The organism is Aestuarium sp. (genome assembly GCF_023253315.1).
GTDB classification, from domain to species: Bacteria; Pseudomonadota; Alphaproteobacteria; order Rhodobacterales; family Rhodobacteraceae; genus Marivivens; species Marivivens donghaensis.
The window spans coordinates 55825-112526 of record NZ_JALRGW010000005.1; the positions used below are offsets into that span (position 1 = coordinate 55825).

Sequence of the window (56702 nt, forward strand, 5' to 3'; positions counted from 1 at the left end):
AGAGCCGCATCGAGTTGTCCTTGAAATCTAGCGAATAGGCGAGGCCCGCAGCCACACCCGACATGAACACAAACCCTTCGGCCGCGTCAGAGAACCCGAAGTTTCGGTTGGTAAAGGCTTCGAGCACGTTGCCGGGAACGTGGTTGATGAAAATCATCACAAGGCATAGGCCACGGAACACATCGAGGCGCGGATCGCGTTGTTTCACAAGGGTCATAACGGGGCCTTATTCGGCGAAAGGAATAGCATCAGCAGAGGCATCGACCTCTGCGCTTGCGGATGGTGCCCACCGCGAAAGCACATCGGCTTGCAACACCATGATCGGCGCCGCAGCGATCTCGGTCGGGGTGGTGAAAAGAGTTGGAAAACCGGGGCGTGACAACCACGCGATCAGCGCGGGCGAGATCACCATCGGCAAGGCGACAGGCAGCAACCACGGCACCAAGGCAGGCGACAACATCTGCGCCGCACCAATGACGGCGGCGCCCGTGAGGACGATCCAGTAGCTCGCGGACCACGCATCGCCGAACGATAGGCTTCCATCACCACGGCTCTGCGCGGGCCAACCGCCGTCCGCGCCACGCAAAACTTGGCTCACCGAGCGGGTCTGGAACATCAAAAAGATCGGTGCAGTGAGGGTCGAGAGCGCCACTTCGGCCAATGTCGACGCAGCAGCCCGTAGCATCCCGCCAAAGCCCACGACCCGTCCATCGAACCCAGCCTTGATCGCGATCAGCACCTTGGGCAGAAACAGCAACCCTACGACACCGACCATGAGGCTCAGCGCCTTGGAGACTTGCGACACGGGCAAAACAGGGAAAGGCCAGTTTTCGATGGGAAAGTAGTCAATCGGCGGCGCGAACAAAGGAGCCGCGATGGAGGCCGTCAAAAACGCTAGCCAAAAAACGGGCGCGATATAGGCGAGGATACCTTGGAGAAAGACAAAGCGGCTCCATGGTTTCAGGCCACGGGCTAGCAAAAGGCGACTGTGTTGCAGGTTGCCTTGGCACCAACGGCGATCCCGTTTCGCAAAATCGACGATGTTTTCGGGGCCTTCTTCATAACTACCGGCCAGATCGTCATCGACCCGCACAACCCACCCGCCACGGGCCAGAAGTGCGGCCTCTACATAGTCATGCGACAAGATATGCCCGCCAAACGGAGGACGCCCCGCCAATTCAGGCAGAGCGCAACATTGGGCAAAGGCGCGGGTGCGCACGATGGCATTGTGTCCCCAGAACGGCCCAGTGCGGCCCTGCATCAAAGCCAAGCCGCGGGCAAAGACAGGGGAATAAAACGTTGCCGCAAACTGCATCACGCGGCCAAAACGGGACCGAGCGTGGATGATATTGGGCAGTGTCTGTAAGAGACCCAGATCGGGCGTCGCGATCATACGGCGCACCATCTCGACCATGGTATCGCCTTCCATCAGGCTATCCGCGTCGAGGATGATCATGAACTCGTAGGCAGACCCAGAGCGTTTGATGAAGTCCTCGATATTGCCCGCCTTGCGACCTGTGTTTTTCACGCGACGGCGATAGAACAGCCGCCCATCTCCATCGGTCTCATTCAACAGACGCTCGAACCAATGACGTTCTCGCGCAGCAATCGCTTCATCCCGCGTGTCTGACAGAATGGCAAAGTGGAACCGATCGCCATGCCCCGTTTGATCAATCGACGCCATCATCGCCGCGACGCGGGCGTAGGTGGCAACGGGGTCTTCGTTATAGACGGGGATCACAACGGCGGTGCGTTCGGTGAAATAACCGGCATGACGCGCGGGAGGTTTGGGTCGGCTGAACAACCCCGCAATCGCGGTAAACGCACCCCAAGCCAGCCAGAACGTAGACGCGAAAATCAATCCCGAACGGATGAAATCCATCACGTCGATCCCGTCTGCCGCACCAAATTCAAAGAACAGAGAAAACCCACCGTAGGCCGCTAGAATAGCCGCCAACAGCACAATGGTTCGGATGATCATCACCCGAACGGCTGCCCCCATGGGATGTGCCATCGATTATTGACCGGCCCGCGACGGCAAGAGCGTTAAGGCCCGCAACCAGCCCCGAACCGAGACTGTGATCGGCGCAGAGAGGTCTTGTTCAGGCATCGCCATCGGTGCGTCGGGCAAGGTGCCTGCCGCGCTCATCAAACGCTCTTCCAAGGGTGCAAAGTGTCCTGTCGATCGATCCATTATGCGTTGATCCATTGATAGAGCCACACTTCGGTCAGACGTTGGTCAAACCCGTTCACATAGGCGGAAAGCTCTACGACGGCGTCCGCATTCGCGCGCACATCGATCACCAGCCGCCAAATATCCGTTCCGCTGATTTTCTCGAGGGTATGGCCATAGATTTCGCCGCCTGTGGCGTTCAGCACGGGCTCAATCTCTGCCTCACCATCCAAAGCGGCCATCAGGCCACCTTTGAAATCAATAACGAACTTGCGGGTACCCTTTTCGGCCTCGACGCCAGAAATGCCGCCATGGCCCGAACGGGTTTCAAACACCCAAGCCAAATCCGATCCAGCGTCTTGGGCCAAATCACCCCAACGCAAACGATAGGAGTATTCACGATGGTCGCCAGCAACAGCGCGATCTTCGGGGATCCAATAGGCAACGATATTGTCGTTCGCCTCTAGATCAGACGGGATTTCAACGAGCCGAACATGGCCTTTGCCCCAGTCGCCAATTGGCTCCACGTTCAAAGACGGACGCCGTTCATACCGCGCACCAACGTCCTGATAGCTCGCGAAATCGCGGTCGCGTTGATGCAGGCCAAAACTACGCGGGGCGGTTTCGTTGAAATACGACCCCGTCAGGCGTGGCGGGTTGTTCAACGGGCGCCAGATAACATTGCCATCCGCCCGTTCGATCCGCAGGCCATCGCTGTCGTGGACGTTTGGACGATAGTCATCCCAGCCCGCACGGTTCTTTTCCGAGAACAAGAACATTGAGGTCATCGGCGCAATGCCCAATTCGACCACGTCCTGACGAAAATACAGACGGCAGGTCACATCCATGAGCGTTTCAGCGCCCGGTTCAATGACAAAACGATAGGCACCCGTGACACTCGGGCTCTCTAGCGCGGCATAAATCGAGAGAGAAGGGCCACCGTTCGGATCACGCTCCATATAGAATCGTGAGAACCGCGGGAATTCTTCGCCCTTTTGGGTGCCCGTGTTGAGCGCCAAACCACGCGCCGACAGTCCATAAGCCGACCCGCGACCCAACGCGCGGAAATAGGACGCACCCAAGAACGCGGCGACTTCATCCCATTTATCGGGGCGATTGAGTTGCGCATTCAAACGGAAACCAGCCACACCAGGCAAAGCATAGTGATCGGGAACGCGGTCCTTTAGATCGTTGAGATATTCGAAATCATCGGTCGAAAAGACCATTTCAGTCGCGACACCGTCAGCAACTTCGAAAATGCGAACGGGTTCAGGGAACAGCCACCCCATGTGAAACGCTGCGAGTCGGAAATCAGACCCGCTGTCCTGCCAACGCGCCGCTTTGTCGTTGAACCGGATTTTCCGATAATCGTCGTAATTCAACCCGTCGATGAAACCTTCGGTCACAGGATGGGGTTCATACACGCCACGCGAAAGCTCCCGCACCTGTTCGGACAATAGATCGAACGAAAATTGCTGCACAGCGGCAACAGAATTCCCCTCTACAGCATCCGCCTCTTGGGCATTGGCAGGAACAGGCATCCCGAGGAGCGCTGCAGGAACAAGCCCAGCAACAAGAGCCAAGAGATCACGACGCGAAACAGACGCAACAGTCGGGCGCAAGGAGGCCATTTTCGTTTTACATCTCAATAGTTTTGCCGGAATCAAGGACGCCAGCGTTTTCAAGCTCCCAATTAGTGCTTCGCCCAGATTCTCCGCAAGAGGCAATGTAACAAACCTGTGGCACAAGCGTGTTACCGCCTGAAATCGACTGCGAAATAAGCAGGTTTTCGCACCTCTGGTTGCTGCAATTGCAAACACATCATAGCCGCAATGCAGCCAACGCAGATCAGCCCATACGTGCATGGGGGGGGCAGTGCGATTTTGAGTAGCCAAAACAGTTAGAACGCGATGGAGCCGACGAAAAATACAGAAACAGCAGCTCTGACAAAAAGCGCATCGATTTATCTGAAAGGGTTTTAAATGGTGCCCAGGGGCGGATTTGAACCACCGACACGAGGATTTTCAATCCACTGCTCTACCCCTGAGCTACCCGGGCACCGGTTAGCAAGAAACTCTGTTCCTCGCTGGGTAGCGGCGTTCTAGACAGGTAGCGCGGGGGTGTCCAGAGGCATTTTGACCGATTTTGAATTTGTTTTCCAAATTTTCGCGGAAAGAGGGTATTCCTCTTTCTAGCCCCTACCCGAGAGGTGATAGGAACTGCGGAAGCCTTTGCTGTAACGGGCAACGACATCGCGATCACGCATGTAACCGATCACCCGTGCCAGAGCACCACGTGCGAAACCGCGCAGATGCGGATGCGGCATCAGCATCTTTGCGAGAATCGGACCAACGCGCCAATAAGTCCAGATAAAGGCTCGACCGAATCTGTTGTGGACGAGGATTTCATCCCGAACACGGCGCAGGTAGTTCACATCTGGGTGGTAAGTGTCGCCATAAGCAGCGGTTGCAACAAAGCACGAGCCAGCGCCACCGTCCAAGGTCATGTCGGACACGTCTTCGCCGCTGTAAGGCGTGGTGTCTTCTTCCTCGATCGGCTGGTTCATCGCTTGGATGATTTCGTCGACAGACGGAATGACAGTCGCGTTAGCTTCATATTCGTCGGCCAGCAACGCTTTGGTATCAAGCTCGAGGTCTACACTTTCATCAAGCGGGAACGCCTCGGCGATCCGCATCAGGTAGTCGTCGAGAATGTCAGGGTCGAATGCTGCCAACATAGCGTCAGCTGCATCGCCTGCATTTTCGAGGTGATCGAGCAGCGACAGCGGATCAGCGTCCTCGAGGAAGGCATCAAGGTCGGCCTGATCGAAAGCATTCAGCAGCAGCGGGAGGTTCTCTGCTGGAATGTTTTCAAGCAGCGCATTGACGTCGGTGGTTTCCAAGAGGTCCGATAGTTCGTCTGCGCTAAGACCCGACAGGTAATCCGCTACGTCCTCGGGCGATGCCGTCGTCAGGAAGTCTGCGAATTCGGTATCGCCACGCATGTTCTCAACCCGATCGAGCGTTGCAGCAACACCTTCGGGGTCAGTGAAATCGACGAGCGAATTGGTCAGGTCACCCAACTGGCCAGCAGCGCCAAGCAGCTCAGTAGTGCCGCCATCAGCATGCAAGAAGATCAGGTCGTCGTCCTGAATGGAGACCGCGTTCATTAGGTCATCAACGGTTTCGTAAGCGCCCATGAAGCTGAGCGTATGACCTGCAGTCGCATCAAAGCCCGTCACAACGGTATCGCCCGTGGTGTCGATGAACAGATGTGCACCTTCGCCCTCGATGGTGACGTCGTTTTCGCCTGCCCCTGTGATGACGGTATCTGTGCCTTCACCTGTGATGACGATGTCATTACCTTCGCCCGTGACAAGCGTATCATCGCCCGCGCCACCGTCGATGGTGTCGTTGCCTTCGCCACCGAAAATGGTGTCACGGCCAGCTTCGCCCATCAGGGTGTCATCGCCGAGGTTGCCAGCAATAGTGTCAGCGTGGTCGGTGCCGATCAGACGGTCAGAGTAGTCGGCGTAGCGGTCAACTTTCGCATCGTTGCCCCACATATCAACGCCAGTGCCGATCGAGAATTCCAGCTTAACGATGTCATAACCGTCGAGGGACAGATGAATGTCACCATCGCTTGCTGTCACTTCGTCACCCATAAAGGTCTCGGTGAACGGGCGCGACAGGTAGGACAGCGGATCGCCTTCGTCCAAGGTGCTCGAGAACGGGTTATCGATGGTCGAAAGCTGCTGAACCCACAGGTGATCGTAGTCGCTGACGAGGTCACCGACGTTCAGTTCGATGTCGATCCCGTCAGCGGACCGCGATGCGAGGAAGATGACGACCTTTTCGTCATTGCCAAAGGCGTTGATATCCACCTGATCCTGCGCAGTATCGTCGCCGATATCGCTAAAGAACCGCTGCGGATACGACACGTCGATCACCTGCGTATCAACGAGGCTGCGCGACATCATCCGCATCACTTCGCCTGCAGGGGTCAGTTCGCTTGCTGTGCCACCAGGTGCGTCTGCGTCGTTATAAATGCGGCCAAGGCGGGTGTAGAGCGACTTGTAGGTCGTGCCCCAAACAGACGCCTGATCGACACCGTGGACGGCCATGTCCTCGAACATTTCGATGATGTTCGACGCCTGCTCCATCCCGAATTCGTTGCCGACGCGGTTCTGAACGTTCCATTCCGAAACGTAGTATTCAACGTCGCCAAAGCCTTTTGCGTAGGCAATATCGTCGAGACGATCAAAGACGCTGCCGCTGGAGTGTATCTCAGCATAGTCATCGGGGTAGTAGTGAGTCTCGATCACATCGATGGCGGCACGGGCTTCCATGTCCATCTCACCGATGATCTGAGGAATATCGTCGCGGTCCCACGGCAATGCCGTCTGCATCGCAATCTTAGGCGCAACCCAGTCAGGGTCGCCGATTTCCTCGCGATAATCTTCAAATAGATCGTCGAGCTTTTTGGCCATGACGTTGACCATCTTGCCGTATTCGGCAGGGGTCTCGCGCGCGCCGTTGTTCACCCAATATTCGTTCCCGATGGTGACGGTGTCGAGTTTGACCTCGCCGTAGAGCCCGTGGATCAGGTCATCGATGTGCGCAAGCAAGCCATCAACCGCAGCCTCGTCAGGCAAATGATTGCCAGCGGCGTCAGTGGCCGCGGAATAGAAATGCTCAGTCGGCAGAACCCAGTCGATTGTCGCGCCTTTGTCAGCGGCGTAAGCGACGAATTCTTTTGCGGTGACAAAATCATCTTCGAGGTTGGCTGGAGCGGTCAAAGACCAGAATTGCTGCGAGGTCGCATTATCTGGTTCGAAAAGTTTTTCGGTAACTGTACCGCCCGGAAAACGAAAAGAGGTCGTGCCCAGTTGGTCGACAAACGTATCGTATTGACCGCCATCAATGGTTCCGTCTTTGGTAAACAGCGCATTAATGCCGAACATCTCGGACGATAATACGTCAGAAGCGTATCCGTCATTTCCGATGATCATTTGCTGTACGATAGCCACGACAAACCCAACCGATGCGAGATGAAGAGAACGGCACCCGAACTCTGAGGACGCTTGTGCGCCTCAACTCAATCTTCGCGGGAAAAGCAGTGATACTTAAGGAAACAGAGGTCTAACCAACGGTCACGACAGGAGAGTGACCTGACCAAATTTCACATTTCTGACCCTTAATAAGAGTCAAAAATATTCATTCGTATACTTCATATATTTTTAGGGATAAAAATTTTTGCCACCTTCAGTCGAAAACATAAACCGTCGAATACACCCAGAAATCATCTTACGGTTGTTTAAAGCTCTAAAAAATGACGATTTGAGAATCTAAAACAACTTTAATCAGAAGTTTGCTTTCCGATTCGCCTCGGCTGAAAATGAAAAGGCCGCCCAAATGGCGGCCTATTTGGTCACTTTTCCCGATTGCGACTAATGCCGCAGTGGGGGGATTTCATCTTCTGGGATATCTGACTCATCGATCGGTTCGGCAGATGGAATGGCGTAAGAACCCGACAACCACTTAGCCAAATCGATGTCCGCGCACCGTTTGGAACAGAACGGGCGGTATTTCTGATCCGTCTCTTTCGCGCAAATCGGACAGGCCATTACAGCCCCCGCAAGATCGCAGCCAAAGGCAGACGTTCGCGTTTGCGCTGCAATTCAAACAGGCCCATCGTCGTCCAACCCACAAGGCTCGTCTCAATGGCATCATTGCGGAACGACGCGCGCAAGGACTGTTCGACCTGTTTACGATGCGCCTTTGAGATCGGCGCGAAATCAACGGCAAGCTGGCCACCAAGACCACGCAGACGCAACGCACGCGGCAACATACGGCTCGCAGCCAAGTTCGCCTTGAGAGCAGCAGCAGGCGAGGTATCGCCACCCGTATTCACATCGACCGCCACCAAGGCGCGGGTCGCTTCGACATACATGTGGCCTTCGCCCAGATCGATGAACGGCGATTTAAGCGCCTCGATCTGATCCATGACGCCGTGATCTTCGAAACAGCCTTCGTCGGTTACGACCTCAGCCGCAGACACCCATTCACGCCACGCGAGGACATGCGGACCATCCCCTTCGGTCAGGGCCTCAGGCTCCGTGCCTTCAAGGTCATTCAAGACGGCGTTCGCCAGATCAGCCATCGCTGCGATGTCCTCCGCGATATCGTCGTCATCGGCACCAGCACAGGACGACCGCAGGATCAGACCGTGTTCGATCCCTTCCATGACGGCGTGACCGATGGCGCTGATACGGGCGCGGTCTTCTTCGTCGTCGATGGAACGGCTGACGTTCACGCCCGGCTTACCCGGTGTGACGATCGCATAGCGGCTTTTGAACAGAACACGGTCGGTCACAGGAACGGCCTTACCCGCCTCGGTGTAACCCGTGACCTGAACCAGCATCGGCTGACCAGGACGCAGACCCTTGCTCTGACGCAGGAACGCCGTCTCACCCTCAGGCAAGCGCAGCATCATACCTCCCTGCCCCTTGAGCGGACGATCACAGATCGCGCGGAAAATCGCACCGGGGCGCGGCTGGCTATCGTCGTCGATCAGCAGATCTTCGAGTTTGCCATCTACCATCAGTGCGGCAGCTTCGCGCTCACCGACGTGGTCCAGAAGGATCGAACGTCCCTTCATTGTTCTACTCCGTATAAAGGAAAGCCCGCAGCGGTCAGCAAACCAGCGGTTTCAGCCAGCGGAAGGCCAACCACGCTCGTAAACGACCCGTTGATCCACGGGATAAAGGCGCCCGCAGGCCCTTGGATCGCATATCCGCCCGCTTTGCCCTTCCAATCGCCAGAGGCGAGGTAAGCATTCACTTCGGGATTAGAGAGACGCTTCATCGCCACGGTCGTGACAACATCCGTCTGCCAAATCTTTTCGCCACGTTTCACCGCAACGGCAGTGATCACGCGGTGACGACGACCTGAGAGGGCAAAGAGGAACGCAGCAGCCTCTGCCTCGTCCACAGGTTTACCCATGATGCGGCGACCCAGCGCAACCGTCGTATCGGCGCAAAGCACCACCTCATCCGCGCCACAGGGCACGGCAGCGGCCTTATCAGCGGCAATACGATTAACATAGTCGCGCGGCTGTTCGCCCTTACGCGGATCTTCGTCCACGTCAGGCGGGCGCACCGCAAATGGCGTTACCCCGATCTGCGCCAAAAGCTCCAGTCGCCGCGGCGAACCAGAGCCCAAGATAAGCTGCAAACCGGATGTCGGTGAAACCGTGCTCACCGAAAACGATAGTTAATCCGACCTTTGGTGAGGTCGTAGGGGGTCATTTCCACCTGAACCTTGTCGCCCGCGAGGACGCGGATGCGGTTCTTGCGAAGTTTACCTGCCGTGTGTGCGATGATCGTATGGCCGTTTTCAAGCTCGACCAGGAATGTCGCGTTCGGCAGGAGTTCCTTCACGACACCGGGGAATTCGAGCAGTTCTTCCTTGGCCATGTGATCTCCGTAATTGCAAAATCCGCCATCATGAGCGGAACGGCGGTTAAATGCGCCCGATTTACCAATAATTCAAGCGCAAATCAGGCGAGGGTCGCCAAGGTGAGGTTTTGAAGCCGCGAATCCTGTTCGGTCCAATGGCTAAAGTTGCCGACCTGCCCCGAAACCCGAGGGGCCGCGATGGCTGCAGGGTCGACCTCTGCAATGACCCATGCCGCCTCGTCCGTGTCGCCTTGGACGATGATCCCATTGCTCGGCAAACCGTGATCGGGTGGGCAGAAGAGCGCGGCACGACCTGTTCCCGTATCCAACACATCACAATCTGACACAGGACCCAAAACGGGCGATTGCACGATCAGACATTGATTTTCGATTGCACGCGCACGGCACGACTGACGCACACGTGTTTGGCCTGCGGGCAGATCGGTCGCGGAGGGGACGAGGATCATATCCGCGCCACCTTCGCACATCGCGCGGGCCTGCAGCGGGAATTCACTGTCATAGCAGATCAAAATACCCAACCGCCCCAAAGCAGTATCGAACAGCTTTACCGTTTCCCCGACGGACAACTGCATTTCGCGGCGTTCATAAGGTGTCAGGATCAGCTTATCCTGAAACACCGCATCCCCCGATGGGCCAAGCAAATAAGACCTATTCACCATCCGCGCGCCATCCCGAACGCAGAGCGATCCCGCGAGGATATGGACGCCAAACTGCGCTGCCAGATCGGAATGCAGCGCGATCCAATCCTCAGCCGCATCCGCCATTCGGCCTGCCCATTGCGCAGGTGAACAGTCGTTCGGGGTCCCGATCAGGGCCGCTTCGCACCCGCCATATTCGGGGAACACGAGCAGTTCAGCGCCCTGCCCCGCAGCAGTAGACACCCAGCCCGTCAATTTCGTCTCAAGCGAAGACCACGTCGCGTGCCATTCAGGGCGGTAAGCAGAAGTTGCGATTTTCATAGAGCTTTCATCCAGAATTGAAGCGGCTTTTCCGATTGTTCGGCATCACCGTGGTCGGTCCATTTGAACCGCGCAACGACCCCGTCGAGTTTTTCGTATCCGCGTTTCCGCCAAAACCCATCCAAGGGCCGATAGTCCGCAGGCCGCGCAGGATGATCCTCTGGCCGCATCACTGAACAGAACGCCACGTAGCGACGGCCCAGCGCCTTGGCCTTTGCCTCGCGCATGTCAAAAAACACATGTCCAGCGCCCTGCCCCCGATAGTCAGGCAGCAACACCGATTCGGCACAGTAAAAGATGTCGGCCAGAGGGATACCCGTCGCCGCAAAGGGCGCCGCAAAGTCGCTCGCGTGATCTTCCATCGGGGTGCCTGTTGCCACACCAACGATACGGTCCCCATCCTTGGCTGCGACCAGAATGGCGTTTTGCGCATCGCGATAGGTCGCGACATAGTCCCGCTCGTAATCGAGCGACCCTGCATAGAGGTAAGGCCAATCGGCAAACACATCAATCCGAAGCCGCGCTAGATCATCCAGCGCCGCCGCGACCGCGTCCCCGTCTAGAACCTGATAGATCAGGGTCATGCGCTGACCTGACGTATCCAATCTGCGAGGTTGTAGTAGGTGGTGACGCGGCAAATTTTGCCGTCTTTCAGCGACATGAACGACCCGGCAGGCAGGACGTATTTCTGACCTGCCGCTTCCGGCAGACCTTCGTCCGTCGACAGATATTCTCCGTTCACTGTGAATTCAGCCGCGGCGCGGGTGCCGTCAGCAGAGCCGAAGATCACGATATCTGTCAGACATTCGCGATAGCAGCGGTCCATGTGGTCACAAAATGCGCTAAACAACTCTTTGCCAACGCGCACTTGGCCTTCGTTCACGTGGTGGGCCACGTCATCCGACAACTCAGCCAACATGCCGGCCTTATCGCCCGCATTGAAAGCATCAAAATAACGTTGAAGAACGGCTTTGGCGTCCATGGTCACTCCTTTGACGGGCCCCATCTGTCATGCAGGCGGGCAATTATCTGGTCACGTGTTTTGCGATAACTCTCGAGCTTTTCATCCCGTGTGGTCCCCAACCCTGTCGGATCGAGGATCGGCCAATATTCAACGTCGAGATGGAAAAACCGCGTCATTTCAAGAGCCTGACGTTGACTCGCCGGCGACAACGCAACAACGAGGTCGAACGACGACAGGTCATCGCCCCATTGTTTTAGCTCGTCAAAAGACCGCGCACGGTGGCGGGATAGCTCAACGTCGACCTCTTGGCAGACGGCGATGGTAAAGCCGTCGATTTCGAGGTCGCTCTTTACGCCCACGGACTGCACGTAACATCCCGTGCCGTAGAATTTCTTCATCAATCCTTCGGCCATAGGCGACCGGACCGAATTATGATCGCAGCAGAACAGAACCGACTGCGGGAGAGGCTGATATGTCTTACCGCCCTCGTCCAAATCAGCCCCCGAAATGCAGAACGCAGATAAGGGTGAACAAGCGACGCGCGGTGTCATGATCCACGACCGCCTTGCCCTCTAGACGTTCTTGCAGAACATTGGCGCCTTCGTTGTGGATACCACGGCGCGCCATGTCGATCGTTTCAATCTGGCTCGGCGCAGCGGTTTTCACCGCATCGAAATAGCTTTCGCAGATCAGGAAGTAATCTTTGACCACCTGACGGAACGGCCCAAGGCTGAGGTGGAATTCACCTGCGGGGTCATTCGCTTCGGTCTTAATCTCGAACACAAGACGGCGTTCGCGCACCGAGAGGAACAGCTTATACGGCCCCTCAGGCGCAGGACGGTCGTCCCGCGAAACGAGGTCAAAGCTGTTTTCCTCGAGAAGATCAAACATCGCCACGCGGCGTTCCTGTTCGACCTCGGGTGTGGGCGGCGGCAGATTGCTGTCGTCCAGCTCTATGTGAATGATCTTTGACATTCCGCGATGCCCTATCCCTTGTTCAAACGGTCCAGACGAGCGCGGACCGACAATCCGTGCGCTTCCAGACTTTCCGACTGTGCCAGACGTTCCGCCGCGGGGCCAATAGCCAAAAGTGCCTCAGGCGTCATTCGTGACAAAGTGGTGCGTTTTAAGAAGTCCATGACCGACAAACCCGACGAAAAACGGGCCGAACGCGCCGTAGGCAGCACGTGGTTTGGCCCGCCGATGTAGTCGCCAATGGCCTCGGGCGTGAAGGAACCGATGAAGATAGCGCCAGCGTGGCGAATCTTTTCCGACAGCGCCTCAGCATCAGCGGTGCAAATCTCGAGGTGTTCGGGCGCGATCCGATCCGAGAGGCGCACAGCCTCTTCCATGTCACGCACAACAATCACCGCGCCAAAATCACGCCAGCTTGTGCCAGCGATTTCGCGGCGTTCAAGCGTCTCTAGCCGTTTCTCGACGGCGGCAGCGACGGCGCGACCAAAATCAGCGTCATCCGTAATCAAAAGCGATTGCGCGCTTTCGTCGTGTTCCGCCTGAGACATCAGATCAACCGCGATCCAGTCGGGATCATTGTCTTTATCCGCGATCACGAGGATTTCGGACGGGCCAGCGATCATATCGATACCGACCTTGCCAAACACACGACGTTTCGCCGCCGCGACAAAGGCATTGCCCGGCCCTGTGATCTTATCCACGGGCGCGATGGTTTCGGTGCCATAGGCCAGTGCCGCAATCGCTTGTGCCCCGCCAACACGGTAGATCTCGTCCACGCCAGCGATACGCGCAGCCAGCAAAACAAGCGGGTTCGTCACGCCGTCCGGTGTCGGCACCACAATCGCCAAACGATCGACGCCCGCTACTTTGGCAGGGATCGCGTTCATCAGAACAGACGACGGATAGGACGCAAGACCACCTGGAACATATAGCCCAGCAGCCTCAACCGCAGTCCAACGCCAACCAAGCTGCGCACCAACCTCGTCCACCCACAGAGCATCCGCAGGCATCTGACGTTCGTGATAGGCCCGAATACGTTCCGCTGCGAGTTCGAGCGCGGCGCGATCCTCGTCCGAAACCTTTGCACATTCCGCCTCGATCTCAGCGTCCGAGAACCGCAACTGATCAGCGGTCAATTCCATGCGGTCGAATTTCGCGGTAAGTTCCAGAACAGCCGCGTCACCACGTGCCCGAACATCAGCAATGATGCCCGCAACGACGGCATCCACATCTGGGCTGTCTTCACGCTTCATCCCCAACAGGGCAACAAAGTCCTGCTCGAAACCTGCGTCGGTGGTGTCCAGAAAATGCGGCATGGGCGGTCTCCTTCTGAGGCTTGATAGCGCCCCATCACGACCCCTTCAATCATCGGGGCCGCGTCATTTTAAGCATAAGCCATTATTCAGGGTGCTGCGGAGCCTTATGAGACGGCGCAACATAAGGACGAGTGACATCGCGCAGGACGACTTCAAGCGCCTCGACCGACAGCGCAATTGCGCCATCGCCTGCGAGGGTCAGGACAACAGTGCCTGTCCCATCTTCGCCCGCTTCAAAGCTAATGGATAACAACGACAGCACCGTATCCGCATCACCGCGCGGCACCCCTTGGGACCGAACAGCGGTGACATCCTCAATCGCAAGAACGGATTGGACCCGTTCAAAGGCACGATTGCGGGTCTGCGCCTTATCCGCATCTTCCCAACGGAAACGGTTCAACAGCAGGGCAAAGCGGCGCTCTTTGGATTTCCAAACCATTTCCGATGATGGAAACACCGAATCCTGAACGAGTGACGACACTACAGCGAGGTCGTCCGCATCCAGCGCCTTTAGCCGCAGCGGTGCGTCGGCACCATCTTCGAACCGAGCATCTTGGGTCACTGGCCTTTGATCCTTTCGATCTGCGCACCAACGGCACCCAGTTTTTCCTCAACGTGCTCGTAGCCACGGTCGAGGTGGTAAACGCGGTTCACTTGCGTTTCACCTTCCGCCGCCAGACCCGCGAGGATCAGCGAAACCGACGCGCGAAGGTCGGTTGCCATCACAGGTGCGCCCTTCATCTTATCGACGCCATGAACGGTCGCGGTGCCGCCATGAACGTCAATCTTAGCACCCATACGGATCAGTTCGGGCGCGTGCATAAAGCGGTTCTCAAAAATCTTCTCTTCAAGCACCGATGTGCCCTCAGCAAAGCAAAGCATCGCCATCATCTGCGCCTGAAGGTCGGTCGGGAAGCCTGGGAACGGCTCTGTCGTAACATTCACCGCTTTCGGACGACCACCGTCACAGCGCACTTTGAGGCCGCGGTCTGTTTCCTCAACCGTGATTCCCGCCTCGGTCAGTTTTTCAACGAACGATTCGACGAGCGACAGTTTCCCGCCCAGACATTCGACCTCACCACCCGCAATCACAGGGGCGAGCATATAGGTGCCGAGCTCAATACGATCGGTGACAACAGGATGGGTTGCACCGTGCAGGCGATCGACGCCTTGAATTTCGATACGGCTGGTGCCGTCGCCTTCGATCTGAGCGCCCATTGCCCGCAGACAGGTCGCAAGGTCGACAATCTCTGGCTCACGCGCTGCGTTTTCGATGATTGTCGTGCCTTTGGCCAAGGTCGCAGCCATGAGAACGTTTTCGGTCGCACCGACAGAGGCAAAGCGCAGTTTCACAACGCCGCCTTTCAACCCGCCTTGGGTTGTTGCATGCAGATAGCCGTCTTTTAGATCAATGGTCGCGCCCATCGCCTCGAACGCGGCAATATGAATATCCATCGGACGCGCCCCAATCGCGCAACCACCCGGAAGCGAGACAATCGCATGGCCTTCACGCGCCAAGAGCGGCCCAAGAACAAGGTTTGACGCCCGCATTTTACGAACGATTTCATAATCCGCGCGGGTCGAGTTCAGACCATGCGACGACATCGCCATGACCTTACCATCCGCCAGAGCAGAGACTTCAGCGCCCAACGACTGCAGCAGAGCGGTCATCGTTTTGATGTCAGACAGGCGCGGCGTGTTGGTCAGCGTAAGGGGTTCGTCACTGAGCAAAGTCGCGGGCATCAGCGTCAGCGCGGCGTTCTTTGCGCCCGCAATCGCGATTTCACCGCGCAGCGGTTTACCGCCCGTAACCAGAATCGAATCCATAATGCCCCTACTCTTCCTCAGAAATATCTGTTGCGGTCGCGCGCGCACGTGCCTGTGCCTTGCGCTTCGCCATATTAGCTTTCAACGCAGCTTTTAACCGATCCTCACGGGTTTGCACCTTAGGATCACCAATTTTATTGCCTGTTTTCTCACTCATGACCCTTCTGATACCCGCTGATAAAAAAACCGTCCAGAGAGGGGTTGCGTATGGAATCTTTTGCAGCTAATTCCCCCGCACCGAAAAGACGCTGCAGTAGCTCAGTGGTAGAGCACTCCCTTGGTAAGGGAGAGGTCGGGAGTTCAATCCTCCCCTGCAGCACCATCCCCCCGACATTCGAATAAGATACGCCAGAGCGTGGTCGTTTTCCGTTTGTCGCGATGTCGCAGGTTCGAACGGCATTTTTTCCTAAAACCTTTTTCCCTTGGGCCGTAACCCACAGTGGAAGGCCGTGTAATCGGTCGATGAGTTAATAGGCCGGTCGGTATGAAACTGTCTCTTTCGTGGAAACTTCCACTCGCGTTCGTATTTTTCAGTGCAGTCTCTGCGAGCTTCGTTGGCATTCTGGCAACGAACCGCATGAACGCGACGATGGAAAAAGCCGCGATTGAGAACCTGACAGCCAGCCAGGAGGTCATTTCTGACGCGATTATGGCTCAGATGGACAGCTATCGCGGTGTGCTGCACCTTCTTGCTGATGACATCTCTATCGCCTCAGCCCTTCGTGGTTTCTCGCGGGCGCTATCTGCAAATGACGGCGTAGAAGCGAACCTGACGATGATCCGCGACATCTACACGACAAACAACCCGAACATTTTGATGAATGATCGGTCAAAACTGCTGAACGCAGGTGACGGTAGCCACTACACAACGCTCCATTCGAACCTTCATCGCTGGTTCAACGTGATCGCATCCGAATTGACGATCGACGACGTCCTGTTGGTCGATCCTGATGGGAACATCGTTTATAGCTTTGCGAAACGCGACGATTTTGCGCTCAACATCTCTGACCCAAAAATCGCAAATACGGATGTCGCAGCGATGGCGCGGGACCTTCTTTCGATGGACCTCACAACCACGCACAACACCAGCAATGGTGTCTTTTGCGAAGGCACACCGATCCTGACTTCGGAATTCGGCATCTACAATTTGTCGGGCGGCGCTGTGAACGCGTTCATGGGCGCACCTGTCGTTGATGATTTTGGGAACACACTCGGCGCGCTTATTTTTGCTGTTCCAGAGACACCAATCCAAAAGGCCATGCGCCAGAAAAACGGCCTGAGCGTTGACGCACAGATCGTTCTTGTGAACCCAGACGGCAACGCCGTGATCCTGTCTGGCCTTCTTCCCTCTGGTCTACGCCAAGGTCATCACCTGCGCCTGTCGCGCAATTCTCCCAACATTGCCAACGCTATAAATGGTGAAACAGGCCAGATGGTATTCGATAGCGCCGAAGGCGTGTCGCTCATGTCGTCATACGGCCCGGTTGAGATCGGTGATACCTCCTACGGCCTCGTGATCACCGTAAACCACGACATGATTTTGGCTGACGCGACCTCTCTGACGAACATCATTGCAGCACTCGTCGTCGGCATCATTATCGTGGTCGGCATCATCAGTGGGATGATGGGTCGCGCGACCGTGCGCCCGATCATTTGGGTATCACGACGAATGAGCCGTATGGCAGACGAACGCGATCTAACCAAACGTATGATGGTCGTCGAACGGGATGACGAAATGGGCGAGGCGGCCAGCGGGTTCGACCGATTGATCAAGTTCATCGCTGATACGATGAAGAAGTTCCGCAACGGTATGGATGAACTGACCTTATCTGCGCGTGACCTCGAAACGGCCGCGCAGTCCCTTGCCAACAACGCAGACATCCAATCCTCCGCGGTCGAAGAGCTGTCCAGCTCGGTCGAACAGACCGCAAGCCAAGTGAAAACCAACGCGGAGTCGGCCAAAGCGGCTGAGGAACTCGTAGAAAGCACCTCGGCTGTTGTTGAACAGGGCACGCTCAAGGTGTCGCGGATGGTCGATGCGATGGATGCAATTAACGCGTCGAGCCAAGACATCGCGAAGATCATCAAAGTTATCGACGAAATCGCGTTTCAAACGAACCTGCTCGCGCTCAACGCGGCAGTTGAGGCTGCCCGCGCAGGTCAGCATGGCCGTGGTTTTGCTGTCGTCGCCCAAGAGGTGCGCAACCTCGCAGGTCGTTCCGCCAAGGCCGCACGCGAGACCAGCGAATTGATTGAAGGCAGCTCTGAGCGCGTGCGCGAAGGCGTTGCTATTTCGGAGGAAACCCGCGCGTCCTTTGACCAAATCGCGGAAAACATTGCGCATGTGTCCGATCTGGTAACCACGATTTCCGCCGCAAGCGCCGAACAGTCGCGCGGCGTTGATCTGATTAACGACGCGATCCTCGATATTGCACGGATCACACGCGTTACGAGCCAGCAGGCCGATGCGTTCGCATCGACCGCGACGCAGTTGACCATGACCAACGAGGCGCTTCTGGAAGAACTCAGCAAGTTCAAACTGGACAAAGAGGACCACATCGAACCCATCGACGTGACCCCTGTTGAGGTTGAGGAAACACAAGCCCCTAAACCCGCATATGTTCCTGAGAAAAACCACAACGCCGAAGAATCCGAATCAACGCCCGTGGCAGAAGTGGAAACCGCAAATGCGCCGAACAAACCTGCGCCATTCGTGGTCATTGACGCCGACAACGACGAACGCGGTTACGGCACCTTCTGACGCGCGCCCCTTTTCCAGACGATCAAGACGCGCTAATTCTGTCTCATCGTTGCGAAACTGAGGGTTCATCATGATCCGCTACGCACTGAAGTGCGACCAAGGCCACAGCTTTGAAAGCTGGTTCAAATCCGGAGAGGCGTTTGACACGCTTCATGCCTCCGGACTGGTTGCCTGCACGCACTGCGGATCATCGAAAGTGACCAAATCCCTCATGGCGCCGTCAGTTCGGACAGATCACGACCGTCCGCTGACCACGACCGCCTCCCCCGAAGAAGAGGCGATTGCGAAACTGCGCAAAGAGGTCGAAGAGAACTCTGACTACGTCGGGATGAGCTTTGCGTCTGAAGCCCGCAAAATGCACGAGGGCGACGCGCCAAAGCGCAATATCTACGGCGAAACGAAGCCCGAAGAGGCGATCAAACTCCTCGAAGAGGGCATTCCCGTTGCGCCCCTCCCTTTCACCCCGCGCAAACAGACGAACTAGCCCAATTTACCGCCGTCTTTTGTTACAAAAATGACGCATCCTTACGTTTGGACAATTGCCCTTTATCGCAATGCCAGCTAAGGGGATCGCGATATTTTGCAAGGGACAGCCATGCCGACGCTTGTCATGAAATTCGGTGGGACTTCGGTCGCCAACCTCGACCGCATCGCCCGCGCCGCTAAACGTGTCTCTCTTGAGGTTGCCAAAGGCTATGACGTAATCGTCATCGTTTCGGCAATGTCGGGTAAGACAAACGAACTGGTCGGCTGGGTGAATGAAACCTCGCCGCTCTACGACGCGCGTGAATACGATGCGATTGTCTCCTCTGGTGAGAACGTCACCGCGGGTCTGATGGCGCTGCGCCTTCAGGAAATGGGCATTCCAGCGCGCAGCTGGCAGGGCTGGCAGGTTCCGGTCAAAACCACCAGCGCGCACGGTGCTGCGCGGATCGAAGAGATCCCGAACGAGAACATCAATAAAAAGTTCGACGAAGGCATGAAGGTTGCCGTGGTCGCCGGCTTCCAAGGCATCTCGCCCGAAGGCCGCATCACCACCCTTGGCCGTGGTGGTTCTGACACCACCGCTGTTGCTTTCGCGGCTGCATTCGAAGCTGAACGTTGTGACATCTACACCGACGTTGACGGGGTCTACACCACCGACCCGCGCATCACGTCGAAGGCACGTAAGCTCGACAAAATCGCTTTTGAAGAAATGCTGGAACTGGCCTCGCTTGGTGCGAAGGTTCTGCAAACCCGTTCGGTCGAATTGGCCATGCGCTACAATGTAAAGCTGCGCGTACTTAGCTCGTTCGAAGAACCGTCAGATGACGCAGGCACGCTGGTCTGCGCAGAGGAGCAAATCATGGAATCCAACGTCGTTTCCGGTGTCGCCTATTCCCGCGAAGAAGCGAAAATGACCCTCGTTACCATCGAGGACAAACCGGGTATCGCTGCCGCAATCTTTGGGCCGCTGTCCGAAGCAGGCGTGAACGTCGATATGATCGTTCAGAACATCTCTGAACAGAACTATCAGGGCCATGCTGGCGGCGTAACAGACATGACCTTCTCCTGCCCCATCGAACAAAAGATGCGTGCAGAAAAGGCGCTGAACGATGCCAAAGAAAAAGGCCTGATCAACTTTGACCGTCTCGAGGCAGACACCGAAGTTGCAAAGGTTTCGGTTGTTGGCATCGGCATGCGGTCCCACGCTGGCGTGGCTGCTAAGATGTTCGAAGTCCTGTCCAAAGAAGGCATCAACATCAAAGTTATCGCCACCTCGGAAATCAAAATCTCCGTCCTGATCGACCGCAAATACATGGAACTCGCTGTTCAAGCGCTCCACGATGCGTTCGAGCTCGACAAAGGCTAAACCAGCCTAAATCCTCACGAAGGGCCGCCGTGGGTTTCCACTGGCGGCCTTTTTCTTGTGCAAATACCCCATGCTGCAGCTGCGAAAAAATGCTGCGATAGCAAGAGTTTGCCGTGACACCTTTTGTCCACTCCCATTCCTTACAGAGGTCGCTTATAGATGGGCGTAACAAAAACGGATGGACCGATGGGACACAGGATCGAAAGCGACAGCCGCAAGCTGCTGGGCCGCTTGCGCGACACCATGGCTGAGGATGCCGCAGGGCAGGCTCGACTGGATAAAATCGTGCACCTGATCGCATCCTCGATGCAGACACAGGTGTGCTCCATTTACCTATTCCGTGATTCTGAAACGCTCGAACTCTGCGCGACCGAAGGTCTGGACGCGGCCGCTGTCCACCAAACACGGATGCGTTTGGGCGAAGGTCTGGTGGGCCGCGTTGCTCGCACCCGCAGCGTAATCAACACCGCCGACGCCCCCGCCGCCAAAGGGTTCCGCTATATGCCGGAAACGGGCGAGGAACGGTATTCGTCCTTTTGCGGTGTACCGATCCAGCGACTTGGCAGTGCCTTGGGCGTTCTGGTCGTTCAGTCCAAAGAAGCCCGCGAATTTTCCGCAGACGAGGTCTACGCGCTCGAAGTTGTCGCAATGGTGCTCGCCGAAATGGCAGAGCTGGGTGCCTTCGTAGGCGAAGGATCGGCCATGACCGCCCGCCACCAGCAACCCGTTCTGTTCCGTGGCACCACGGGCCAAGAAGGCGCAACCGACGGCCACGTCTATCTGCATGAACCGCGCGTTGTTGTGACGAACCCTGTCGCCGATGACCCCGACAGCGAACTGGCACGCCTGCGCGAAGCCGTTGATACGCTGCGTGTTTCTGTCGATGACATGCTGAACACGACAACGACTGTGAACACTGAACAGGTTCAGGTGCTCGAAGCCTATCGCATGTTTGCGAACTCCCGCAGCTGGATGCGCCGCATGGAAGAAGACGTGCAGAGCGGCCTATCTGCCGAAGCTGCCGTCGAAAAAGAACAATCCCTTGCCCGCAGTCGGATGAATAGCGCGGGCGACGCTTACCTGCGCGACCGTCTACATGACCTCGACGATCTGTCGAACCGCCTGCTCCGCATCCTGACAGGCCAAGGCAAAGAGACCGGCGCCGCGATGCCAGAGAACGCCGTTCTCGTAGCGCGCAACATCGGGCCAGGTGAATTGCTGGAATATGGCAAGGGGCTGCGCGGCATTGTTCTGGAAGAAGGCTCTGTCGGGTCGCACGCGGCCATTGTGGCCCGCGCATGGGCGATCCCGCTTGTCATTCACGCAAAGAACATCACCGCTGAGGCGCTCAACGGCGATCCGATCCTCGTTGATGGCGATCAGGGGATCGTACACCTGCGGCCGGATGAAAACGTGCACAACGCTTTCCGCGATAAAATCGCGATGCAAGCCTTGGCCCAAGAACGCTACGCTTCGATCCGCGACCTACCCGCGACTGCACTTTGCGGTACGACCGTGAACTTGCATATGAACGCGGGTCTTATGGCGGACCTACCGTCGCTGCCGTCTTCGGGTGCCGAAGGCGTGGGGCTGTTCCGCACAGAGCTGCAGTTCCTGATCCGTAATCAGATGCCAAAACGTGCCGAGCTTTCGGCGCTCTATTCTCGCGTCATAGATGCGGCGAACAACAAACGCGTTGCGTTCCGCACGCTCGACATCGGGTCGGACAAGGTTCTGCCTTACATGCAGGCGCAGGACGAACCGAACCCTGCGATGGGCTGGCGTGCGATCCGCGTGGGCCTCGACAAACCGGGTGTCTTGCGGATGCAGCTACAGGCGCTGATCCGCGCTGCACACGGGCGTCCGCTGACCATTATGTTCCCCTTTGTGGCGCAGCTACAGGAATTCCGCGACGCGAAAGCCGAGATGAACAAAGCCTTGGACCGCGAACGCATCCTAGGCCACCCGCTGCCGTCCAAGATCGAAGTGGGCGCGATGCTGGAAACCCCCAGCCTTGCCTTTGCGCCTGACGCTTTCTTTGAAGAGGTGGATTTCTTGTCGATTGGCGGGAACGACCTCAAGCAGTTCTTCTTTGCCGCCGACCGTGAAAACGAACGCGTCCGCCGTCGCTATGACACGTTAAACGTCAGCTTCCTGTCGTTCCTCGAATTGGTCGTAGAACGCTGTGCCAAAGCAGGAAAACCCGTGTCGTTTTGTGGTGAAGATGCTGGCCGCCCGATCGAAGCGGTCTGCCTTGCCGCGATTGGTCTACGCACCCTCTCGATGCGACCAGCCTCGATCGGTCCCGTGAAACATCTGCTGCGCCGTGTGAACTTGAACGAAGCACGCGGCGTCATCGCCGATTCCCGCGCCCGTGGGGAACAATCGGTCCGCGAGGCGATCGGCGAATGGCTGTCCGAGCAGAGCTGATCAGCGTTTCGCGACAGAACGCCCCTTAACTGTTTCCGCATGAAAGGCCTCGATCACTTGATCGGGGTCGAATTCCCGCGCCAACTGCCGCAGCCCAAAGTGAACATGCGCCATTTCGGTGTAGTAGTTCACAAAGGCCAAATTGGTTCCTGCCCCTGCTGCTGCCCCCAAAACAGGCACTGCTTGCGTGGCGAACTTTTGCGCTAGGACAGCAGCGAATTTTGGGGCTACCTTCGCGATCAAGGAATGGATTGCAGGTCCTGTCAGGGCCACGCGCGCCCCGATGAAACTCGTATCAATCCCGTCGTCATCGGCATCAGGACCACCCGCGCTGAACACCCGCAAACACTCTGCACGGGTTTCGTCGCTGTCGATATCTTCGCCATAGGTTTGCGCCACGCCCTGCACAGCCCGAAAGATAATCGTCGTCGCAACAGGTATCTCTGCAATCGCGGTCGGTACGCCACCAACACCACCCAATGCGCCTGAAATCGCGCCGATTACCTTGTGCATACGGTCGCCTGCAACGGCCCGCTCTAACGGACCTTGCCGCGATACTTTGGCCAAATGGAAACTGCGCTCTAATGCAGTGCGCGCGGCCCCTTCGATTTTGGTTCGGAACGCGGCGGGCAGCATTTTCATGCCGTCCTCGACCTGACCACCCACATAGGTGATCACCTGCATCAACATACCGTTTGCAGATGCCTGACGCTGCGCTAAGGCCCGCACCCTCTCACGCCCAGCAGCATCAAGAGGGTTGGTCGGGTTAATCAGTCGAGGCGGGCTTTTCGTGATCATGTCCTCTAAAATGGGGACGACCACCGGGATTACAATCAGGGGCGGGCAGAACTTTGCCCGTAACACCCGTCCATGCCGACGGACAAAGGTTATAGCCCAGAACGCGGTCAGGGTTCGTGGGCGGCGGCATCTCGACGCCCTCGAGATGGAAGAAACCGAACCTTTTGTAATAGGGATAATCGCCCACCAGCATGACCCGCGACCAGCCTAGGTCAAAGGCGCGGTTCAGGGTCTTACGCATCAGCGCGCCACCGACACCTTCGCCTTGACGGGTCGGGTGAACGGCCACAGGGCCGAGGAGGATCGCCAACCGATCACCCACATAGACAGGCCAGTTGCGGATCACACCCGCGAGAATTCCGTCCTGATCCCGTGCGGTGAAACAAAGCTGCGCAATCGGATCAACACCATCGCGAAGCCGATACGACGAGAGTGCCGTCCTACCTGGGGCAAAGCAGAGGTCATAAAGTGCCTCAACTTCCCACCAATCCTGCGCTGTTTCCAAAGTCAGTTGGATCATTCCGAGCTTTTTTCCGCATAAAGTCTGGAAGCCGCCCTAGCATGACGCTACCTCTGCCGCAAACCAGATAAGGGTCCTTTTACTATGTTCTATCGTCCGGCCGATGGCCACGGCCTGCCGCATAATCCGTTCAACGCGATTGTCTCTCCCCGTCCGATTGGCTGGATTTCGAGCCGTGGCGCGGATGGCGTCGACAATTTGGCCCCCTATTCGTTCTTTAACGCCGTCGCCTACACGCCGCCCCAAGTCATGTTCTCCTCCAGCGGCACAAAGGTTGACCGCGATGGCAAAGACAGCCTCGCCAATATCCGCGAAACAGGTGTCTTCTGTGTGAACATCGTTGAATACGCGATGCGCGACGCGATGAATGCGACCTCGGGCAGCCATGCGGCCGATGTCGATGAGTTCGAATTCGCTGGAATTGATAAAGCCGAGTGTGACCAGATCGCTTGCGCACGTGTCGCCAATGCGCCTGCTTCGCTCGAATGTCGCCTCACCCAGATCGTAAAGCTCGAAGGGGACGAAAGCACGGCCATCTTTGGCGAAGTCGTCGGCGTTCACATGCGCGATGACTGCCTTGTCGATGGTGTGTTCGATGTGACCCGTTTCCAGCCGCTCGCCCGCCTTGGCTACCGCGATTATGCGATCGTCAAAGAGGTCTTCTCGCTCACGCGGCCCGACGATAAGGCCTAATCGCCTAACGTTCGTTCAGACCCTTACCCGCAAGAATACCCTCGCTAAACTTGGCGATCCGATTGATGCGGGTCGCCGTTTGTTTGGCGGCATTGAGGTTCATCACGTAGCTGCGCCGACGTCCCGGTGTCAGTGCGGCAAAGGCTTCGGCCATTTCGGGATCAGCGTCGAGAGCATTGGCCAATTCTTCTGGCAGCTCCAACTCTGTCGTTGTTTTCTTTTCCTTTATGCCCGCCTCTGCGTAGCCCATCGCCTCTGCAATATAGGCCGCTGCGATTGCAGCTTTGGCCGCCACCTGATCAGCCGCAGTAAATCGCAACATGTCGGGTGTCTTTGTCTCAGCACCCTGTTTTTCGAGAACACCCTCAGGGTCCCTCAAAAGACCCGCGTTGAAAAAGTTCAGACGGAAATTGTCGCGAAAGGCCCCGATAATCACGATGTTGCGGCCCGCGTGCGTGTAACAAGCATGACCCCATTTCACCGTTTCCGTCAGCCCTGCGTTTAAACATATCTCGCGCAACTGCCGCACTCCGTCGCCCCAAATTTGGGTCGAACAATCTGGCGTCTCAAAGCGGGCACAGCGACCGCAGCCTTTGGTAAAGAAATCCTCAACGTCAGTAATCATCGTAGTGCCCCCTCATCGGGCCACGATACATCCACTCTTCAGCGCTGAGAAATGAAAAGGGGCCCGAAGGCCCCTAAATCAATGTCCACCCAAGATGCCCGTGCGGACGCCATAGTCCACGGCAATCTCGTAATCTGGGTCATCGTCGCTATCGACCATCAAGTGCCCCGCTTTGGTCAAAAGCTTGTGGCAATCGCGGCTCAGGTGACGCAGTTGGATTTTCTTACCCGCCTGCTCGTATTTCGCAGCAACGGTTTCAATCGCCTGCAGCGCGGATTGGTCCGCCACGCGGCTGTCGTTGAAGTCCACAATCACGAGGCTCGGGTCGCCAGCAAAATCGAACAACTCGATAAAGCCATCGGTCGAGCCAAAGAAAAGCGGGCCCTGAACCTGATAGACCTTCGCCCCTTCGGGCGTGGTGTAGGTTTTCGCGTGGATACGGCGTGCGTTGTTCCATGCATAGGCCAGTGCCGACACGATCACACCAACCACAACGGCCGTCGCGAGGTCGGTCCAAACCGTCACAACCGTCACGAGTACGATCACAAAGGCATCGGTCAGCGGCACGCGGAACAGGATTTTAAACGAGTTCCACGCAAAGGTGCCGATCACCACCATGAACATCACACCAACCAGCGCCGCCAGCGGGATTTGCTCAATGAGCGGAGAGGCCACAACGATAAACGCCAGAAGGAACAGCGCCGCAGTGATTGCCGCCACGCGGGTGCGGCCACCAGATTTCACGTTGATCATCGACTGACCGATCATCGCGCAACCGCCCATCGTACCAAAGAAACCAGCGATAAAGTTCGCGGTGCCCTGCGCGATACACTCCTGCGATGCGCCACCACGTTTGCCAGTGAGTTCACCAACAAGGTTCAGCGTCAGGAGGCTCTCGATCAGACCAATCGCGGCCAGAATGACCGAATACGGCAGGATGATTTTGAGCGTCTCAAAGGTCATCGGCACCTGCGGGAAATGGAACATCGGCAGACCGCCCTTGATCTCTGCCATGTCACCAACGCGCGGCACATCGATGCCAAAGGCAATCACGATGATCGCGGTGATACCGATACCAGCCAGTGGAGCGGGAATGATGTTCGTCACCTTAGGAATACCCCAGATGATCGCCATCGTCAGAGCCACAAGGCCCAGCATCATATAAAGCTGAATGCCCGATAGCCATTCACCACCCGACATACCGTGACCTGCGGCCTCAGCACTACCCGGAACCTGAAATTGGCTCATCTGCGCAAGGAAAATCACAATTGCCAGACCGTTCACAAAGCCCAACATAACAGGGTGCGGAACGAGGCGGATGAACTTGCCCCAATGCATTACGCCAACAATCAGCTGGATGATCCCCATTAGAACAACAGTGGCAAAGAGGTATTCAACGCCGTGCTCAGCCACCAGTGCGACCATCACAACGGCCAACGCACCCGTTGCGCCCGAAATCATACCCGGACGGCCACCGATCAGCGCCGTTACCAAACCAATGATAAACGCCGCATAAAGGCCAACCAACGGGTGAACCCCTGCGACAAAGGCAAAGGCGACCGCTTCGGGCACCAGTGCCAAAGCAACGGTCAGGCCCGACAACACCTCGGTCTTGAGCTGGTTCGGGGTCAGATCGCCCTTATCGGCAATCGCGAGTTTTCCGGCCACAGCCGCCAGTCTTGCACGGGGCATTTTGGTTTTCCTATTCCTGTTCGCTTGCCGCCGCCCTAACCTGTTAGCGCCTGAAAGTGAACCCGCTCGCGCGTTCGGTGCCCATGTGTTGCGATGGCGGCACTGGCTTTGGGCTTGCGGAACGCCTCACTGCGGGGCAGCATAACAACCATAGATTGTAAAAAGGTGGGTCATGCAGACAAAAATCGGGATCATCGGGGGATCGGGCGTTTACGACATCGACGGATTGGAAAACCGCGAATGGGTGACGGTGGAAACGCCATGGGGGATGCCGTCGGATGACCTGCTGACAGGCACGCTCGATGGGATCGAGATGGTGTTCGTGCCACGCCACGGACGCGGTCACGTTCAGACCCCATCGACCGTGAACTACCGCGCCAATGTCGCTGCGCTGAAAATGCTCGGCGTGACCGATGTCTTTAGCGTTTCCGCCTGCGGGTCCTTCCGCGAAGACATGGCCCCCGGTGATTTCGTGATCGTCGATCAGTTCATCGACCGCACCTTTGCCCGCGAGAAAACCTTTTTCGGTCCGGGCCTCGTCGCGCACGTCAGCGTCGCGCACCCGACTTGTTCCCGCCTCATGGACGCCGCCGAAGCTGCCGCCCGTGCGACAGGCACGACCGTTCACCGTGGCGGCACCTACCTCGCGATGGAGGGCCCGCAGTTCTCAACGATGGCCGAAAGCCACCTCTACCGCCAATGGGGCTGCGATGTGATCGGCATGACCAACATGCCCGAAGCCAAGCTCGCCCGCGAAGCAGAGCTTTGCTACGCCTCCATCGCGATGATCACCGATTACGATAGCTGGCACCCTGACCACGGCGCGGTCGAAATTTCGGACATCATCCGCACGCTGCACGGCAATTCGGCCAAGGCCCGCGAAACGGTGGCTGGCCTGACCGCCCAACTCGGCCCCGACCGCGCATCCTGCCCTTGCGGATGCGATACCGCGCTAGAGTTCGCGATCATGACCGCCCCAGAGAAACGCGATCCGATGATGGTCGAGAGGCTACGGACGATTGCGGCCCGCGTGTTGAGTTGATACCCAAAGGCGCAATCAGTCAGAGGCCGATATGAAAACCGTCAAGGATTACATCCGCACCATTCCCGACTTCCCGCACGAGGGCATTATGTTCCGTGATGTGACGACGCTGTTTAGCGATCCGCGTGGTCTGCGGTTGGCGATTGATCAGCTATTAGAGCCCTATGTCGGCCAGAAGATCGATAAGGTGATCGGGCTTGAGGCGCGTGGGTTTATCCTCGGCGGTGCGGTCGCGCACCAGCTTGGCGTTGGGTTCGTGCCCGTGCGGAAAAAGGGCAAGCTGCCGGGTAAAACGCTCTCGCAAGATTACAAACTCGAATACGGCGAAGCGACGGTTGAGATCCATGAGGACGCACTCGAAGCAGGCGAACGCGTGCTGATTGTGGATGACCTGCTGGCCACGGGTGGCACCGCCGTTGCGGGGATCAAGCTGGTCGAACAGCTCGGCGCGCAGGTCGTGTCTTGCGCCTTTGTTGTCGACCTTCCCGAACTTGGCGGGCGCAAGGTGCTGACCGATATGGGCCTCAACGTGCACACGATTTGCGATTTTGAAGGGGCGTAACGCCCCTTATTTCACGATCACTTCGTCCTTTACGAACAGGTTGGCCCATGCGCGGTCAACCAGTTCAGGGGTCATGTGATAGTGCAGGCCTTCGAATTCGCAGATCGAAATAATCTGGTCGATCAAGAATCCAGGTTGGTAGTTCGCATAGGTATTCTCGATCGTCGGGTATTTGTTTTTCAACAGATGAACCAATGACGCCTCATCCAGCGGCATCCCCTTTTTCTTTGCGATCATGGCAAAGATTTTGAGGAAGTCCTGTTTGTTCGGCCCGTCGATCTTAATCTTGTAGAAAATCCGCCGCAGCGCCGCTTGGTCAAAGATTTCGTTCGGGTGGAAGTTGGTCGAAAAAATCACGAGCGTATCGAACGGCACCTCGAACTTCTCACCCGATTGCAGCGCCAGAATATCGCGGTTTTCCTCAAGCGGAACGATCCAACGGTTTACCAGCTTTTGCGGTGGGTCTTCCTGACGGCCAAGGTCGTCGACGATAAACACGCCACCCGTCGCCTTGAGCTGAAGCGGCGCCTGATAGGTCCGCGCCACTGGGTTATAAACGAGGTTCAGCATGTCGAGCGACAGTTCACCGCCCGTGATAACCGTGGGGCGTTCACATTTGACATACCGCGAGTCGAATTTACCCGACGTGCGGCGGATGGCGTTCGGATCGTCCAAATCCTCTTCGGCTGCGGAATGCACGATGGGGTCATAAACGGTGATCACCTGCCCCGCGTATTCAATCGCACGCGGTACGTAGATTTTATCGCCCAGCGCGTCCCTGATACCGTTCGAGATCGACGACTTACCGTTCCCCGGAGGGCCATACATGAGAATCGAACGGCCCGCAGAAATCGCAGGCCCCAATTCGCCGATCAGCTTCGGCGGTAGGATCAGATGCCCCATCGCCGAAGTCAGACGATCACGGGTCATTTGCAGGTTACGGATCGACTGGCGCTTCACCTGTTCAGCGTAAACGGCCATCGGAACGGGCATCGCACCGTAGTATTCCGATTGGGTCAGCGCCTCTAGCGCCCGCGCCTTGCCCGCGTCGGTCAATTGGTAGCTCAACTCGCCCGCTGAATTGGGGCTCAGCATCCCGAGGGTTTCGATAAGCCGTTGAGAACGAGCAATTTCGATCAGTTCCTGCGTCACAGGGATCGGCAAACAAATGACCCGCGCAATGTCAGAGACGATGGTCATATTTGTGCGGAACATCGACTTGATCATGATGTCGCGCATCATGACAATAGGCAGTTGCATCCCTTCCAATGACTTGGGGGCGGGTGGTGCCATGACAGCGTTCACTTGCATATTCATCGTCGTGCCTGTGTCGTATGGGCCGCGCTGCCTGATCCAGTCAACTGGCGCTTGTAATCCTTGTGAGAAATACATGACGGGGTATTGTGGCCAAAAAATGGACAAACCATTGAAAGAGATGGGCATGAGACAGGCAAACCGGACTTCGGTCTTTATCGTATTGATGGCAGCGATCCTCGCTTTGGGTGGCATGGCCATCGCAAAGGGCGGGTTTTACCTCAGCAAGCACGAAGGTGACACGCTCCATATGGTGGAGATCGTGTCGCGCATGGCCGCTGGGCAATTGCCCCATATCGATTTCATGACCCCCATCGGCGCCTTGGCCTTTGCGCCCATCGCCCTGTTCAAGGCAAACGGGTTCGGCATCGGGGTGTCTGTCCTTTGGGCGCAAGTCCTCATGGCCTTGGCGTTCGTGTTGCCCACCTTCTGGGTCGCAATCTCGCGTTTCCCGCGACTTCTCGCGGCACCTTATGGTTTTGTCGTAATGGTGTTGATCCTCGCCCTCGTCCATGGCGAGGCAGAGAGCGGCGTCTCGATCTCTATGCATTACAATCGTTGGGCATGGGCGGCGGCCTATGTCGCGATCCCTGCCGCGCTCTTTGTGCCGCAATACGCCCGCAACAGCCTGTTTGACGGGATTATCATCGGCTTGATGCTCAGCGTGATGGCGATGATCAAAGTGACCTACTTCGTCGCCTTCGCCCCTGTGATCGTCATAGCCCTGTTGATGACGGGTCAACTGCGGGCCTTTGGCATCGCGATCCTGACAGGGTTGGGTGTCGTCGCGATCCTCACCGCTTGGATGGGGATCGGGTTCTGGCTGGCCTACGTTGCGGATTTGCAGACCGTGGCCGGTTCCGCCAATCGTGCCGCGCCGGGTTTGCCACTGGACTCGATCCTTGCCGCGCCCGCCTACGAAGGGGGAACCATCGCCGCGATTGCTGGCGTGATTTTCCTTCGCCGTGCTGGGGCGAACGCCGCTGGAATGGGACTCCTCTTGCTGATCCCTGGGTTCATTTACGTGACCTATCAGAATTTCGGCAACGATCCGCAGTGGCTGTTGCTGATGGCGTTCATCCTCCTCGCCCATCGTCCCGACCAAGGCGACGAACGCGCCACGATCACAGGCATTGCGCTCATGTCGATTGCATTCGCAACGCCATCCTTCCTGAACCTCGCCTATAGCCCGTTTCGGCATTTCAACGCGGATGTTGAACGCTTTACACCTCTAATCTCGGGCACCTCTGACAACGCGGACCTCTATACCCTGACCGCCCGTGCGATCCGCGTTGATGCGACCGTTGCTTTGGATACCGATGGCCAGCCCTACGCGACATGGCAGGAACAATCGGGCCGTGACGAACCCGCTTCATTCAAAGGGGAAACCTTCGGGAATTGTGCGCTCGACAGTGGGATCACGGCATACTTCACCGATATATCGGCTGATTTGACCGAAGCAGGATATCAGGGGGCAAAACTGTTCGCTGCCGACTTGTTGAATTCGTTCTGGCTCTACGGAGGGTTCGAACCGCTCACCGGCGGTGCGCCTTGGTATTATGGCGGGCTAAGTGGGTTTGCCGATGCCCAGTATCTGATCGTGCCGCTCTGCCCTCTGTCGGTCGAGGCCCGTGAATTGATCCTGACGGAAATCACTGAGGCAGGCGCGGACGAAACCCTCACCGAAGTGCGCCGCACACCACTCTATGTGCTGTTCGAAAAGGGCTGATCAGCCGAAAACGATGGGCCACGCGAGGTAGCAAATCAGCGTGGTCCCAAGCGGCAATCCCATCGGGAACCGTTTGCCTGTCGTCCAGCTTTCCCAATCAGGCACCATGCGGCGAATGGGGCTGTGACGGGCGATACGGTGCACGACAAACCCAGCAAGCGTGCAGCCCGCCAGAATATACATAACCATCACCGCGTCGCCAAAGGCCACGAACGGTGCGGCGGCGGCGATGAACTTTGCGTCCCCTGCCCCCATCGCGCCCGCTGCATTCGCGACAATGCCAATGACCAACATCACCGCGAGGTGCGACCAGCGCCACGCCCAGTCTTGGACGCCAAAGGCAATGAGGCCGAACACAGCAAACACACCAACCAAAGCGATCACGGACCAGTTGGGGATCTTCATAGCCCGCATGTCATTCCACGCGACATAGAGGCAGATCGGCAAAACGGGCGGCAAAAGCCACAGCGCCTGAGAAGCGGTTAGGATCATCAGTTCACTACATTATCTTCTAGCGCCCGAAGCGCCCGAACAGCCGCTTCGAAGTGTTGGGGGTGGGTATCAATCGCTTCGCGCAACAGGCCCTTGGCCATCGTCACGTCACCCTGACGAACAGCCGACAGGGCAAGGGTGTGCAAGAGCTGCGCACGCTCTGTCTGCGACATCTGGATGACAGGCAGATCATAGTTCCGCTGCGCACCACGAGCCAGAACGAGGTTATTTTTCGCGGTGAACATCGTCGGGTCATGACGCAGCGCATCTGCAAACAAACGTTCCGCGCCAGCATAATCGCCACGGGTCAGCTTGGAAAAGCCCCAGTTGTTCAACGCGCCCGCGGGACGGGTCGTCAGGCCCACGGCGGTTTCATAGAAACTATCGGCGCGGTCCCATTCTTGATTGCTGTCCGCAACCATGGCCTCGAGCCGATACCGCTCAAACGTCTCATAGGTCGGCGGGATCGCATCTAGAACCTTCTCCGCCTCGGACCATTGATCCGCACGGATCAACGCATCGGCATACCCGACCTTATCTTCTGATGTGACCTCTGCATGTTCGATCACAGCTTTCCAAGCGGTCACAGCATCCTCTGGACGGCCTGCACGGACCAGTGACTTTGCCAAACCGCGCAGGAAATCGATCCGACCAGGGTCATTGGCATTGGCGCGTTGGAAATATGCGACGGCCTCGTTCGGGTCGCCGACGGTCAGCATCACGTCGTTGAGGTTGGTTTCGTCAATGACGTTCACATCTTGCATGGCGCGCGCCACTTCGGCTTCGCCATCTTTGACACAGCCCGATAGAGCCGTGGCGCCCAAAAGGGCGATGAATAGGGTCTGGCGCATTGCCTGCGTCCTTACTGCTCTGCCGTTCTAGATATCCGACAAGAGGAGGAAATCGCCTGTTCCCCGTCGGACAAGTTGGAACGTTTCATTATCGTTGGGATCAACATACGCGGAATTATCCCGTTTTGCGAGTGCCAAGCGCAGGTTGTCGCGGATCATGTCGGAATTCCCATTGTCCGTTGCATAGGCGATACGGAACACTTCTGCGGCCTCGTAAACCTCGCCCCGCTCCATCAAAACAACGCCGAGGTTGTTCCAAGCCGCAGCAAAGGTTTCGTCCTCTTTGGTGGCGCGGCGCAACAGCTCTTCGGCTTGTCCGAGCCTTCCCAGCTTGAGGTTTGCAGAGCCCAGCGCAGAGAGCGTGTCGACGTTTAACCCCTGCTGACCCGCCGCCCGCATATAGGCCCGCAGCGCCAATTCGTATTCGCCTGCCTCCAGCAAACGGTGCCCAACGATCAGCCCGTCTATGTCGGATTCCCCCGCGACACCCGGGGCATAAACCCCGTCACCACGGTTTAGGCCGCCCGTGTCACAGGCGGCCAAAGCAATTAGCGATGCAATCAAAAGGATAACGCGCATGGTGCGTGTTAGTTACCACCCATGCTCATGAAAGTCATGATGCCGTAGACCGAGGGGCCAATGAGAATGATCAACAGTGGCGGAACGGTCAGCATCATCGTCGCGAGCGTCATCTTGGTCGGCAGGGTGTTGGCCTTTTCTTCGGCACGCATCACACGTTTATCCCGCATCTCACCAGCATAGACCCGCAGCGCTTCGGCAATGGAGGTACCGAACTGTTGCGACTGGATCAGCACGGTCACAAACGAGTTCACGTCAGGCACACCGCAGCGTTCCGCCATATCGCGCATCACTTGGGTACGGTCTTTACCAGCTTTTAGCTCATAGCTGACGATCTCGAACTCTTCGGCCAGCTCAGGGAAACCTGCACGCAATTCACGCGCCACCCGCAAAATCGCTTGGTCCAGCGACTGACCCGCCTCAATACAGACCAACAGCATGTCGAGGCTATCAGGAAAGCCATTCACAATCGCATCCTGACGTTCAGCCTGACGGCGTGTCACCCAGTATTTCGGCGCCATGTAACCAACAGCACCCGGAATAAGGATTGCCAGCATCGTGTCTTGGGTCGAGGGATCACCCGTTTGGGTTTTCAGGATTGCATAGGCAACACCAGCGATCAGCGCACCGATGCCCAACGCGAATTGGAAGAAGTAGTAGACGCGAACGGCGTTCTTTGTCCGATAGCCGGCTTGCAGAAGTTTCAGCTGGATCGCAGAAAATTCGTCTTCGTTCTGCGGCTCTAGGAAGTTGGAGTATTTCTCGAGCTTGTCCTTGCCCGTCCCCTGACGCAGCTTTGCCTTTTGACGGCCAGCGTCATGGCTACGCGCAGATTGCTTTAGCCGATCAAGCGGATCCTCACGCTTTTGCACGATCATCGGGATCGCTAAGAGCATCAGGATCATAACGATCCCAGCGACCAGATAGAGCGGGCCATAGGCGCCGAATTTATCCGTCAGTAGGTCCAGAAGTGCAGTCATATCAACGCCCCCTTACACTTTGATATTCACGAGCGCGCGCATCACAAAGAGGTTCGCCGCAAGGAAGCCAGCCACAATCAGACAGCCAGGAATAAAGGCCGCCGTGTCTTTCACGCCGTCGTAGTAGTCCGGCTTTGCCACGTTGATCAGCAACAGCGCAGCCAGCGGGAAGCCCGACAGGAACATGCCCGACCATTTGGCCTCAGCCGTGATCGCCTTAACACGGCGGAAGAGTTTGAAACGTGCGCGGATCACCTTGGCCAAACCTTCGAGGATTTCAGCGAGGTTACCACCCGATTGTTGCTGGATCGTTACCGCCACCGCGAGGAAGCGCAAATCCTGCATATCAATGCGTTCAGCCATGGTTTTCAGGCTCTCACCCATGTCGCGCCCATAGGCGGCTTCATCGGCGATCATGCCCATTTCCGTGCCCAGCGGGTCTGCAACTTCTTTGGCCACGATATTCACAGCAGAGGCAAACGGGTGCCCAACGCGCAGCGACCGCACCATCAGTTCAACCGCGTCCGGCAGTTGTTCTTCGAGCAGGGAAATCCGTTTCTTGGCCTTGCCGTTCACCCAGACATAGACACCACCGATACCCATTGCGGCCGCCATCGCTGCACGCACAGGGGTGCTCGCCGAGGTGCCGACAGAGAGCGCGATAAAGGACGCAACGCCCAGCACACCCATGATCATGATCAATTGCACAGGGGTAAACGCGATGTTCGCCTTCTGCGCCTTCTGGGCCAGAAGCGAATACAGCGGGATTTGCTGCGACTTGATGTGTTGGGTCATCTCCTTGCGGAGCTGTTCCAAAACCTGCTCACGGTTCGCGCCGCGCTCCATCAGGGCCAAACGGCGGTTCACGCGGCTGTTCAGGCTGATCGATTTGCCAAATACCGTGAGGTAGAGGCCTTCGACCAGAACGAGGACAGCGACGAAAACGATGCCGTAGATTAGCGGTTCAGCAGAGAGGACCATGGCTATTACTCCGCAGCGTAGGGTTCAAAGATGGACGACGGCAGGTCATAGCCCCACAGGCGGAACCGTTCGGCAAAGTGCGAACGCACGCCAGTGGCGGTGAAGTGACCGATGATTTTGTTGTCGGGTGTCAGACCAACACGCTGGTAGCGAAACACCTCTTGCATAGAGATAACGTCGCCTTCCATGCCTGTGATCTCGGTGATGGAGGTCATGCGACGCGAACCGTCCTGCAGACGCGACGCCTGCACGATCAAGTTCACAGCCGATGAAATCTGGCTACGCACCGCTTTGATCGGCATCTCAATACCAGCCATCGCGATCATGTTTTCCAGACGCGACACGCCATCACGGGCAGAGTTGGCGTGGATGGTGGTCATCGACCCATCGTGGCCCGTGTTCATCGCCTGAAGCATGTCGATAACCTCTTCACCACGGGTCTCACCCACGATGATACGGTCAGGACGCATCCGCAGTGCGTTGCGCAGACAGTCGCGCTGGGTCACAGCACCCTTGCCTTCGACGTTCGGCGGGCGGGATTCCATGCGGCCCACGTGGGTTTGTTGCAACTGAAGTTCTGCCGTGTCTTCGATCGTCAGAATACGTTCACTGTCATCGATGAAGGACGATAGCGCGTTCAGTGTCGTTGTCTTGCCTGAACCCGTACCACCCGACACGATGACGTTCAGCCGGGTCGCAACGGCAGCTTGAAGATAGGCGGCCATTTCTTCGGTAAAGGCACCGAATTTGACCAAGTCATCAATCGCCAGCTTTTCCTTTTTGAACTTACGGATCGAAACGAGCGACCCATCCACCGCAATCGGACCAACCATCGCGTTGAAACGCGAGCCATCAGCCAAACGGGCGTCCACATAGGGGTTAGATTCATCGACGCGACGACCCACAGCGGACACGATTTTGTCGATGATCCGCAGGAGGTGTTTTTCATCCTTAAATGTGATGTCGGTCAGTTGCAGTTTACCTGCACGTTCCACGAAAATCTGTTTCGGACCGTTCACGAGAATATCGTTCACGGTGTCGTCTTTCAGAAGCGCCTCAAGCGGGCCAAGGCCCGTCACTTCGTCATACAAATCTTGGCTGAGCTGAAGCCGCTCTTCACGGTTCAGAACCAGACCTTTTTCTTCGAGAGTTTCCGCGGCAATCGCGTTGATTTCCTGACGCAGATCGCTCTCGGTCGCTTTTTCCAGCGCCGCGAGGTTCAGGTTGTCCAAGAGCGCCTTGTGTAGTTCGAGCTTGATCTCGGACAGGCGTTCCTTGCGCTTTTTCTCACGGTCGTCAGGGATGACCTGCGCGCTGGTCGTTGGCGCGGGGCGACGTAGTGATTTCGGAGCTTCGGGCAATGGCGAAGACGGCGCGGCGCTCGGCTCTATCGTCTTACCTTTGATCGCGGCCAAACGGGCAGCCGGCGCAGTTCCGCTCGATTTTTTATACTTCGAAAACATTCTGCGCCTCCTTATCCGTGTGCCGCATCAGCGTCGGCGGTGTTGTGTTTGTGAACCGACAGAGCCAGCTTTGCGATTTCTTTGCGCAGCGGGTTTTTCGCAGCGGTTTCGGACAGTGGCGCACCGTGGTCGTTCGCTTGGGTGACGATTTTTCCGCCATCAGGCAGTTGCACCTCGATCGAGATACCGAGGCTCTCGGCCATACGTTTGACGCGGGCTTTGCCGTTCAAATCGGTGAACTTCGGCGCGCGGTTCAGCACAAACCGCAGTTTTTGGAACGGCAGTTCCTCGGCTTGCAGGGCGCGTTTCAGACGAAGCGTGTTTTGGGCGCTGCGCATGTCGAGTTCGGTCAGTGCGAAATAGACATGTGCCGCCTCAAGAACGGACTGCGACCACTCCACCATCACGGGCGGCATGTCGATCACCACATAGTCAAAGTTTGTCCGTGCCAGTTCGATCACCCGCTCGATATCGTCGGGTGTCACGATGTCCATCGGCACCAGATCCGCAGGGGATGTCAGCACATAGAGTTTGCTTTCGAACGGCAAAAGCGCCTGCATAAACGAGTCTTCGTCCATCGCTTCGGTATCGCTGAGCATTTCGAGCACAGCTTCGCGGCGCGGCATATCGAGGAAGGTCGAGACCGATCCGAACTGCATACCGAAATCCAAAATCACCACGCGCGGCGGGTTCTTTTTGTCGATGTTCGCCAATTCCCAGGCAAAGTTCACGGCAAAGGTCGTCGCGCCGACGCCACCCGCCATGCCCTGAACAGGGATCACGACGCCAGAGCGGTCGCCCGTCGCTTTGAGCGTGTTACGCGGTTCTTGGGCTGATGGCGGTGCAGGTGGTTCTTCGGCGAGAACGCGATCAATCGCTTGGGACAGTTCGCCTTCGGGCAACGGATAGGGGATGAATTCGTCACCACCCTCGCGCAGCAACTGGTGCAGGGCTTTTGGGCTCACGTCCTCGGCAATCAGAATAACCTTGAGACCCTTTGCCTTTGCAGCGGCGATCACGTTGGAAATCAGACCAAGGTCGCCTTCGTCCTGCGCATTCAGCGCCACGGCAATAAATTCGAGAGTGTCCGCATCGGGCTGATCCAAGAACGCCAAAGCGTCCTCAAACCCAAGATCACCCCAGCGTTCGCCCAAGGCGTCTTCCATATCCTCGATCAAGAGATCAAAGAACTGAACATCACGACTGACCGTGCAGGCGACGATCGGCTGCGGTTCCGTCTGCATGACTGCCATTTGACCCATTTTCGTTTCCTTCGTCTCGTCGATTGGCGGCGATACGATCCGCCACATACCCCCCTCAGATTCGCCGAGGGACTACTTCTTTCGGACATTCATCACCCCCAATCGTGTCCAGAATTGGGCCGAAAGGATGCAATTGTGCGGAAATGAGAGACGATAAACAAAAAAGGAGGCGAATTGTTCGCCTCCTGTTTGTGTTGATTTTGGTAACGTTACCGCTCGGTTGAAATCTCTGAACCAGAGATACCAGACAACTGAGTCGAGGCTGCAGCGCTGCTGACATACTCGCGGAAGATCACATCGGCGTAGCGGCCATCCATGATCATTTGGTTGCTTTCGACAAAGCCCGACACTTCGGTCACTGTGCGGCGGTTTGCACGCTCGCGACCCTCGGTCACGATCAAAGGCTGTTCTTCACCATAGGAAACGACAGCCTCTAGACGCGAACGGTCGATGCCTTGGGATTGGAAGTAGAGAACGACGGCCTCTGCACGACGCAGACCCAAACGACGGTTCGACGCGGTCGAACCGACGAGGTCGGTATGGCCGTAGACCTTGAACCGGACTTCGGGGAACTGTTTGATAAAGTCTGCTTGCGCACGCAGCACGGCGCGGGCCTGTTCATCCAAAGCGGTCGAGTTGAAGTCGAAGTTGATCATCGTCGGAACTTCGGCCTCGAACCGGCGGTTCAGGTTGGTCGCATAAGAAATCGCGCCCGTATGAACCACAGTGTTGTTCATCGTGGCCAGACCAAAGGTGCCCGTATCCACGAGCGACCCCGCCTCACGATAAGATGCCATGACAGAGGCGTTCTGGCCGCAGGCCGTCAACGCGCCACATGCAGCGATCAGAATTGCGATCCGTTTCATGTCTGCCCCCGCCTTCATGCCATTAATCCAGAACGTAACCGTAAGAACCCGAGAAATCCTGACGTGCCACTTCGCCCGCAGGGCCAGTGGTCGGCGTGCCAGTGACACGGCCCATTAGGAACAAATCACGCTCGGACGGAAGCGGAACACGGTCCGTCGGCAGCGCGAGCGCTTCGCCACGGGTCGGTGTCACCAAATGCGCAGTCACGATAATAACCAACTCTGTCTGCTGGCGTTCGTAATCCGCACTGCGGAACAAAGCGCCGAGCACTGGAATATCACCAAGCCATGGCACCTGCTTGTTCAGGTCACGGAAATCGTCAGACATCAGGCCTGCGATCGCAAAGCTTTCGCCGTCGCGCATCTCAACCGTGGTCGAGGTTTCGCGCTTACGGAACGCATCAATGGTAAAGCCGTTTGCGGCGGTATAGCTGTTCGACGGGTCAATGCTTGATACCGCAGCATTGAGTTCGAGGTTGATCGCGTCGCCATCCAGAACACGGGGCGTAAAGTTCAGCTCAACACCGAAAGGTTTGAATTCAACGGTGATCTGGCCATCTTTTTGGCTGATCGGAACGGGGTATTCGCCACCAGCAAGGAACCGCGCCTCTTGCCCAGACAGGGCCGTCAGGTTCGGTTCGGCCAAGGTGCGCACAACGCCTCGTTCTTCCAGCGCTTCGAGCAACAGACCCACTTCGAGGCCGCCCGCGTTAAAGCCGAACAGGACCGCGCCAGCTGCTTCGCCACCGCCGATAGTCGTGCCAGTTGCACCGCCAACAGCCGTGACAGCCGTATTCAAAGAGTTCGAGCCGCCAAGAACGCCAACGTTTCCACCCGAAATGCTGCCCTGCATCCCCAAGGACGACGACAGCGATTTCGCAACAGTGCGCTGCATTTCAGCAAAACGGACGCGCAGCATAACTTGCTGGGTGCCGCCCACGCTCATCAAATTCGACACGCGTTCAGGTGCATAACGTTCAGCCAGTTCCAACGCGCGTTCCATCCGCGCAGAAGAGGTCACAGTGCCCGACAAAACGATCCCGTCGTTCGCAGTGCGAACTTCAATCGTTTCACCCGGAAGGATCTGTTCCAGCCGTTCTTTGAATTCTGTGATGTCAGGGGTGACCTGCACTTCAACGTTCGTGATCAGTCGACCATCCGCGCCCAAGAGGGTCAGCGTGGTCCGACCGGGCTCTTTGCCCAGTACATAAATCGTACGATCAGAGAGCGATGAAATGTCCGCGATCCCAGGGTTCGCGATCGACAATTCGGTAAAGGGAGTGTCGCTTTCGACAACAACTGCGCGGTTCATCGGAACCTGTAGCGCGCTCGACGGTGCGCCGCGCATCACCTGCAATGTTTCAGCCACGCCAACCGATGGCATTGCTGCGAATGCCAAAGTAAGGCTGGTCAGTGCCGCCGTGATAATACTTTTACGTGTCATTGTGACCTGCCTCTTGGATCACGCCCGTTATCGGGTCTATTGCCCGTATTTTCCTGCAGACTGCGCTGAAAAAGCATTTTTTGCAAGAATCAATACGTTGCGAGGCAAATTTTATGTGGGACTTGAGCAACAGACCCATGTCCCACGACAACGCATCAGGGTTGTAGAACCGTGTTAGTCGGTGCAGGGGATCGGGATTTCGACCACGTCACCGCCACGACGCGTGCGCACGGTGCAAACCTTTTCCTCGACCACTTCGGGTTCAGGTTCAGGAGCTGGCGCCGCTTCGATACCGAGCAACGTGTTCTGATCCACAACAACCGGAGCCGCGATGGTTTCGTCAAACGCACCCACAAGCGACAACATCAGGCTGCCCGTCGATTGCGCCTGAGCCAAGGCCGCAACCTGCTGCGGTGTGGCCTCAACCGTCACAGTGCGGGCAACAGTGCCAGTGTTCACCGATCCATTGATAATCTGGTCAATCGCGATGATTTTCAGGCTCGATTGGATCAATTGGGTCACGTCAGTGGTGCCCATATCGCCCACATTCATGGCTCGACCTGTCCAATAGACGTCAACACGGTCGTTCGGACGCAACAACCCCGAAACGCCCGATGCCACGTCGACGCGAATGGCAAACGCGCGCATTCCGGGCTGCAAAAGCGAAGTAATGCCAGCATCACCGCCTGGCTCTGTCACTTTAACCGCCAAAACGGGTTCGAGCGGTTCCATCTGGCGCAGAACAACGCGGGGTTCGTCGGCGCCGTTGGGGAACAATTCTTCGATCGTGCGGAACACACCTTCGGGCAAGAAGGGTTCCGCATAGAGGATCATGCCCACATCGTCAGGGGTCAGCGTGGCGCCATAGGGCACCATTTCTTTGACGGCGACGACCTCAATGGTGGGGGCACGTGCGGCGATTGCGGCCCGTTCGGCTGCACGGACTTGTTCTTGTTCGTCGATATAGCCCTTGACCATAAAGACGGCAAAGCCCGCGAGGCCAAGACCAATCACCAGAACCAAACCAAATACTGATCGCATGTTTTTACCCTCTGCCGCCTCAAGCTGCGTCGATCCAACGTTTTCTTAGTCTATCACTCGCAGGAAAATGCGGCGATTTGTGGACAAACTATAGTTATTGATCGTTTTATTATCGAATTCAGAGACAATCGCTAGTGGTCATACCCCTGAAACGATTTTGACCGCCCCTACGTAAGGGACGGTCAGTAATTTTAAGGCACCAAGATCAATAGTATTGATCTGCGAGCTCTGACATCTGGCTAGACATCTTATCGCCCATGGCCGTTTGGTGTTCCCCAGTCGTCGAGACAATCGAGATCCCAAGTCCCACCAATGCCGCGGCCAATACAACCCAATCAACGGTTACGGCACCTTCTTCATCCTGGCGTAGTCTTTTAAACCAAGTTGTCATGTCGAGGCTCCGCTAACCTGGGATGATCTTAGTAGGTTGCGTCTTTTTGTGCGGACAGCATGGTCGACATCTTGTCGCCCATTGCAGTGGTGCCGCCCGATACGGACGAAATTACTGCGATGCCGATACCTACGAGAGCTGCGGTCAGAACAACCCAGTCAACAGTTACTGCGCCGTCTTCGTCGTTGCGGAAGTTTTTGATGAAGTTAAGCATGATACGCTCCAGAATTTCTTTGATGATTAAATAAGGATTAGTAGGTTGCGTCTTTTTGCGCAGACAGCATGGTCGACATCTTGTCGCCCATTGCAGTGGTGCCGCCCGATACGGACGAGATAACTGCAATGCCGATACCTATGAGAGCAGCGGTCAGAACAACCCAGTCAACAGTCACAGCACCGTCTTCGTCGTTACGGAAGTTTTTGATAAAGTTCAGCATGTCGGTCCCTCCTCAGGGAAATGTAATCGCTCAGTTTTCAGTTCCTTGCGGGGGTGTTTCTCACCAGCCTCTCTGGTTCGTTTCCCGCTTTGGATGAGATGATATAGCCATCCGAATGGGGCGGGATTTGGGCAGCTTTGGTGCAATTTCTGTCCATATGAGATTTTTTAATACGAAAGTTATAAGTGACTGATTAATAAGGTATAAAAGGTTAAATTTTATATACTTTAGGGTATTCTGCCCCTGAAAATACTCTACAATTAGGCTCACTCATGGCCATTGTTCCTCCTTTAGGTAGCAATTGGACAGATTTTCTGCGATAGATTTGAAAAAAGCAGAGGCAGGGCAGACCCGCATGACGCGGCGCTTCGCAATCATTTTCAGTTTGGCGACTCTTTTGGCGTCCTCGGCTTTGGCCGAGTCGAACCGTTTGCAGCCCGACTTTACCTTTAGGCGAGCCACCGCGCCGCCCGTTGGCACAACCACAAATCGTATCAATGTGCAGATCGACCCCGCAGCGCCGCGTGCGCCCAGCGCGCCATCTGCACCCGCCGCCGCAGGTGAGGCCGCGATCCCTACGACGCGCACCCCTGCCCCGTCATCGAACCCGATTGAAGGTGCCGTTCCGCAAACAGGAACCCTCGATTGGTTTTGGGAGGCCGTGCCCCCTACCCTCGATGCCACCGCACCTGGACGATTGATCCTTGCCCTTGATGCAATGGCCAAAGCCCCCGAAGGCGAAGCCGTCACAGAACCTCGCCTCTCCGCTCTGCACCAGATTGCCGCTGCCCATGGCAAAGACATTATGATCAACACGATTGATACAAATGTCTCGCCCGCGCTGGCCTTGGCCGTAATCGCAGTTGAAAGCGGAGGCGACGCCAGTGCTGTGAGCCGTGTTGGAGCACAGGGCCTCATGCAACTCATGCCAGCGACCGCCGAACGGTTTGATGTGCGCAACAGCCTCGACCCATCGCAAAACATTCGCGGCGGGATTGCTTATCTCGACTGGCTCATGTCCGAATTTGACAACGACCCAATTCTTTTCATCGCAGCATATAACGCAGGCGAAGGCGCGATCCGTGACAGCAACGGCGTCCCGAACTTTGCCGAGACCCGCGCCTATGTGCCCAAAGTGCTGTCCGCATGGAAAGTGGCACGCGCGCTCTGCGTCACACCGCCAGAGCTAATGTCGGATGGCTGCGTCTTTAATCTAGGGGACTGACTTTGACCGATTCAAAGCCACTTGTGCTGGATATCGACGGCACGCTTTTGCGCACTGATATGTTGTTCGAAAACGTCTGGGCGGGTCTGGGCACAGATCCGATCCGAACGATCAAAGCGGGCGCATCGCTCTTTCGCAACCCCGCACGTCTGAAAGAGGCCGTATATAATATAGCCGACATTCGCGTAGACTTGCTGCCCGTGAACACCGAGGTTCTAGAGTATGCAAAGGCCGCCCAAGCCGACGGTCGTGAAGTAATCCTCGCCAGTGCGTCGGACGAACGACTGGTTAAGGCGCTTGCCGATCATCATGGGTTCGACGGGGCCATCGGCTCCAAAGACGGTCACAACCTCAAAGGCGCGAACAAAGCCGCCGCATTGGTCGAACGCTACGGCAAGGGTGGGTTCGATTATGCAGGCGACGATTCATCTGACACGGCGATTTGGGATGTGGCGGATAAGGCAATCATTGTGGGAACCGCAGGCGGAGCCGCCGCACGTTACCCGTCCGAGAAGGTGACGACCTTTGACGCGCCGCACAAATCTTCCGAAGCCATTCGCGCCATGCGTCCGCATCAGTGGGTCAAAAACGTCCTGCTATTCCTGCCCATGATTGCCGCCCACCAATTCGGGCTGTCGTCCTTTGGCCTGATCATCCTCGGCATCATGGCGTTCTCGGCGGCTGCATCCTGCATCTATATCGTCAATGACCTGCTCGACCTCGAAGCGGACCGCCTCCACGTCAAGAAATGCAAACGCCCATTCGCCGCAGGCACGGTGCCGATTAAAACGGGCATGATGATCTGCGCGGGGCTTGGGGTCTTTGCACTAGGCCTCGGCGCGTTCCTCGGCATCGCCTTCTTTGGCGTCGTCGCGCTCTATATGATTTTGTCGCTCGCTTATTCGCTGAAACTCAAACGGATGCGCTGGATCGACATTTTCACGCTCGCATCGCTCTACACGATCCGCGTGGTGGCTGGCGCAGCGGCGAGCCGTGTTGACGCCTCTATCTTTATGTTGATCTTCATCTTCCCGATCTTTGTCACCCTCGGCTGCGTAAAGCGTTTGACCGAACTGACGCTTGCCACCAACGATGATCGTCTTCCGGGGCGCGGGTATGGCCGCCCAGACAGACCAGACCTGTTAAACGTCGGCATTCTGGGGATGATCGGGGCGCTTGTGATCTTCTTCCTCTACTCGTTCAGCGAACAAGCGCGGATGCTCTACCCGTCCCAATGGCTCCTGTGGGTTGCGCTGATCCCGATTGCGGCATGGCTGAACCGCATGGTGCGTCTGGGTTGGTATGGAAAGCAGGACTACGATCCAATTGTTTTCGCCCTCAAGGACAAACGCGGGATCGGTCTTTTGCTCATCACTCTGTCGCTGATGTTCTACAGCGCAGGGCTCTGGCAAAAATGGTTCGGGTTCTGAGGGGCAGCCCTCAGAACGACAGTTTCTTAAAGATCGGTTCTGGGATCAGCTTGATCACGGTCATGATCGGGAACCAGATTTTCGCGGTGTAAATCACGTTCCGCTTTTTCTGAACGCCCTTAAGGATGTCCTCCACCGCCGCCTCTGGCGTGGTCATCGCAGGCATTTTCATGCCCCACGTCATCGCTGTATCGACGGGGCCAGGTTTTACCGTCATCACATGAACACCCTTCCGGCCCATGCGGTTACGCAGACCAGACAAGTAGGTCGTAAAGCCAGCCTTTGCCGCTCCGTAGACGTAGTTGTTCAAACGCCCACGATCACCCGCAACAGAGCTGATCCCGACGACAACGCCTTGTTCGCGAACCTCCATCACAGGAGCCAGCAGGGTGAGGAACCGCGCAGGACCCGTGAAGCTGTCAGTGACAACGCCATCTATCAAGGACGGATCAGCGTCGATCTCGGCCTGATCGGGCATAGAGCCAACGAACACCGCGCAATGGATCGTACCTTCGAGGCCCTTGGCTGCCTCGATCACAGCGTCAAAGGTTGCCGCATCGCGCATGTTGATCGGCATGACGGTTGCCTCAGGCGCACCACGCACCGTCGCGTCCGCAGCGGTCGCCTCCATATCAACGATGTCACGTCCGCATAGAATGAACGCAGCGCCAGCCTCGGCTTGCTTACGGATGAAGGCGCGGGCGATGGCGGATGTCGCGCCTAAGATGATCCAAGTATCGGTCATTTTGCACCTCGTAGGTTCAAGCGGCGGGTCATGTCGGTTTCAAAACGGTGATCAGGATCGGCTTCGTTCACAGCTTCTGACCACTCCGAATGTTCGGGATACATGGATTTGATGACGGTTCCTGATGCGAGGCTATCTTTGGCCAGATAAACCCGACCGCTAGCCGCATCCGTCAGGCTGATTAATTCCGCGATCAGTTCAGCAGCCGCATCGCGTGCGGGGAAATCAACGGCGAGCGTATAGCCCTCCATCGGGAAGGACATGTAACCGCCCCGCCCCGCGCCCATGCGTTTCAAAACGGCTAAAGGGGAAGCCAGACCAGAAGACGCAATCGCGCTCAGCATGGATTTGAGCGCATCCACTTGGGCCAAGGGAACGACGCACTGAAACTGGTGAAAGCCACGTTTGCCATAGAGACGGTTCCAATCGTGGATTTTGTCGAGCGGGAAAAAGAAATCCTCAATGCTGCGATCAACGGTGCGGCCCTCGGCAGGGACACGGCGATAGTAGGCTTCGTTGAAGGCCTTTACAATTGGCGATGAGAGCGCAAAATTCGGCGCATCAAAGGGCACCTTTTTCGCCCCTTTCGGAGCGGAATAGTCACCGCCGCCAACCTCAGCCTCTTCGACGATGCCGCGACCCAGCGCATCACCTTTGGCCGTCGCGTCAATCCAACCCACGCAATAGGTCGCCGTGCTCGCGTCCAGCATCTCAATGTGCTGGTCCCAGTTTTGCACACGGCGTTCGGTAACGCGCATTTGGCCGACAGTGATCGGCTTCAACCGAAGCTTTGCTGACAGGATCACCCCCGTTTGCCCCAAACCGCCAATCGTGGCTTTCCAGATCACCTCATCGGCTGGGGTAATGACCCGCACTCCATCAGCGCCGAGCAGCGTAATTTCGGTCACATGCTGACCAAACGATCCTTCGTTATGGTGGTTCTTGCCGTGCACATCCATGCCAATGGATCCACCGACTGTAGCAAACCCTGTGCCGGGCATCACGGCGGGCATATAGCCTTTGGGTGCGAAAATCCGTGCCAAAGTGGCGACGGTGCAGCCCGCCTCGACATGAACGATGTCACCGTCGAATCCGATGATCCGATCGAGCCGCGTCATATCCGTCGCTCGACCATTGTCGTTCAGCGCCGCATCGCCATAACTGCGGCGGTTGCCAATCGCTGGGCCTTGGGCTGTGACCGCAGCCCGACGTTCAGGGCGTGCAAGTTCACCATCAGCAGTCAGGGCGCGGCCCCAACCAGAATAAGTCGTTGTCTTCCAAAGCATCGTATCAAAGTGCCTGTTTTAAAGAATGTCGTTCAGCAAATGGGAACACCAATAGCCCCAACCCAATCGCAAACCAAAGGGTCGTCACACGAATAATTGCCGTCGCGGGCAGTGACGTTTCAAGCGGCACGCCCTGCATCGACAAGAGCGCGACCATCGCGGCCTCGGCCCCACCGACACCACCCGGTGCGCCCGTCAGCCCGCCTGCGAGGGTCGAGAAGGTGAAAATCGTTGCGGCCATCCAAAACCCAATGTCCGCACCCATCCACACGAGCAGAAGATGGAACGCATAACCTTCGGCAATCCAGCCCGTCAGGCCTAGAGCCAAAGTAATGATCACCGTTTTAGGGTCGGAAAATGCAGAAAGCGACCCTGCCGCACGCCGCACGCGGACCATCAAGCGAGGGAAAAATCCAGTTAGTCGGTAGGCAAATCCCGCCGCCCCAGCGAGGAGAGTTGGACGCGTGGCGATAAACGCAACCAACAACGCCGCAATCGCCACAGGCAGGCCAAACGCGATACCACCTGCGCCAAAGGACAGGCCCAGCGCCAGAATGATCGCCATTGCGGCCAAATCGCCCGCGCGATCCATCAGCACCAGCGGCGCGGTCCGTTCGACGGCCCAACCCGTTTCACGCTTGATCCAGCGCATTCGGATCAGTTCGCCTACCCGACCGGGGGTCACAGACATCGCGAACCCACCGATGAAGTGACGGAGGTCTTGGGCTAACGACGTCGGAAGGCCAATTTTACGCGCCATCACGTGCCAGCGGCTGCCGCGAAACACGTAGTTCACAAGGCTCAGCCCCATAAGCACGACGAATTGCAGAAAAGAGAGACGCGACAACTGGGCAATCGTTTCTTCCCAACCCGTCGCAAGAGCAAGCCCAGCCAAACCCGCAATGACAAAACCAAACAACCCCGCCAGCAGCGCGATGTCGCGCCAACGGCGGTGCGTGGTAGACCCTGTGTCTGGCAATCTATTTGTGCTGCTCATTGTCATTGGTCACAAAATAGCAACCGATTGGGGCCGAATTATGAAACCCAAGGCAATTTACGAAACAATTAACACACGCGAAAGAAGAAGGGCGCCCGAAGGCGCCCGTTCCCTTAGTCAACAATCGTCGCCTCGGTCGCGGCCCGAAGCTCTTCTTCGGTGACACCATCGGCGAGTTCGACGATCTTCAGGCCGCCTTCGACCACGTCCAGAACCCCGAGGTTCGAGATGATGCGGTCAACCACGCTCTTACCCGTCAGCGGCAAGGTGCACGCTTTCAGAACCTTCGATTCACCGTGTTTGTTGGTGTGATCCATCACGACAACAACGCGACCAACACCCGCAACGAGGTCCATCGCGCCGCCCATGCCTTTGACCAGCTTGCCCGGGATCATCCAGTTTGCGAGGTCGCCGTTCTCCGCCACTTCCATCGCACCAAGGATCGCCATCGCAATTTTGCCACCGCGGATCATTGCGAACGACTGCGCCGAGTCGAAATAGGCGGTGTGCGGCAGTTCGGTGATCGTCTGCTTGCCTGCGTTGATCAGGTCGGCGTCTTCTTCGCCCTCAAACGGGAACGGCCCCATGCCGAGCATCCCGTTTTCGGACTGAAGCGTCACTTCAACGCCATCGGGGATGTAGTTCGCAACGAGCGTCGGGATACCGATGCCGAGGTTCACATACCAACCGTCTTGAAGTTCTTGCGCGGCCCGCGCCGCCATCTGGTTACGATCCCACGGCATTATGCGGACTCCTTCTTGCGGGTGGTGCGCTGTTCGATACGTTTTTCGTGTGCGCCCTCGATGATGCGATGGACGTAGATGCCCGGCAGGTGGATCGCATCTGGATCGAGCGTCCCTGCTGGCACGATTTCTTCGACCTCCGCGACGCAGATTTTACCGCAGGTCGCGGCTGGCACGTTAAAGTTCCGCGCAGTTTTGCGGAAAATCAGGTTGCCCGTTGTGTCCGCTTTCCATGCCTTCACGATGGCGAGGTCGGCAAAGATGCCTTCTTCCAAGATGTAGGTTTGGCCGTTGAAGTCTTTGTGCTCTTTGCCTTCCGCGATCACGGTGCCCACGCCAGTTTTCGTGTAGAAACCGGGGATACCAGCGCCACCAGCGCGCATACGTTCGGCCAATGTGCCTTGCGGGTTGAACTCCAACTCCAACTCGCCCGACAGATACTGGCGCATGAATTCGGCGTTTTCGCCCACATAGGACGAGATCATTTTCTTCACCTGTTTGGTCTGCAACAAGATGCCGATCCCGAACTCATCTACGCCTGCGTTGTTCGATGCAAAGGTAAGGTCCTTGGTGCTTGCATCTTTGATCGCGTCCAGCAAAAGTTCGGGGATACCGCAGAGGCCGAAACCACCAGCCGCGATAAACATCCCGTCAAACAAAAGCCCATCAAGGGCCTCTGCTGCACTACCGTAAATCTTCTTCATTCTCTCCCCCTCTGGGTCCGTATGGGCCACTCTTGGCAAAGAGCCTCCCTCATCATGGCGGTTAGATTACTGAAAAAATCGCCGCTGTCCCGTGGTTTTTTCTGCACCTGCAAAAGAAAGCGGCGAGCCTTGGCCCGCCGTTCTGTGTCATTCGTCGCTAGCTGCTTTTTTCGCTGGCGCTTTTTTCGCTGTGGCCTTCTTGGCGGCGGGCTTTTTCGCTGCAGCCTTTTTCGCGGGGGCCTTGCGTTTCTTGCCAGACTTCGCGGCTTTTTCGTTCACCAGTTCAATCGCTTGTTCGACCGTCACCGTCTCTGGGTCTACATCTTTGGGCAGGGTCGCGTTGACTTTTTCCCATTTGATGTAGGGACCATAACGCCCCGACATGACCGCCATAGCACCACCATCTGGGTGATCACCAAGTTCCTTGAGCGGTTTCGCGGCTTCGCGGCCACCACGACCTGCCTTTTTCAGGGCGAGCACTTCGACGGCGCGGTTCATACCGATGTCAAAGACCTCATCGACCTCTTTGAGGTTCGCATAGGTCGTGCCGTGTTTCACAAACGGACCAAAGCGACCGATGCCTGCCTCGACCACAACACCATCTTCGGGGTGCGGGCCGATTTCGCGCGGCAGGTTCAGCAGCATCAGCGCCTTATCGAGGTCGATTGAGTCAGTCGTCCAGCCTTTGGGCAGGCTTGCACGCGGGGGCTTCGGGAAATCCTCAGAGGCTTCACCACGTTGGACATAGGGACCATAGCGACCATCGCGGAGCGAGATCGGATCGCCATCATCGTGACCCAGCAATTTGCCGTCAGGACCGATGCCCGTTTGCTCCATCCCCGGAGGGCCGAACGGACGGGTAAAGCGGCATTCTGGGTAGTTCGAACAGCCGATGAACGCGCCACCAGAGCGCGCCGTCCGCATGGACAGACGCCCAGCGCCACAGTTCGGGCAAGCACGCGGATCGCTGCCGTCCTCTTTGGCTGGGAAGAGATGCGGTTCGAGAACCTCGTTGATCTTATCAAGCACCTCGGTGATCCGAAGTTCGGACGTTTCTGCGATCGCAGCCGAGAAGTCTTTCCAGAACCGTTTCAGCAGGTCGTGGTAATCCACCTCGCCCGCCGACACCTCGTCGAGTTCGTTCTCAAGGCTCGCTGTAAAGTCGTACTCCACATACTTTTTAAAGTAGTTCGACAGGAAGACGGTGACCAAACGGCCTTTGTCCTGCGGGATCAGGCGGCCTTTATCCTTGGTCACATAATCGCGGTCCTGAATTGTGGTCACGATAGAGGCATAGGTGGACGGGCGACCAATCCCCAACTCTTCCATCTTCTTAACCAAAGTCGCCTCGGTATAACGCGGCGGCGGCTGGGTGAAGTGCTGCTCTGGCAGAACTTCTTTCTTATCGGTTTTGTCGCCAGCAGCGAGGAGCGGCAAACGTTTGTCGTCGTCATCCACAACGCTGTCGTCGCGACCTTCTTCGTAGACGGCGATGAAGCCTTCGAACAGAACGACCTGACCCGTGGCACGCAGGATGACCTGACCATCTGCCGAAGCAATATCGACCGTGGTGCGTTCCATTTGCGCGGCTGCCATCTGGCTCGCGATGGTGCGTTTATAGATCAGATCGTAGAGCTTCTGCTGATCCGCATCCGAGATTTTGACCTTTTCAGGCGACATAAACATATCCGTCGGGCGGATACATTCGTGCGCTTCCTGCGCGTTCTTCGCCTTGTTTTTATACATGCGCGGGCTGGACGGCAGGTATTTTTCGCCGAACTTTTCTTTGATCGCATCACGCGCGGCCATGACCGCCTCAGGTGCCATGTCGATACCGTCGGTACGCATGTAGGTGATCAGACCTGCCTCATACAAACGCTGGGCCGCGCTCATCGCTTGGCGAGCACCCATACCGAACTTACGCGAGGCTTCCTGCTGGAGCGTTGAGGTCATGAACGGCGGGGACGGATTACGGTTGGCGGGCTTTGCCTCAACCGACTGAACCGTCAGATCGCGGCTCGAAATCGCAGCGGCAGCCAGTTCAGCCTGTGCAGCCGTCGAAATATCGAATTTGTCGAGCTTTTTGCCTGCGAACGATGTCAGACGCGCCTCGAACTGCTGACCGCGCGGGTTCGCGAGAACAGCCTTAACGGTCCAGTATTCCTGGGGATTGAAGGCCTCAATCTCCATCTCGCGTTCAACGATCAGGCGCAGACAAACGGACTGCACGCGGCCTGCAGATTTAGAACCGGGGAGCTTGCGCCACAGAACTGGCGAGAGGTTAAACCCAACGAGATAGTCCAGCGCACGGCGGGCCAGATAGGCCTCAACCAGATGGGTGTCGACCTGACGCGGGTTTTTCATCGCTTCCGTCACGGCGTTCTTGGTGATCGCGTTGAATGTCACGCGGCTCACTGTCGTCGATTTCTTAATCGCGCGACGCGTGGTCAGGGTCTCTTGCAAGTGCCAGCTGATGGCTTCGCCTTCGCGATCAGGGTCGGTTGCGAGAATAAGAACGTCGTCGTCCTTGAGCGCGTCAGCAATCGCCTTAACGTGCTTTTTGCTATCATTCGCGACTTCCCATTTCATCTCGAAATTGGCGTCGGTATCGACAGAACCGTCTTTCGGAGGCAGGTCGCGGACGTGACCGTAGGATGCCAAAACCGTGTAGTCCGATCCAAGATATTTGTTGATTGTCTTGGCTTTAGCCGGGGATTCGACAACAACAACTGGCATGGGAACTCCGTAAGAAAAGGCTTCTGCGTATGGCGCGGCAACATGTGTGCTATCGCAGTGGAATGTCAATGCACCCATTTCTCACCCTTGATCAAGGTCATAGCGACACTGTCAAAATAACTTCAAACTAAGGTCTGATTGGTTAGGAGGGTATTTTGGTGACTTTCAAATTCGTCACGATGGCTGCACTTGTTGCTCTTCCGATTGGCGCGATGGCCGAGCAGATCTTTACTCCAGAACGTGGAACTAACCTCAGATCTGAGCTGATGAACACAGTCCGCCCCTATGCGGAGTCCGTGTTTGGCGCACCTGTTGAGTTCGTGGTGCACGACTTACTTGTTCAAGGCGATCACGCTTATGCGTGGCTGACGGCGCAGCGACCGGGCGGTGGGCAAATTGACCTAACCCGCGCACCCGCAGCCAAAGACATCATGTTCGGTGTGAACGACCACACCGATATAAATGTGTTCTATGAACGCAGCGGAGCGGGCTGGAAGGTCTACGACTGGGCCGCGTTTGCGACGGACGTTTGGTGGCAACGCAAGGACATTTGCGCGGGTTGGGGCGACCTGTTGGACTACGGTTGCAACTAAAGGCGCGACAACAACCCGCCAACATGTCGTTGGATCGCCCCGTCTAGTTCAAGAGCGATCAGCGCAGGCGCAATGAGGCTTGGCGCTGACTTCATGTCCCTGATCAACTGATCCTCCGCGATTGGCGATGGCCCGAGGCGCGACAGGATTTTCTTGTGCAGGGCCTTGCTGTCTTCAAAACTGCGCTGGGGCTGCGGGATCGGGGCGAGAGGCAATTCGGGCGCTTCTTCCACCAATGGCGTCAGGCCCGCGATCACGTCCTCGGCCCCACGGATCAACGTCGCACCGTCGCGGATCAGCGCGTTGCAGCCCCCTGCCCGCCCATCAAACGGATGCCCCGGAACAGCAAAGACCTCTCGCCCTTGGGCCAGAGCGTTTTCAGCAGTGATCAGACTGCCCGACTTCGCAGCCGCTTCAACCACGGCAACGGCGCGACTGAGGCCAGAGATGATGCGATTGCGTGCGGGGAAATGACGGGCTTGGGGTTGCAAGCCGATTGGTTGTTCGGACAGGCGCAGACCTTTGGCGCCGATGGCATGAAACAGTTCGGCGTTTTCGTTGGGATAGATAACATCAACGCCGCCGCCCAATACGGCAACGGTGCCCGCCTCAATCGCGGCATGATGCGCGGCAGCATCCACACCGCGGGCGAGGCCTGACACGACGACATAGCCTGCCGCCGATAAGTCCGCCGCGAGTTTCCGCGCCATCCGCGTGCCCAATGAGGACGCATTACGGGCACCGACCAGCGCGACCATCGGGCGAGTCAAAAGGGACGTATCGCCAACCGCCCAGAGGATCGGTGGGGCGTCGTCTAATGTAGCCAGTGACGCGGGATAGTCTGGATCGCCGAGGCACAGCATCCGCGCTTTGACAGCGCGGGCGGCTTTGAGTTCCGCGTGAATGACGCCTTCGGGACAGATCGCGTAATCGGTGACACCCGCTGCGCGCGCGACTTCTGGCAAAGCCTCTAGGGCGACCTCGGCAGAACCATGCTCCGCGATCAGTCGGTGAAATGTCGCGACACCGACCCGACGAGATCGCAGCAGACGGAGACGGTTAAACCGGTCGGCTTCCGTGGTGGGTGGGAGTGGGGGGTGAGTGGAAGAACGTGGGGTTCCGGTCATCCTGTGCTCCATCTGCTGCAGGATCGGAATACGCTCGCAACCTTAAGAAGCCGTAAATGGAGCGATATTTTTAGGGCTTAAATGCCGATTGGAATTACAGGCGCAAAGTTATCCAATATGTCAGCGCCAAAACGACCGAGGCCATTCGCCGTACCACGGAAAAAACCCACCAACGGTGTCGTGCGCCGATACAGAAATGGGCACGTTCCCGCGCCCCTCTTCTCGACTTCGGACCGTGCCTATTAAGACGACGCGCCGCCGACCGTCAGGCCGCCGATCATCAGCGTTGGTTGTCCTACACCTACGGGAACCCACTGACCTGCCTTACCGCAGTTGCCGATACCAGGGTCGAGGGCCATGTCGTTACCAATCGCGCGAATTTGGCCCATCGCGGTCGGACCGTCGCCGATCAGGGTCGCACCTTTAACAGGGGCGCCGACCACACCGTTCTTAACGCGGTAGGCTTCGGTGCAAGAGAACACGAACTTGCCGTTGGTGATATCCACCTGACCGCCGCCAAAGCCCACAGCATAAATGCCGTCCTTTAGATCGGCGAGGATCGCTGCGGGGTCAGCGTCGCCACCTAACATATAAGTGTTGGTCATGCGCGGCATCGGCAGGTGGGCAAAGCTTTCGCGGCGACCGTTTCCTGTTGCCTCTACGCCCATCAATCGCGCGTTTTGACGGTCCTGCATGTAGCCGACGAGGATACCGTCCTCGATCAGGACGTTTTTGCCAGACGGCGTGCCTTCGTCATCGACGGTGATCGACCCGCGACGACCCGGAATGGTGCCGTCATCCAGAACGGTGACGCCTTTGGCCGCGACCTGCTGGCCGACACGCCCCGAAAACGCGCTGGTGCCTTTGCGGTTAAAATCACCTTCGAGGCCATGACCGACAGCCTCGTGGAGTAGAACCCCCGGCCAACCCGGCCCAAGGACAACATCCATCACGCCCGCAGGTGCCGCTTCGGCCTCGAGGTTCACCAGAGCAACGCGCAGCGCCTCACGTACGGCAGGTTCCCAGTGGTCGCGAGAGATCAGACCGATCAGCCCTTCGCGGCCACCACCACCGTGGCCCCCAGATTCGCGGCGACCGTTCGCATCCTCGACGATGACAGAGACGTTTACGCGGCTCATGGGGCGAATGTCGGTAACGATGGTGCCTTCGGGCCGCAGAATCACGACCTCTTGCAGCGAGGCCGCAAGGCTTGCGGTCACTTGGACTACCCGACTGTCCAAATCACGCGCAAAGGCATCAATTTCGTTCAGCACGTCGATCTTCGCCGGAAAGGTCGCCTGCGCGATAGGATCAACGTCACTATATAATTTAACGTTGGTAGGCTTTGGACCGACCGCCAAAGTGCCGCCGCCGTCACCCACAGCCAAACGGGCCGTCGCAACCGCTCTTTTCAGCGAAGATTCGTCGATTGTTGTCGAATGCGCGTAGCCTGCCGTCTCTCCCCGCACGGCGCGGAGGCCGAAACCCTCAGAAGAATCGTAGCTGGCTGTTTTGATGCGACCATCGTCTAAAGTCAGAACTTCCGCGCGACGCCGTTCGAGAAAAAGCTCTCCATCGTCGGCCCCAGCAGTCGCTTCACGCAACAAAACAAGGGCTTGATCCTGATCCAGAGAGGTTTCGAAGGGGCGGAAGTGATCGGTTTTCATATTTTACTTTCGTGATATTATCTTTGACATAGGTCAAAAAAGGACAATATGCCGCCCTTGTGGTTCTTGAGTTGTGTCGCAGGATATGGGACATGCAACGCTGGATACAATGGGATTCCGGAGATTGTTCTCTTGGGTACCACACTAAGGGGAGGGGCATCAGTGCCCCTAAATGCACAGGGTTAAAGATGCGATTGACCAATTTTGTCTCCAAGCTTTCCGCTGCCGCTGGCCTTGCACTGGCTGGCGTTGCTGCGAAAGCGCAGGAAGTGAACCAACAACTTGAAGTAATCGGTGCGCCGACACCAGGTGGCATGGGCTTCCAGCCTGCTGCGTCCGAACTCGCACGTGACCTACAGTGGCTCGACGGTATGATCCTCGCGATCATCACCGTTATTACCCTGTTCGTCGTGGCTCTGCTGGCTATCGTCATTGTGCGCTACAACCGCCGCGCAAACCCGACACCAGCGACCTTCACCCACAACTCGCCACTCGAAATCGCTTGGACCGTTATTCCGATCGTTATTCTGGTGTTCATCGGTGCGTTCTCGCTGCCGATCCTGTTCAAACAGCAGGAATTCCCTGAAGGTGACATCACCATCAAGGTCACCGGAAACCAGTGGTACTGGTCTTACGAATACGTTGATGATGGCATTGCGTTCGACAGCTACATGATCGGTCACCCGTCTTCGGTTCCGATGGGCTACGAAGGTCCGGAAATCGCTCCGTTCGTTCGCGACGAAGCTATGGATGCTCTGATGGAGAACTTCGGCTACGATCCGTCGCTCTTTGCTCTGGCTACCGATACCGCGATCGTTGTTCCGGTTGGTGCAACTATCGTAATGCAGGTGACTGGCGCGGACGTGATCCACTCCTTCGCTCTGCCAGCAATGGGCGTAAAACAGGACGCTGTTCCTGGTCGTCTGGCACAGCTGTGGTTCGCACCTGAA

56 protein-coding genes and 2 tRNA genes (2 of these 58 only partly in view) are annotated in these 56702 nt (G+C 57.0%); 13 read left to right on the forward strand and 45 right to left on the reverse strand.

What is annotated here, in order from left to right:
- The 19 genes from AC1QQ2_RS04815 to AC1QQ2_RS04905 all read right to left on the reverse strand — a co-directional run.
- A protein-coding gene (locus tag AC1QQ2_RS04815; RefSeq protein WP_479712284.1) for an OpgC family protein crosses the window boundary here: on the reverse strand, window positions 1-217 show its beginning. The gene continues 911 nt to the left of window position 1, outside the view; only the first 217 of its 1128 coding nucleotides appear in the window; its start codon is at window positions 215-217; its stop codon lies off the left edge, out of view.
- A 9-nt stretch (window positions 218-226) separates the two neighbouring features.
- Window positions 227-2014 (reverse strand): glucans biosynthesis glucosyltransferase MdoH, encoded by a 1788-nt coding sequence (gene mdoH / locus AC1QQ2_RS04820; RefSeq protein WP_479712285.1) that lies wholly within the window; start codon window positions 2012-2014, stop codon window positions 227-229.
- 3 nt (window positions 2015-2017) lie between these two features.
- Window positions 2018-2209 (reverse strand): hypothetical protein, encoded by a 192-nt coding sequence (locus tag AC1QQ2_RS04825; RefSeq protein ID WP_479712286.1) that lies wholly within the window; start codon window positions 2207-2209, stop codon window positions 2018-2020.
- The gene (locus AC1QQ2_RS04830; protein WP_479712287.1) at window positions 2194-3804 is read right to left on the reverse strand and encodes an OpgD/OpgG family glucan biosynthesis protein; all 1611 of its coding nucleotides are present in this window, start codon (window positions 3802-3804) and stop codon (window positions 2194-2196) included. The genes AC1QQ2_RS04825 and AC1QQ2_RS04830 overlap by 16 nt, the downstream gene beginning before the upstream one ends.
- A gap of 352 nt (window positions 3805-4156) precedes the next feature.
- A tRNA-Phe gene (locus AC1QQ2_RS04835) sits at window positions 4157-4231 on the reverse strand.
- A 133-nt stretch (window positions 4232-4364) separates the two neighbouring features.
- Entirely contained in the window at window positions 4365-7184 is a 2820-nt protein-coding gene (locus tag AC1QQ2_RS04840) for a calcium-binding protein (protein ID WP_479712288.1), read from the reverse strand.
- Window positions 7185-7622: 438 nt separating this feature from the next.
- Window positions 7623-7799, reverse strand: a complete 177-nt coding sequence (locus tag AC1QQ2_RS04845; RefSeq protein WP_438987413.1) for a DNA gyrase inhibitor YacG — start codon at window positions 7797-7799, stop codon at window positions 7623-7625.
- Complete coding sequence (locus AC1QQ2_RS04850) at window positions 7799-8833, reverse strand: ribonuclease E/G (protein ID WP_105234270.1); 1035 nt, start codon at window positions 8831-8833, stop codon at window positions 7799-7801. The genes AC1QQ2_RS04845 and AC1QQ2_RS04850 overlap by 1 nt, the downstream gene beginning before the upstream one ends.
- Window positions 8830-9435 (reverse strand): Maf family protein, encoded by a 606-nt coding sequence (locus AC1QQ2_RS04855; RefSeq protein WP_479712289.1) that lies wholly within the window; start codon window positions 9433-9435, stop codon window positions 8830-8832. Before AC1QQ2_RS04855 ends, AC1QQ2_RS04850 begins: the two co-directional genes overlap by 4 nt.
- Window positions 9432-9650: a translation initiation factor IF-1 gene (gene infA, locus AC1QQ2_RS04860; RefSeq protein WP_067550718.1), complete on the reverse strand. Its 219-nt coding sequence runs from the start codon at window positions 9648-9650 to the stop codon at window positions 9432-9434. Before infA ends, AC1QQ2_RS04855 begins: the two co-directional genes overlap by 4 nt.
- Before the next feature lie 83 nt (window positions 9651-9733).
- Window positions 9734-10612 carry a carbon-nitrogen hydrolase family protein gene (locus AC1QQ2_RS04865; protein WP_479712290.1) on the reverse strand — a complete coding sequence of 293 codons (879 nt, stop codon included), beginning with the start codon at window positions 10610-10612 and terminating at the stop codon, window positions 9734-9736.
- Window positions 10609-11196: a GNAT family N-acetyltransferase gene (locus AC1QQ2_RS04870; RefSeq protein ID WP_479712291.1), complete on the reverse strand. Its 588-nt coding sequence runs from the start codon at window positions 11194-11196 to the stop codon at window positions 10609-10611. Before AC1QQ2_RS04870 ends, AC1QQ2_RS04865 begins: the two co-directional genes overlap by 4 nt.
- The gene (locus AC1QQ2_RS04875; RefSeq protein WP_438987408.1) at window positions 11193-11594 is read right to left on the reverse strand and encodes a ketosteroid isomerase-related protein; all 402 of its coding nucleotides are present in this window, start codon (window positions 11592-11594) and stop codon (window positions 11193-11195) included. The genes AC1QQ2_RS04870 and AC1QQ2_RS04875 overlap by 4 nt, the downstream gene beginning before the upstream one ends.
- Window positions 11595-11596: 2 nt before the next feature.
- Window positions 11597-12127 (reverse strand): arsenate-mycothiol transferase ArsC, encoded by a 531-nt coding sequence (locus tag AC1QQ2_RS04880; protein WP_479712292.1) that lies wholly within the window; start codon window positions 12125-12127, stop codon window positions 11597-11599.
- A complete protein-coding gene (locus tag AC1QQ2_RS04885; RefSeq protein WP_479712293.1) occupies window positions 12072-12551 on the reverse strand; it encodes a UPF0262 family protein in 480 nt (159 codons plus the stop codon). Before AC1QQ2_RS04885 ends, AC1QQ2_RS04880 begins: the two co-directional genes overlap by 56 nt.
- Window positions 12552-12562: 11 nt before the next feature.
- Complete coding sequence (hisD, locus tag AC1QQ2_RS04890) at window positions 12563-13867, reverse strand: histidinol dehydrogenase (protein WP_479712294.1); 1305 nt, start codon at window positions 13865-13867, stop codon at window positions 12563-12565.
- Between the two features lie 82 nt (window positions 13868-13949).
- Window positions 13950-14429, reverse strand: coding sequence for a DUF2948 family protein (locus tag AC1QQ2_RS04895; RefSeq protein ID WP_479712295.1), 480 nt, complete (start codon window positions 14427-14429; stop codon window positions 13950-13952).
- Complete coding sequence (gene murA / locus AC1QQ2_RS04900; protein WP_105234261.1) at window positions 14426-15694, reverse strand: UDP-N-acetylglucosamine 1-carboxyvinyltransferase; 1269 nt, start codon at window positions 15692-15694, stop codon at window positions 14426-14428. The genes AC1QQ2_RS04895 and murA overlap by 4 nt, the downstream gene beginning before the upstream one ends.
- 7 nt (window positions 15695-15701) lie before the next feature.
- A complete protein-coding gene (locus AC1QQ2_RS04905; RefSeq protein WP_167668764.1) occupies window positions 15702-15851 on the reverse strand; it encodes a hypothetical protein in 150 nt (49 codons plus the stop codon).
- Between the two features lie 90 nt (window positions 15852-15941).
- On the opposite strand from AC1QQ2_RS04905, the gene AC1QQ2_RS04910 reads away from it, so the two are divergent.
- The 5 genes from AC1QQ2_RS04910 to ptsP all read left to right on the forward strand — a co-directional run bounded on the left by AC1QQ2_RS04910 (window position 15942) and on the right by ptsP (window position 22737).
- A tRNA-Thr gene (locus tag AC1QQ2_RS04910) sits at window positions 15942-16016 on the forward strand.
- A gap of 162 nt (window positions 16017-16178) precedes the next feature.
- Window positions 16179-18455 carry a methyl-accepting chemotaxis protein gene (locus tag AC1QQ2_RS04915; protein ID WP_479712296.1) on the forward strand — a complete coding sequence of 759 codons (2277 nt, stop codon included), beginning with the start codon at window positions 16179-16181 and terminating at the stop codon, window positions 18453-18455.
- Between the two features lie 70 nt (window positions 18456-18525).
- Window positions 18526-18939 (forward strand): DUF1178 family protein, encoded by a 414-nt coding sequence (locus AC1QQ2_RS04920; RefSeq protein ID WP_479712297.1) that lies wholly within the window; start codon window positions 18526-18528, stop codon window positions 18937-18939.
- A 111-nt stretch (window positions 18940-19050) separates the two neighbouring features.
- On the forward strand, window positions 19051-20307 hold the full coding sequence (locus AC1QQ2_RS04925) for an aspartate kinase (protein WP_479712298.1): 1257 nt from the start codon (window positions 19051-19053) through the stop codon (window positions 20305-20307).
- 186 nt (window positions 20308-20493) lie between these two features.
- Window positions 20494-22737 (forward strand): phosphoenolpyruvate--protein phosphotransferase, encoded by a 2244-nt coding sequence (ptsP, locus tag AC1QQ2_RS04930; RefSeq protein WP_479712330.1) that lies wholly within the window; start codon window positions 20494-20496, stop codon window positions 22735-22737.
- Here the strand turns inward: ptsP and AC1QQ2_RS04935 are convergent, their stop codons facing one another.
- Both AC1QQ2_RS04935 and AC1QQ2_RS04940 read right to left on the reverse strand, forming a co-directional pair.
- Window positions 22738-23535, reverse strand: a complete 798-nt coding sequence (locus tag AC1QQ2_RS04935) for an EcsC family protein (protein WP_479712299.1) — start codon at window positions 23533-23535, stop codon at window positions 22738-22740.
- The gene (locus AC1QQ2_RS04940) at window positions 23504-24055 is read right to left on the reverse strand and encodes a GNAT family N-acetyltransferase (protein ID WP_479712300.1); all 552 of its coding nucleotides are present in this window, start codon (window positions 24053-24055) and stop codon (window positions 23504-23506) included. The genes AC1QQ2_RS04935 and AC1QQ2_RS04940 overlap by 32 nt, the downstream gene beginning before the upstream one ends.
- Before the next feature lie 84 nt (window positions 24056-24139).
- Here AC1QQ2_RS04940 and AC1QQ2_RS04945 point away from each other — a divergent pair, with 84 nt between their 5' ends.
- Window positions 24140-24748, forward strand: a complete 609-nt coding sequence (locus AC1QQ2_RS04945; RefSeq protein WP_479712301.1) for a flavin reductase family protein — start codon at window positions 24140-24142, stop codon at window positions 24746-24748.
- 4 nt (window positions 24749-24752) lie between these two features.
- Here AC1QQ2_RS04945 and AC1QQ2_RS04950 read toward each other — a convergent pair whose 3' ends face one another.
- Together AC1QQ2_RS04950 and AC1QQ2_RS04955 are read right to left on the reverse strand one after the other, a co-directional pair.
- A complete protein-coding gene (locus AC1QQ2_RS04950; RefSeq protein ID WP_479712302.1) occupies window positions 24753-25373 on the reverse strand; it encodes a YdeI/OmpD-associated family protein in 621 nt (206 codons plus the stop codon).
- Between the two features lie 78 nt (window positions 25374-25451).
- Complete coding sequence (locus AC1QQ2_RS04955) at window positions 25452-27065, reverse strand: SulP family inorganic anion transporter (protein ID WP_249946948.1); 1614 nt, start codon at window positions 27063-27065, stop codon at window positions 25452-25454.
- A gap of 172 nt (window positions 27066-27237) precedes the next feature.
- Between AC1QQ2_RS04955 and AC1QQ2_RS04960 the strand changes: the two genes are divergently transcribed.
- Window positions 27238-28107, forward strand: coding sequence for an S-methyl-5'-thioadenosine phosphorylase (locus tag AC1QQ2_RS04960; protein ID WP_479712303.1), 870 nt, complete (start codon window positions 27238-27240; stop codon window positions 28105-28107).
- 31 nt (window positions 28108-28138) lie between these two features.
- Window positions 28139-28669 carry an adenine phosphoribosyltransferase gene (locus AC1QQ2_RS04965; protein WP_479712304.1) on the forward strand — a complete coding sequence of 177 codons (531 nt, stop codon included), beginning with the start codon at window positions 28139-28141 and terminating at the stop codon, window positions 28667-28669.
- 6 nt (window positions 28670-28675) lie between these two features.
- Here AC1QQ2_RS04965 and AC1QQ2_RS04970 read toward each other — a convergent pair whose 3' ends face one another.
- Complete coding sequence (locus tag AC1QQ2_RS04970) at window positions 28676-29986, reverse strand: ATPase (RefSeq protein ID WP_479712331.1); 1311 nt, start codon at window positions 29984-29986, stop codon at window positions 28676-28678.
- 124 nt (window positions 29987-30110) lie between these two features.
- On the opposite strand from AC1QQ2_RS04970, the gene AC1QQ2_RS04975 reads away from it, so the two are divergent.
- A complete protein-coding gene (locus tag AC1QQ2_RS04975; RefSeq protein WP_479712305.1) occupies window positions 30111-31712 on the forward strand; it encodes a hypothetical protein in 1602 nt (533 codons plus the stop codon).
- On the opposite strand, the gene AC1QQ2_RS04980 is transcribed toward AC1QQ2_RS04975, so the two are convergent.
- The 13 genes from AC1QQ2_RS04980 to AC1QQ2_RS05040 form a co-directional block, all read right to left on the reverse strand.
- Window positions 31713-32204 (reverse strand): prepilin peptidase, encoded by a 492-nt coding sequence (locus tag AC1QQ2_RS04980; RefSeq protein WP_479712306.1) that lies wholly within the window; start codon window positions 32202-32204, stop codon window positions 31713-31715.
- Window positions 32204-33055 carry a tetratricopeptide repeat protein gene (locus tag AC1QQ2_RS04985; RefSeq protein ID WP_438987857.1) on the reverse strand — a complete coding sequence of 284 codons (852 nt, stop codon included), beginning with the start codon at window positions 33053-33055 and terminating at the stop codon, window positions 32204-32206. Before AC1QQ2_RS04985 ends, AC1QQ2_RS04980 begins: the two co-directional genes overlap by 1 nt.
- Before the next feature lie 27 nt (window positions 33056-33082).
- The gene (locus AC1QQ2_RS04990) at window positions 33083-33634 is read right to left on the reverse strand and encodes a tetratricopeptide repeat protein (protein ID WP_479712307.1); all 552 of its coding nucleotides are present in this window, start codon (window positions 33632-33634) and stop codon (window positions 33083-33085) included.
- Between the two features lie 8 nt (window positions 33635-33642).
- Entirely contained in the window at window positions 33643-34614 is a 972-nt protein-coding gene (locus AC1QQ2_RS04995) for a type II secretion system F family protein (protein ID WP_105234245.1), read from the reverse strand.
- A gap of 12 nt (window positions 34615-34626) precedes the next feature.
- Window positions 34627-35595: a type II secretion system F family protein gene (locus AC1QQ2_RS05000; RefSeq protein WP_067550742.1), complete on the reverse strand. Its 969-nt coding sequence runs from the start codon at window positions 35593-35595 to the stop codon at window positions 34627-34629.
- A 5-nt stretch (window positions 35596-35600) separates the two neighbouring features.
- Window positions 35601-37058 carry a TadA family conjugal transfer-associated ATPase gene (locus AC1QQ2_RS05005; protein ID WP_105234244.1) on the reverse strand — a complete coding sequence of 486 codons (1458 nt, stop codon included), beginning with the start codon at window positions 37056-37058 and terminating at the stop codon, window positions 35601-35603.
- Between the two features lie 11 nt (window positions 37059-37069).
- Window positions 37070-38320, reverse strand: coding sequence for a CpaE/TadZ family protein (locus AC1QQ2_RS05010; RefSeq protein ID WP_479712332.1), 1251 nt, complete (start codon window positions 38318-38320; stop codon window positions 37070-37072).
- A gap of 209 nt (window positions 38321-38529) precedes the next feature.
- Window positions 38530-39186: an OmpA family protein gene (locus AC1QQ2_RS05015; RefSeq protein WP_479712308.1), complete on the reverse strand. Its 657-nt coding sequence runs from the start codon at window positions 39184-39186 to the stop codon at window positions 38530-38532.
- Window positions 39187-39208: 22 nt separating this feature from the next.
- The gene (locus tag AC1QQ2_RS05020) at window positions 39209-40570 is read right to left on the reverse strand and encodes a type II and III secretion system protein family protein (protein WP_479712333.1); all 1362 of its coding nucleotides are present in this window, start codon (window positions 40568-40570) and stop codon (window positions 39209-39211) included.
- A gap of 234 nt (window positions 40571-40804) precedes the next feature.
- A complete protein-coding gene (cpaB, locus tag AC1QQ2_RS05025; protein ID WP_438987543.1) occupies window positions 40805-41671 on the reverse strand; it encodes a Flp pilus assembly protein CpaB in 867 nt (288 codons plus the stop codon).
- 205 nt (window positions 41672-41876) lie between these two features.
- Complete coding sequence (locus AC1QQ2_RS05030) at window positions 41877-42062, reverse strand: Flp family type IVb pilin (protein WP_479712309.1); 186 nt, start codon at window positions 42060-42062, stop codon at window positions 41877-41879.
- A gap of 28 nt (window positions 42063-42090) precedes the next feature.
- On the reverse strand, window positions 42091-42276 hold the full coding sequence (locus tag AC1QQ2_RS05035; protein WP_067550747.1) for a Flp family type IVb pilin: 186 nt from the start codon (window positions 42274-42276) through the stop codon (window positions 42091-42093).
- A 37-nt stretch (window positions 42277-42313) separates the two neighbouring features.
- On the reverse strand, window positions 42314-42499 hold the full coding sequence (locus AC1QQ2_RS05040; protein ID WP_479712310.1) for a Flp family type IVb pilin: 186 nt from the start codon (window positions 42497-42499) through the stop codon (window positions 42314-42316).
- A 325-nt stretch (window positions 42500-42824) separates the two neighbouring features.
- Here AC1QQ2_RS05040 and AC1QQ2_RS05045 point away from each other — a divergent pair, with 325 nt between their 5' ends.
- Both AC1QQ2_RS05045 and AC1QQ2_RS05050 read left to right on the forward strand, forming a co-directional pair.
- Window positions 42825-43724: a lytic transglycosylase domain-containing protein gene (locus tag AC1QQ2_RS05045; protein ID WP_479712311.1), complete on the forward strand. Its 900-nt coding sequence runs from the start codon at window positions 42825-42827 to the stop codon at window positions 43722-43724.
- Between the two features lie 2 nt (window positions 43725-43726).
- On the forward strand, window positions 43727-45154 hold the full coding sequence (locus AC1QQ2_RS05050) for a UbiA family prenyltransferase (RefSeq protein WP_479712312.1): 1428 nt from the start codon (window positions 43727-43729) through the stop codon (window positions 45152-45154).
- Between the two features lie 10 nt (window positions 45155-45164).
- On the opposite strand, the gene AC1QQ2_RS05055 is transcribed toward AC1QQ2_RS05050, so the two are convergent.
- The 6 genes from AC1QQ2_RS05055 to topA all read right to left on the reverse strand — a co-directional run bounded on the left by AC1QQ2_RS05055 (window position 45165) and on the right by topA (window position 52365).
- The gene (locus AC1QQ2_RS05055; RefSeq protein ID WP_479712313.1) at window positions 45165-45899 is read right to left on the reverse strand and encodes an SDR family NAD(P)-dependent oxidoreductase; all 735 of its coding nucleotides are present in this window, start codon (window positions 45897-45899) and stop codon (window positions 45165-45167) included.
- On the reverse strand, window positions 45896-47185 hold the full coding sequence (locus AC1QQ2_RS05060; protein WP_479712314.1) for an FAD-binding oxidoreductase: 1290 nt from the start codon (window positions 47183-47185) through the stop codon (window positions 45896-45898). The genes AC1QQ2_RS05055 and AC1QQ2_RS05060 overlap by 4 nt, the downstream gene beginning before the upstream one ends.
- A 4-nt stretch (window positions 47186-47189) precedes the next feature.
- Complete coding sequence (locus AC1QQ2_RS05065; RefSeq protein WP_479712315.1) at window positions 47190-48182, reverse strand: lysylphosphatidylglycerol synthase transmembrane domain-containing protein; 993 nt, start codon at window positions 48180-48182, stop codon at window positions 47190-47192.
- A gap of 113 nt (window positions 48183-48295) precedes the next feature.
- Complete coding sequence (locus tag AC1QQ2_RS05070) at window positions 48296-48925, reverse strand: 3-oxoacid CoA-transferase subunit B (RefSeq protein WP_479712316.1); 630 nt, start codon at window positions 48923-48925, stop codon at window positions 48296-48298.
- Complete coding sequence (locus AC1QQ2_RS05075; RefSeq protein ID WP_479712317.1) at window positions 48925-49629, reverse strand: CoA transferase subunit A; 705 nt, start codon at window positions 49627-49629, stop codon at window positions 48925-48927. The genes AC1QQ2_RS05070 and AC1QQ2_RS05075 overlap by 1 nt, the downstream gene beginning before the upstream one ends.
- A gap of 147 nt (window positions 49630-49776) precedes the next feature.
- Window positions 49777-52365: a type I DNA topoisomerase gene (topA, locus tag AC1QQ2_RS05080; RefSeq protein WP_479712318.1), complete on the reverse strand. Its 2589-nt coding sequence runs from the start codon at window positions 52363-52365 to the stop codon at window positions 49777-49779.
- Between the two features lie 158 nt (window positions 52366-52523).
- On the opposite strand from topA, the gene AC1QQ2_RS05085 reads away from it, so the two are divergent.
- Complete coding sequence (locus AC1QQ2_RS05085) at window positions 52524-52958, forward strand: hypothetical protein (protein WP_479712319.1); 435 nt, start codon at window positions 52524-52526, stop codon at window positions 52956-52958.
- Here AC1QQ2_RS05085 and dprA read toward each other — a convergent pair.
- The gene (dprA, locus tag AC1QQ2_RS05090; protein ID WP_479712320.1) at window positions 52955-54085 is read right to left on the reverse strand and encodes a DNA-processing protein DprA; all 1131 of its coding nucleotides are present in this window, start codon (window positions 54083-54085) and stop codon (window positions 52955-52957) included. The genes AC1QQ2_RS05085 and dprA overlap by 4 nt on opposite strands.
- 242 nt (window positions 54086-54327) lie before the next feature.
- Window positions 54328-55752 (reverse strand): metalloprotease TldD, encoded by a 1425-nt coding sequence (gene tldD / locus AC1QQ2_RS05095; RefSeq protein WP_479712321.1) that lies wholly within the window; start codon window positions 55750-55752, stop codon window positions 54328-54330.
- Window positions 55753-55940: 188 nt separating this feature from the next.
- Here tldD and coxB point away from each other — a divergent pair, with 188 nt between their 5' ends.
- On the forward strand, window positions 55941-56702 hold the 5' portion of the coding sequence (gene coxB, locus AC1QQ2_RS05100) for a cytochrome c oxidase subunit II (RefSeq protein ID WP_105234228.1). The gene runs 138 nt beyond the window's last position; 762 of the gene's 900 nt are visible here — the first part of the coding sequence; its start codon is at window positions 55941-55943; the stop codon falls past the right edge of the window.

Coding starts and splice junctions, on each gene's coding strand:
- AC1QQ2_RS05000 (WP_067550742.1), bottom strand. CDS start 35,595: ATGGTCCTCTCTGCTGAACCGCTAATCTACGGCATCGTTTTCGTCGCT.
- AC1QQ2_RS04995 (WP_105234245.1), bottom strand. CDS start 34,614: ATGACTGCACTTCTGGACCTACTGACGGATAAATTCGGCGCCTATGGC.
- AC1QQ2_RS04845 (WP_438987413.1), bottom strand. CDS start 7,799: ATGGCCTGTCCGATTTGCGCGAAAGAGACGGATCAGAAATACCGCCCG.
- AC1QQ2_RS04970 (WP_479712331.1), bottom strand. CDS start 29,986: ATGAATATGCAAGTGAACGCTGTCATGGCACCACCCGCCCCCAAGTCA.
- ptsP (WP_479712330.1), top strand. CDS start 20,494: ATGGGACACAGGATCGAAAGCGACAGCCGCAAGCTGCTGGGCCGCTTG.
- AC1QQ2_RS05005 (WP_105234244.1), bottom strand. CDS start 37,058: ATGTTTTCGAAGTATAAAAAATCGAGCGGAACTGCGCCGGCTGCCCGT.
- AC1QQ2_RS04985 (WP_438987857.1), bottom strand. CDS start 33,055: ATGCGCCAGACCCTATTCATCGCCCTTTTGGGCGCCACGGCTCTATCG.
- AC1QQ2_RS05015 (WP_479712308.1), bottom strand. CDS start 39,186: ATGAAACGGATCGCAATTCTGATCGCTGCATGTGGCGCGTTGACGGCC.
- AC1QQ2_RS04885 (WP_479712293.1), bottom strand. CDS start 12,551: ATGTCAAAGATCATTCACATAGAGCTGGACGACAGCAATCTGCCGCCG.
- AC1QQ2_RS04935 (WP_479712299.1), bottom strand. CDS start 23,535: ATGATCACGAAAAGCCCGCCTCGACTGATTAACCCGACCAACCCTCTT.
- AC1QQ2_RS04945 (WP_479712301.1), top strand. CDS start 24,140: ATGTTCTATCGTCCGGCCGATGGCCACGGCCTGCCGCATAATCCGTTC.
- AC1QQ2_RS05010 (WP_479712332.1), bottom strand. CDS start 38,320: ATGGGTCAAATGGCAGTCATGCAGACGGAACCGCAGCCGATCGTCGCC.
- AC1QQ2_RS04980 (WP_479712306.1), bottom strand. CDS start 32,204: ATGATCCTAACCGCTTCTCAGGCGCTGTGGCTTTTGCCGCCCGTTTTG.
- mdoH (WP_479712285.1), bottom strand. CDS start 2,014: ATGGCACATCCCATGGGGGCAGCCGTTCGGGTGATGATCATCCGAACC.
- AC1QQ2_RS04840 (WP_479712288.1), bottom strand. CDS start 7,184: ATGATCATCGGAAATGACGGATACGCTTCTGACGTATTATCGTCCGAG.
- hisD (WP_479712294.1), bottom strand. CDS start 13,867: ATGCCGCATTTTCTGGACACCACCGACGCAGGTTTCGAGCAGGACTTT.
- AC1QQ2_RS04850 (WP_105234270.1), bottom strand. CDS start 8,833: ATGAAGGGACGTTCGATCCTTCTGGACCACGTCGGTGAGCGCGAAGCT.
- AC1QQ2_RS04965 (WP_479712304.1), top strand. CDS start 28,139: ATGAAAACCGTCAAGGATTACATCCGCACCATTCCCGACTTCCCGCAC.
- AC1QQ2_RS04960 (WP_479712303.1), top strand. CDS start 27,238: ATGCAGACAAAAATCGGGATCATCGGGGGATCGGGCGTTTACGACATC.
- cpaB (WP_438987543.1), bottom strand. CDS start 41,671: ATGCGATCAGTATTTGGTTTGGTTCTGGTGATTGGTCTTGGCCTCGCG.
- AC1QQ2_RS05065 (WP_479712315.1), bottom strand. CDS start 48,182: ATGAGCAGCACAAATAGATTGCCAGACACAGGGTCTACCACGCACCGC.
- AC1QQ2_RS04830 (WP_479712287.1), bottom strand. CDS start 3,804: ATGGCCTCCTTGCGCCCGACTGTTGCGTCTGTTTCGCGTCGTGATCTC.
- AC1QQ2_RS04870 (WP_479712291.1), bottom strand. CDS start 11,196: ATGACCCTGATCTATCAGGTTCTAGACGGGGACGCGGTCGCGGCGGCG.
- AC1QQ2_RS04865 (WP_479712290.1), bottom strand. CDS start 10,612: ATGAAAATCGCAACTTCTGCTTACCGCCCTGAATGGCACGCGACGTGG.
- AC1QQ2_RS05055 (WP_479712313.1), bottom strand. CDS start 45,899: ATGACCGATACTTGGATCATCTTAGGCGCGACATCCGCCATCGCCCGC.
- AC1QQ2_RS04880 (WP_479712292.1), bottom strand. CDS start 12,127: ATGACACCGCGCGTCGCTTGTTCACCCTTATCTGCGTTCTGCATTTCG.
- AC1QQ2_RS05040 (WP_479712310.1), bottom strand. CDS start 42,499: ATGCTGAACTTTATCAAAAACTTCCGTAACGACGAAGACGGTGCTGTG.
- AC1QQ2_RS05030 (WP_479712309.1), bottom strand. CDS start 42,062: ATGACAACTTGGTTTAAAAGACTACGCCAGGATGAAGAAGGTGCCGTA.
- AC1QQ2_RS04825 (WP_479712286.1), bottom strand. CDS start 2,209: ATGGATCAACGCATAATGGATCGATCGACAGGACACTTTGCACCCTTG.
- topA (WP_479712318.1), bottom strand. CDS start 52,365: ATGCCAGTTGTTGTTGTCGAATCCCCGGCTAAAGCCAAGACAATCAAC.
- murA (WP_105234261.1), bottom strand. CDS start 15,694: ATGGATTCGATTCTGGTTACGGGCGGTAAACCGCTGCGCGGTGAAATC.
- AC1QQ2_RS05060 (WP_479712314.1), bottom strand. CDS start 47,185: ATGCTTTGGAAGACAACGACTTATTCTGGTTGGGGCCGCGCCCTGACT.
- dprA (WP_479712320.1), bottom strand. CDS start 54,085: ATGACCGGAACCCCACGTTCTTCCACTCACCCCCCACTCCCACCCACC.
- AC1QQ2_RS04975 (WP_479712305.1), top strand. CDS start 30,111: ATGAGACAGGCAAACCGGACTTCGGTCTTTATCGTATTGATGGCAGCG.
- AC1QQ2_RS04875 (WP_438987408.1), bottom strand. CDS start 11,594: ATGGACGCCAAAGCCGTTCTTCAACGTTATTTTGATGCTTTCAATGCG.
- AC1QQ2_RS05075 (WP_479712317.1), bottom strand. CDS start 49,629: ATGAAGAAGATTTACGGTAGTGCAGCAGAGGCCCTTGATGGGCTTTTG.
- AC1QQ2_RS04920 (WP_479712297.1), top strand. CDS start 18,526: ATGATCCGCTACGCACTGAAGTGCGACCAAGGCCACAGCTTTGAAAGC.
- tldD (WP_479712321.1), bottom strand. CDS start 55,752: ATGAAAACCGATCACTTCCGCCCCTTCGAAACCTCTCTGGATCAGGAT.
- AC1QQ2_RS05035 (WP_067550747.1), bottom strand. CDS start 42,276: ATGCTTAACTTCATCAAAAACTTCCGCAACGACGAAGACGGCGCAGTA.
- AC1QQ2_RS04950 (WP_479712302.1), bottom strand. CDS start 25,373: ATGATTACTGACGTTGAGGATTTCTTTACCAAAGGCTGCGGTCGCTGT.
- AC1QQ2_RS04990 (WP_479712307.1), bottom strand. CDS start 33,634: ATGCGCGTTATCCTTTTGATTGCATCGCTAATTGCTTTGGCCGCCTGT.
- AC1QQ2_RS04915 (WP_479712296.1), top strand. CDS start 16,179: ATGAAACTGTCTCTTTCGTGGAAACTTCCACTCGCGTTCGTATTTTTC.
- AC1QQ2_RS05020 (WP_479712333.1), bottom strand. CDS start 40,570: ATGCCATCGGTTGGCGTGGCTGAAACATTGCAGGTGATGCGCGGCGCA.
- AC1QQ2_RS04905 (WP_167668764.1), bottom strand. CDS start 15,851: ATGAGTGAGAAAACAGGCAATAAAATTGGTGATCCTAAGGTGCAAACC.
- AC1QQ2_RS04940 (WP_479712300.1), bottom strand. CDS start 24,055: ATGATCCAACTGACTTTGGAAACAGCGCAGGATTGGTGGGAAGTTGAG.
- AC1QQ2_RS04955 (WP_249946948.1), bottom strand. CDS start 27,065: ATGCCCCGTGCAAGACTGGCGGCTGTGGCCGGAAAACTCGCGATTGCC.
- AC1QQ2_RS04925 (WP_479712298.1), top strand. CDS start 19,051: ATGCCGACGCTTGTCATGAAATTCGGTGGGACTTCGGTCGCCAACCTC.
- AC1QQ2_RS05070 (WP_479712316.1), bottom strand. CDS start 48,925: ATGCCGTGGGATCGTAACCAGATGGCGGCGCGGGCCGCGCAAGAACTT.
- infA (WP_067550718.1), bottom strand. CDS start 9,650: ATGGCCAAGGAAGAACTGCTCGAATTCCCCGGTGTCGTGAAGGAACTC.